We start from the raw sequence: 42,334 nt of genomic DNA on the forward strand, positions 1-42,334 counted from the left end.
TAAGAAGAACCCCGTACCGTAAGGTGCGGGGTTTTTTGCTTTTGTTTTCTCCCTCACTCTCACCCTTTCCCTGCAGGAGAGGGCATCAGACCGCACCATTCCCCTCCTGGGCTTTCTCCGGAACTTACCTTGCTAACGAAATTTGTGATCTCCCTCGCAATGTTATTTATAACAAAATAATAACATTTAATTTACAAGGTATTGAGTTCCTTCAGAGCTCAGCATGCCGTTGTTTATGGCAGGAGTATAATCATAATGACCGAAAGCATTACATCGAACGGGACGCTGGTTGCCAGTGATACCCGAAGAAGGGTATGGGCAATTGTTAGTGCCTCATCCGGTAACCTGGTTGAATGGTTCGACTTTTACGTCTACTCATTCTGTTCACTTTACTTCGCACATATTTTCTTCCCGTCAGGAAACACCACAACGCAGCTACTGCAAACGGCAGGTGTATTTGCAGCAGGATTCTTAATGCGGCCGATTGGTGGCTGGTTATTTGGCCGTATCGCAGACCGTCGCGGGCGTAAAACCTCCATGCTGATCTCGGTCTGCATGATGTGTTTTGGTTCCCTTATCATCGCCTGTCTGCCGGGGTATGACGCTATTGGAACCTGGGCGCCCGCCCTTTTATTGCTGGCTCGTTTATTCCAGGGACTCTCCGTTGGGGGAGAGTACGGCACCAGCGCCACGTACATGAGTGAAATTGCACTTGAAGGTCGGAAGGGTTTTTACGCCTCTTTCCAGTATGTCACGCTCATCGGCGGTCAACTGCTGGCCATTCTGGTTGTCGTGATCCTGCAGCAGATCCTCACAGACAGCCAGCTTCATGAATGGGGATGGCGAATTCCTTTCGCGATGGGGGCTGCACTGGCGATCGTGGCGCTTTGGCTGCGCCGTCAGTTAGACGAAACCTCGCAAAAAGAGGTCAGGGCGCTGAAGGAAGCGGGATCGTTTAAAGGACTGTGGCGAAACCGCAAAGCTTTCCTGATGGTTCTCGGTTTCACCGCCGGTGGTTCACTCAGTTTTTATACTTTTACCACCTACATGCAAAAGTATCTGGTGAATACTACGGGAATGCACGCCAACGTCGCCAGCGTCATCATGACCGCCGCGCTGTTCGTCTTTATGCTGATACAGCCGCTAATTGGTGCGCTCTCAGATAAGATCGGCCGTCGCACATCAATGTTGATTTTTGGTGGCATGTCCGCCTTATGTACCGTCCCCATTTTAACCGCGCTTCAGCATGTCTCATCACCTTATGCCGCATTTGCACTGGTGATGCTGGCGATGGTGATTGTGAGTTTCTACACCTCGATCAGCGGAATACTCAAGGCCGAGATGTTTCCGGCACAGGTGCGTGCTTTGGGAGTAGGGCTTTCTTATGCGGTCGCCAATGCCCTGTTTGGTGGTTCGGCGGAGTACGTTGCGCTGTCCCTGAAATCATGGGGAAGCGAAACGACATTCTTCTGGTATGTGACGATCATGGGGGCGCTGGCCTTTATCGTATCCCTGATGCTGCATCGCAAAGGGAAAGGTATTCGTCTTTAATAATGCGCCATCTGCCACACGGCATAGCCGGTCGTGGCACCGGCAACATCCCAGGCAAAATCTTTCAAGCTCCAGCCGCTCCCTGAGGGGCGGCTATCCCATAATTCTTTAGATGCCCCAAGACTGACTGAGAACATCAGGCCGATTGCCGCACTACGATCCCGGCTATACCCCTGGTGCTGGGCGTACTCATTACCGGCAGCGGACAACATCGCGGATGCGAGGAAGTGTTGCGCTTTATCCTGGCCGGACCAACTATCGTTCGCCATATGGCTACAGCCGGTTAAACAGAGGGTCATGACTAACAGAAGAAGACGCATCAACAGCTCCATAAAAAAGCCCTGCGGGTGGCAGGGCCTGGATATTACAGAATACGGCTGATAAGACGATCGATACGGATGCGACGCAAACGGCGAATAAGCTTACGAACCTTCACCGGATAATCGGCAATGCTCTGTAGCTCGCGGTAATGACGAACAACCGTCGTATGTGTACGAATAAGTTCCAGTTCACGTTCACGCTGCGCGGCCAGCTCATGTTGTGGATCGTGGATCAGAATTGCGTTTTCCAGATCCAGACGCCAGGCACGAGGGTTCAGGTTGTTGCCGGTCAGCAGCATCCATTCATCATCAACCCACATTCCTTTGAGATGATAGCTGTTATCTTCATCTTTCCAGAGACGCACCACCAGCTGGTCGGTGTTTACGTAATACTGTAAGCGACTGAGGAAACGACGCAGGTTAATCTCATAAAGGTAGGGCAGGGCGCCGATGATTTTGAAGGGTTGATCTTCAGGAATGAAAAAGTCATTTGCCGTTTTATCACCGACAATGATTTCCACTTTTTTACCGTCGCGCAGCAGCTGAATGATATTGCGCACCAGCACGGCGGGAAGGTTAAAGTACGGCGTACAGATAGTGAGCTTCTGCTCTGCGCACGGCATCAGATGGAAAATCGTTTTGTTCAGCAGGCTGGATTTGCCTAAGCCCACCAGAGGTGTAACGGACAGCTCTTCGTTGTTTGCATCGCCCTGGAAATGATAAACCGCATCGCGCAGCTCCTGGCGGAACGCGCGAACGTCGTTTTTGATTTCCGGGCTTTTCGGGCGATGAGGATCGTCAAGGCGATTCACACCACGGCCATGTACCAGATGTTTATCCACCCAGTTAAACATGATGTCGGCCATCTGCGAATTACGGATTAGATGGTAGCGGTCGTAGCGATACTTATCGAGCTGATGAAGGTAAACATCATTCAGACTCGCGCCACTATAAAGCACGCTGTCATCGATGATGAACCCTTTGAAATGGAGTACGCCAAGCGCTTCACGGGTATTCACCGGCACCCCGTAAACAGGGACATCAACGCCAGGATTTTCCTGCGCCGTGCGGCAATACCAGTCTGCGTTTGTATTTGAAGCAGCAGCGCCAATACGGCCACGCTGAGCGCGGTGCCAGTCAACCAGCACGCGAACATCCAGTTCAGGACGCTGACGCTTGGCTTCGTAGAGCGCATTCAGGATCGCGCGGCCACCTTCATCTTGTTCAAGATAGAGTGCCACAATGCAAATGCGTCGCGTGGCGCTGGCAATCTTTTCCAGAAGCGTCTCCCGAAAATGAGCGGGAGCGTAAAAGAACTCTACATCATCAACTGACTGAGAAATCTTCGGTAGTTGAGCAAGGTGTTGTTGATGTTTATTACGCTTAAATTTTGACAACATCACAGTGCGTTTCTTCTCTGTTCATTGAAGGGTTGTCTGTACCATGCAAACAACATAAGCGGACAATGATACCACCAGTCCCGTCCAAAGTGGGTAACATTTCCAGTAGCTTACTCGGGTTTATCCGGCGATTTCAGAGTGAGGGAGAGGGCAACAATCCCCTCGTCCAGCTGAATATCAACATCAAAACCGAGTTTTCGCGCTAGGGTCACCATACCGCGATTGTTTGGCATAGTAATGCCATTCAGGCGTAACAATCCGTGATCGCGCGTATAACTGATGAGTTTTTCCAGTAGCCGCCGCCCAAGACCCAGGCCTTTAAGATCGGAGCGCACCAGTACGGCAAACTCCGCATCGACGTTATCCGGATCTGAAATAGCACGCGTCACGCCAAGGATCTCATCACCGTTTTCGGAACGACGAACGGCGACAAAGGCCATTTCTCGATCGTAGTCGATCTGGGTCATATTGGCTAAATCATCGTGGGTAAATTCGTTGATTTCGCTGAAGTAGCGATAGTAAAGATCCTCTTTCGTGACCTGAGAGATAAACGTCCGCAATTGCGGTTCGTCTTCCGGCAAAATGGCGCGAAACAGCGAACGCTCACCGTTCTTCATCTCCACCCACTCTTCCAGTTGCAGAGGATAAGGACGGATCGCCAGGCGGCTCTCTCTGTCGCCTTCGAATGGTGCGATATCCAGCGTGACGTCCAGCGCCGTGAACTCATTGCCGGAGGCGAGTAGAGGATGAATGTCCAGCCGCTGGATCTCCGCGCAATCGACTATCAGGTTAGAGACCTGCACCAGGAACTGGCTTAACCCCGCAATATCGAGCGGACGCAGGGCGCTCCGGCCACGAATTTTTTTGCTTTTGATGGCCTGAATAATCAGATAGCGAGCAAGGTTCATGTTCAGCGGCGGTAAGGCCACCACGGCTTGTTCTTCAGGGCGCCATTCCACGCCACCTTCTCCCAGCATGATGAGCGGGCCAAAAACCGGATCGTGCTCAACAACCACCCGCAGTTCCTGTGCGCCCGCGCGGTTCGCCATGCTTTGCACCAGCAGTCCGTGGATCCTGGCCTGAGGCCAGGCCATTTTTACGCGGTCGAAAATAGCATCTGCCGCTTGCTGAACTTCAGCCGCAGTTCGAAGATACAGCATTACCCCCTGCACATCGGACTTGTGGGGAATATCCGGTGAGCGAAGCTTAAGGGCGACCGGATAACCAATCTGTTCGGCAATATGTACTGCTTCCGCGCTGTCGCTGGCGATCCAGGTTGGCAGCGTCTGCATCCCATAGCTACCAAGAATGGGTTGCACTTCGTGAGTGTCCAGCGATGTCGCACCTTCATCGATAGCCTGTTGCAACAGCCGGTGAACGTCGACGGAATTTGCCGTCAGATTGCCGGGCAATGCTGGAGTTTCACGCAACTGTTTCTGGTTACGACGGTACTCCACCATATGCATAAAGGCGGTAATAGTCCCTTCCGGGGTACGGTACGTTGGCAACCCCGCTTCGCTGAACAGTCGCCGTGCCTCCTGAGAGGAGAACTCACCGCACCAGTTGGTGAGCAGAGTGACGTATTTACCACGCGGATGGTTACGCACTGCTTCAATGAGGGCTCGCGCGCTCTCACTGCCAGGAGCGACCGCGCTGGGGGAGTGGATAATCATCAGCGCATCGAAATCCTGACTATCCAGCAAAATAGAAATGGCTTTGATATAGCGATCGCTACTGGCATCATCGCGTAGATCAAGCGGATTCCCGGGGGCAACGCTGATGGGTAAAGCCTCTCTCAGGCGCTGAAGCGTCTCTTCACCGAGCGTGGCCAGCTTGCCATTACGTAACCACAGTTCGTCCAGCGCCAGCGCCGCCGGAGCTGCACCGTTACTGACGATCATTAATTTCTCTCCGCGCAACGGACGCATATGACTCAACGTCTCGACGGCGGAAAAAAGTTCGTGCGTGTCCTGTACCCGCAGTAAACCCGCGCGCTGGATAGCCGCATCCCAGGCGGGATCCATCCCGGAGTGGGAATGCAGCAGGCTCTGTGCTGCAGGGCTGCGTCCGCTCTTGATGACCAGGATGGGTTTATTACGTGACGCGCTGCGCGATGCCGACACAAAACGACGGGCGTCGCTGAGGTGTTCAAGATAAAGCAGGATCGCACTGGTTTTGCTGTCACGCGCCAGAAAATCCAGCAGTTCATCCACGTCGATATCCAGGCTGTCACCCAGGGCGATGAAGTAGGAGAACCCCATCTCACGCTGCTGCGCCCAGTCAAGGATCGTGTTGGATACCGCAGCCGACTGCGAAATAAAAGCAAGTTTGCCTTTACGGATCGGCACTGGAGAAAAGCTGGCGTTCAGTCCTTGCCAGGGGGCGAGTAATCCCAGACTGTTCGGCCCAAGAATACGCATTTGATAGCGGCTGGCGCACGCCAGAAGCTCGGGCTGCTGTTCAGGAGGAGATGAGAGGATAATGCAGGTCTTACACCCTTTCTTGCCGAGTGATTCCAGCAATTCCGGGTTACGTTTCGCATTTGTACAGAGTACGGCCAGATCGGGTACGAAAGGCAGGCTCTGCACATCAGGCCACGCAAGCACCCCCTGAACGGCCTTATAGGCCGGTGTAACGGGCATAACGGGGCCATTAAATCCGCCGGCCAACAGGTTGCGCATCATCAGATAGCCAGCGCGATCCGGTTTCATTGATGCGCCGATGACGGCTATGGATTTAGGACGTAGTAGCGCTTCTAACCCTCGCTGGCTCATGCAGGCCTCCTGTGAATGCAAGCGACCTGATGATTTTAAACGTTTTCTGTCCCGGTTGCTGTGACACTGCCCTTATGAACGGTTTTTCCCGCCAGATAGCGTTCGCGAAAACGGGAGAAATGGCTGCCCAGCGCGCCAGCCGCCTCGGTATCACCCGCTAAATCCAGCAGTGCGATCGCCACTTCGGCGGTGCAGTATTGTCCGTCAGCATGGGCTTCACGTAAGCGGTAGGCCGATACGCGAGAGAGGTCGACAGAAATGATCGGCAGCGCGTCAAGGTAAGGGCTTTTACGGAACATTTTCCGCGCTTCCGTCCAGGTGCCATCCAGCATAATAAACAGCGGTGGTTTTCCGGATGGCGGGGCTGACAATACCTGACGGTCGGCGCCTGCATAGGAGGCGGGGAAAACGACCATCGGCTGATAGTCCGGGCTTGCCACTAATTCGAGCAGGGCCTGAGGAGGCTCCGTGCGCGACCACTGAAACGCGGCCGTATCAGGCAGAATATCGGCGATCAGACGACCCGTATTGCTGGGTTTCATCGGTTCGGTATCAAACATGACCAGGCAAAAACGGCTTTCCGCCGTGGCCGGTACCAGCGTGTCGCACAGGCACACTTTTAACGGCAGCAGGCAGCGCTGGCAGCGACGGATGCGGTTGCCACGAGCGAGAAAAGGGCGAGTCGCGCGGGCAAGGCGTTCGGCGCGTAATTGAAGTACAGCGTTATCAGTCATGGGCGAAAGGGCAGGAAAAACCCCATTTTCGCAGAGGCGGGAACGGGGCACAAGATGTGCCCCGTGAATGTTACAGCGACTCGTTCAACCAGCTCTCGAAAGGCGCTTTGGGTACCGCGCCGTTGAGCATGTCGATGACTTCACCATTTTTGAAAATCATGATGGTCGGAATGCTACGAATACGAAAACGGGCGCTGAGCTCGCGTTCTGCCTCCGTATTCACCTTCACAAAACGCATCTTCCCGCTGCGCTCTTCGGCGACATCTTCAAAGATTGGCGCGAAGTTACGGCACGGGCCACACCATGGTGCCCAGAAATCGACAACCACCGGGAGATCGTCCTTGAGGAGTTTGTCCAGCGTAGCACCTGTAGCGTTAATCACATCGCCATCAAACAACTCATGGCCACAACGCCCGCATTTCGCACCATCCTCGATCCGATCGTCCGGAATGCGGTTAAGAGCCTGACAGTTGGCACATACGGTATTCATAACTAACCTCTGATAGAACCATTGGACAGCGGCAGTATGCCGATAATGTTTCTAATATGTTACATATTATCAATGAGCCTGTTTGAAACGACAATGCGTTTTATTCAATGAGAACAATAGTCACAGGCTTTTGTACGAAATTATGGCTATGCGCTTGCACATCGGGTAATCTGCGCGCTTCGCGCAGCGCTGGTGGAGAAAAGCATGAACGACGAAATGAAAAATAAAAGCGGCAAGGTCAAAGTGATGTATGTCCGCAGTGATGATGACTCTGATAAACGCACCCAAAATCCGCGTACCGGAAAAGGTGGCGGGCGTCCGGCGTCCTCTCGTGCAGACGGTGGCCGTCGCCCCGCCCGCGATGACAGAAACAACCGTGGTGATGACCGAAAACGTGATGACCGCAAGCGTGACGATCGCAAACGCGATGATTTTGCACGTGAGGGGTCGTCACCATGGCGTACCGTGTCCCGCGCGCCTGGCGATGAGACGCCTGAAAAAGCCGATCACGGCGGCATCAGCGGTAAAAGCTTTATCGATCCGGAAGTGCTTCGCCGTCAGCGTGCGGAAGAGACACGCGTGTATGGCGAAAACGCCTGTCAGGCTCTGTTCCAGAGCCGCCCTGAGTGTATCGTTCGTGCATGGTTTATCCAGAGCGTCACCCCTCGCTTCAAAGAAGCCCTGCGCTGGATGGCGGCAAACCGTAAAGCCTACCATGTGGTTGATGATGCCGAGTTGACGAAAGCGTCAGGCACCGAACACCACGGTGGTGTCTGCTTCCTGATCAAAAAACGCAACGGCACAACGGTGCAACAGTGGGTCAGCCAGGCCGGTGCCGATGACTGCGTGCTGGCGCTGGAAGATGTGGGTAACCCGCATAACCTGGGTGCGATGATGCGCAGCTGCGCGCACTTCGGCGTTAAAGGAGTACTGCTGCAGGATGCTGCGCTGCTGGAATCCGGTGCTGCGATCCGTACTGCGGAAGGCGGTGCCGAGCACGTTCAGCCGATCACCGGCGACAGCGTTCTGGATGCCATCGAGCAGTTCCGTAAAGCGGGCTATTCCATTGTGACGACCTCCAGCCATGCCGGTACGCCGCTGTTTAAAGCGACGCTGCCGCGCAAGATGGTGCTGGTGTTAGGTCAGGAACGTGATGGTCTGTCAGACGCGGCACTCTCGAGTGCGGATCTGAGCGTCTCTATTGACGGGACGGGCAATGTGGAAAGTCTGAACGTTTCCGTCGCGACCGGCGTACTGCTGGCGGAGTGGTGGCGTCAGAACAAAGCATAAGCTTTTTATGTGCCGGGCCAGCCCGGCACATTCATTTCCTACTCGCTTTCTGCCGGTAACACGGGCATCCAGTCAATCGGCGTTTCGCCACGTTTTTCCAGCCACTCATTCGCCAGAACAAAATGATTACAGCCAAAGAAACCACGATGGGCTGACAGCGGAGACGGGTGTGGCGCTTTCAACACGTGATGACGCTGACGGTCGATAATCGCCCCTTTCTTCTGCGCATGCGATCCCCACAGTAAAAACACCACTCCTTCGCGATGTTCATTAATCAGACTAATCACTTTATCGGTGAATGTTTCCCATCCAAGGCTGGCGTGAGAGTGCGCCTGACCTGCTCGTACGGTTAAGACGGTATTCAGTAACAGCACGCCCTGGCGCGCCCAGCTTTCCAGATAACCATGATTGGGTCGGGTAAAACCGGGGATCGTTCCTTCAAGCTCTTTATACATGTTCAGCAGAGAAGGGGGGATAGCCACGCCCGGGCGCACGGAGAAGGCCAGCCCATGAGCCTGACCAGGGCCGTGGTAAGGATCCTGACCCAGGATCACCACTTTGACATCGCTCAGTTCGGTATAGCGAAACGCGTTAAATACGTCTTTCTGGGGCGGATAAATCGTCTGGCCAGACTGCCGCTCTGCCGCAACGGTACTGAGAGTGTTGATAAAATAGGGCTGCTGTTTCTCTTCTGCCAGCACATCGTGCCATGTCAGCGGTGTCGTCATCTCGCTCTCCTGCGAATCTCATTCTGCGCCTAGCTTAACCGTTAAATCCTGCGGTGCAAAATTCCATGCGGAAATTAGCCCTAACTCCTTAAATTATGGTTGAAAAATTACAAATTGATTTGAATTGGTAAGGCTGGAAAATTGATCTGAAACAATAAAACCAGACCACACTCTTTGTGTGGTTGGTGATTTTGTTGATTTAAATCAATAAATCGCCGTGGTGTGAATGATATATATACACACAAGAAACAATGGTTTTACCAATTGGCCGCGAAAGGCCGACACCAGTTAATGTAGCCTAAGGGAGGCAACACATGATTACAGGTATCCAGATTACTAAAGCTGCAAACGACGATCTGCTCAACTCTTTCTGGCTGCTGGACAGCGAGAAAAACGAAGCACGCTGTGTGGTAGCAAAAGCGGGTTTTGCGGAAGATGAAATCGTTCCAGTTAATAAGCTGGGCGAAATTGAATACCGCGAAATCCCAATGGAAGTGAAACCAGAAGTGCGTGTTGAAGGTGGTCAGCATCTGAACGTGAACGTACTGCGTCGCGAAACGCTGGAAGATGCGGTTAAGCATCCTGAAAAATACCCACAGCTGACTATTCGTGTGTCTGGCTACGCGGTGCGTTTCAACTCCTTGACCCCGGAACAGCAGCGCGACGTTATCGCGCGTACCTTTACTGAAAGCCTGTAAGGTTTTTAGCCACGGGGGTGGAACAAAAAGCCGGGATATTTCCCGGCTTTTTTTACTCTTCAGTTTTCGCTTCTGACGCAGTACCGCTTGGCTTACGGCGTTTACCAATATTCTTGATATCGCGATGACGCTGCTTCACGCGCGGCTTCTCTTTTTCTTTCTCTTTTCTCTCCGCACGTTTCGCCAGTGCTTTTTTAGACGGTTTGCCCGTCATTTTTTCACTCGGTGCACGCGTGGTTGGGCGCAGGCCATCGACAACGCGGGATTTCAGCGGCTCGTCGATATAGCGACCAATTTTCTGCAGCAGCAGATGGTCGTGCGCTTCAACCAGGGAGATCGCTGTACCTTTACGCCCGGCGCGGCCGGTACGGCCGATGCGGTGCAGATAGGTATCACCGCTGCGCGGCATATCGAAGTTGATCACGTGGCTGACGTCCGGAATGTCAATCCCGCGAGCAGCAACATCTGTTGCCACCAGCACGTTAACGCGGCCATCGGTCAGACGCTTAATGCCTTCGGTACGTTTGATCTGTGCCATCTCGCCTTCGAGGTAGCAGTTGTTAATCCCGGCATTACGCAGCATTTCAGCCAGCTCATGCACACGCTCGCGCTTACGCACAAAGACGATAGTGCGGGTGGCCTCTTCCTGCTTCAGCAGGTGCTTGAGCAATTCAACCTTGTGCTCAAGGTTGTCCGCGCGATAGTACCACTGGTGGATCTTCTTGCGTTCACGGGTTGAAGGCGTTGCCGACACTTCCACCGGATCTTCCAGCAGGCGCTCTGCGAAGTCTTTGATCGCGTCCCCTTCGAGGGTGGCAGAGAAGAGCATTGTCTGGTTGCGCCAGCGCGTCTCGCCGGCGATGTGTTCGATATCCTGCGCGAAGCCCATGTCCAGCATACGGTCGGCTTCGTCCAGAATCAGGGTTTCTACCGCGCGGCAGTCAAAGTTCTCTTCTTTAATGTATTGCAGCAGACGGCCTGTCGTCGCAACGACGATATCCTGGTTTTCGCTGAACACTTCGGCGTGGTTCATATACGCAACGCCGCCGGTGATTGTGGCGATATCCAGATGGGTATTCGCTGCCAGTTCGCGTGCGTGATCGGCAACCTGCATAGCCAGTTCACGGGTAGGCGTCAGGATCAAAATACGCGGCGGGCCTGATTTTTTACGAGGAAAATCGAGCAGGTGCTGCAACACAGGCAGCAAGTAGGCTGCTGTTTTCCCCGTGCCGGTTGGCGCAGAACCGAGCACATCGCGGCCCTCAAGCGCAGGCGGAATGGCCGCTGCCTGAATGGCGGTCGGGCGTGTAAAGCCTTTGCTCTCAAGTGCATTGAGCAGGCTTTCATCGAGTTCAAGTTCGGAAAAAGTCGTTACAGTCATGTTCTACCTCTGTGTGGGGCGCTGATTATAGACGTTACGGCTGTAATCTTCATCTGTTTGTATGGATATCGCTTTTCGGCCACTTCGCTTTCCCCTATGCTACTCCAGTTTCACTTAGAAGGTTGCTCTGACATGTCTCAACTCAAAGCGCAATTGCGCCGCGATGGTTTTACGTTTAAACAATTTTTTGTTGCTCACGATCGCTGTGCCATGAAAGTCGGTACAGACGGTATTCTACTGGGAGCGTGGGCGCCTGTCGCAGGGGTTAAGCGCATTCTGGATATTGGCACCGGCAGTGGTCTGCTGGCATTAATGCTGGCTCAGCGCACGGATGAGCATGTCACCATTGTTGCGGTTGAACTGGATGCACAGGCCGCAGGGCAGGCGAGTGAAAATGCGCTCGAATCCCCCTGGGCAACCCGAATTAAAGTTGAATGCGCGGACGTACTGGCCTGGGCACCAGAGCAAACGGCGCGTTACGATTTGATCGTCAGTAACCCTCCCTACTACGCGCCCGGCGTGGAGTGCGGTACGCCTGAGCGCGAACAGGCTCGCTATACCGGTTCGCTCGATCATAAAGCCCTGTTAACCAGCGCGGCGAATTTAATTTCCGAAGAAGGGTTCTTCTGCGTGGTTCTTCCCGAAAGCACCGGCAATACCTTTATTGAGATCGCACGGGAGATGGGCTGGAACTTACGGCTGCGTACCGATATCTCGGATACGGAAGGGCGGTTACCACACCGGGTCTTGCTGGCGCTTTCGCCAAAAGAGGGTGAATGTTTTAACGACAGGATGGTTATCCGTGGGCCAGACCAGCGTTACTCCGAAGATTACACTGCGCTGACCCAGGCATTTTATCTGTTTATGTGACGCTGCGGGGAGAGAACCGACGGGCCGGATTCAGGCAGCATGTCGGGATAGTCCAGGGTGTAGTGTAAACCCCGACTCTCTTTACGCATCATCGCGCAGCGAACAATCAACTCGGCAACCTGCACCAGGTTACGCAGCTCCAGCAGATTGTTGGAAACGCGGAAATTGGCATAATACTCATCAATTTCCTGCTGCAGCATGGTGATACGGCGTAAGGCTCGCTCAAGACGCTTCGTCGTGCGTACAATGCCAACGTAGTCCCACATAAATAGCCGAAGCTCATGCCAGTTATGCTGGATCACAACCAGCTCATCCGGGTTTTCCACGCGGCTCTCATCCCAGGCCGGTAAGTGCTCAGCGTGGCGGGCATACGGCATGCGTTTGGTTATATCCACCGCTGCGGACCAGCCGTAAACCAGACACTCCAGCAACGAATTAGATGCCATGCGGTTCGCGCCATGCAGCCCGGTATAGCTCACCTCGCCGATGGCATACAGACCATCCACGTCCGTACGGCCATGATCGTCAACCATGACGCCACCACAGGTATAGTGAGCGGCTGGCACAATCGGTACCGGGTCACGCGTCAGATCAATCCCAAGGCTGAGCAGCTTTTCATAAATCATCGGGAAATGCTGACGGACAAACTCAGCCGGTTTGTGGCTGATATCCAGATACATGCAATCCACGCCAAGACGTTTCATCTCGTGATCGATAGCGCGGGCGACGATATCACGCGGCGCGAGCTCGCCTCGCGGGTCAAAGTCCGGCATAAAACGTGAGCCGTCCGGTCGTTTCAGATACGCGCCTTCACCGCGCAGGGCTTCCGTCAGCAGGAAATTGCGCGCCTGCGGATGAAACAGCGCGGTCGGGTGAAACTGGTTGAACTCAAGATTGGCAACACGACATCCGGCGCGCCAGGCCATGGCGATACCATCACCAGAGGCAATGTCCGGGTTGGTGGTGTATTGATATACTTTGGAGGCGCCACCTGTTGCCAGCACCACGGCTTTCGCCTGACAGGTTTCGACCTTTTCTTTATTACGATTCCAGACCCAGGCCCCCACCACCCGGCGCGTGCCCGGCAGGCCGATTTTGTCAGAAATAATCAGGTCAACGGCATTACTGCGCTCAAGCACCCGAATATTAGGATGGCTGAGCGCCTTGCTGACCAGGGTGGTTTCCACCGCTTTACCGGTGGCATCTGCAGCGTGCAGGATCCGGCGATGGCTGTGTCCGCCTTCGCGGGTAAGGTGGTAACTCTCTTCGCCGTTTGGCTGAACCTGAGTATCAAACAGTACACCCTGGTCAATAAGCCACTGGACGCAGTGACGCGCATTGCTGGCGACAAATTCCGCAGCATGTTCATCGACGATCCCAGCTCCGGCAATCAACGTATCTTCGACGTGTGACGCAATGCTGTCTGTTTCATCAAACACGGCGGCAATTCCGCCCTGGGCATAAAATGTGGAGCCTTCGCTCATCGGTCCTTTACTCAGAACAATTACGCTCTGATGCTCAGCCAGACGCAGCGCCAGCGAGAGTCCTGCCGCGCCGCTACCGATGATCAGTACATCACAATGTAGTTCAGGTGTTGTGTTCATGATTTTTTGTTTAATTTACTAAACAGTGTTTGGGCAGAATAGCACTCCGGTGCGAGATATCGCACGTTTTTTTTATTCTCAGTTGCAATGACTAAACGCACATGCGCGGATTTCCGGCATGTAAAAGAAGGAAAATATTTTGCGAAGCAGATCGTTAGCTTCAGATTTTGTGGTGAAATAAAGCCTGGGTTGCGTTACTCTTCTGACCGGATAAGAGATGTTTGAAGTCAGAAAGTGGGTATGTATCGTGAACAGACTTATAATGAGAGAAAATAAACAGTCTGTGACGCGATGAACAAAAACAAAGGCGTTACGGAACTTATTGAAGAATAGACACTCCAACTCGGTGCTTGCTCAAAAGTGCGGGATTTGTAGAGTGGCGTTTCGATAACGCGTGGAATTTTGGTTTGGGGAGACATTACCTCGGATGAGCGAGCAGTTAACGGACCAGGTCCTGGTTGAACGGGTCCAGAAGGGAGATCAGAAAGCCTTTAACCTACTGGTGGTGCGCTACCAGCATAAGGTGGCGAGTCTGGTTTCCCGCTATGTACCGTCAGGTGATGTGCCTGATGTTGTACAAGAGTCTTTTATTAAGGCCTATCGCGCGCTGGACTCGTTCCGGGGAGATAGTGCTTTTTATACCTGGCTGTACCGTATTGCGGTCAATACGGCAAAGAATTATCTGGTCGCTCAGGGCCGTCGTCCGCCTTCAAGTGATGTGGACGCAATCGACGCCGAAAACTTCGAAAGTGGCGGTGCGCTGAAAGAAATTTCGAACCCTGAGAACTTAATGTTGTCAGAAGAACTGAGACAAATTGTTTTTCGCACGATCGAGTCGCTCCCGGAAGATTTACGCATGGCAATTACGTTACGGGAGCTTGATGGTCTGAGCTATGAAGAGATAGCCGCTATCATGGATTGTCCGGTCGGCACGGTACGTTCACGAATTTTCCGTGCGCGAGAAGCTATTGATAATAAAGTTCAACCGCTTATCAGGCGTTGACGATAGCGGGATACTGGAAAAGGTATTAGGCATGCAGAAAGAAAAACTTTCCGCTTTAATGGATGGTGAAACGCTGGATAGTGAGCTGCTCAATGAGTTGTCTCATTCTCCCGAAATGCAAGAGACCTGGGAGAGTTACCATCTCATCCGTGACACCCTTCGTGGTGACACCAGCGAGGTTATCCATTTCGATATCTCAGCCCGCGTGATGGCGGCTATTGAGAATGAGCCTGTTCATCAGACCACTCCGCTGATTCCTGAAGCTCAACCTGCACCAAACCAGTGGCAGAAAATGCCGTTCTGGCAGAAGGTGCGTCCGTGGGCCAGTCAACTTACCCAAATGGGTGTGGCGGCATGCGTATCGCTTGCAGTTATCGTTGGCGTCCAGCACTATAATACTCAGTCTGAAACTAATCAGCAGCCAGAAGCGCCAGTGTTCAATACACTGCCGATGATGGGCAAAGCCAGCCCGGTAAGTTTGGGTGTACCGGCTGATGCCTCCGCCAGTGGCGGTCAGCAACAGCAGGTTCAGGAGCAGCGCCGTCGCATTAATGCGATGTTGCAGGATTATGAGTTGCAGCGTCGTCTGCACTCAGAACAGCTTCAGTTTGAGCAGGCACAAACCCAGCAGGCTGCTGTGCAGGTGCCAGGAAACCAAACTTTAGGAACGCAATCGCAGTAATGAAGCAACTTTGGTTCGCCATGTCTCTGATGGCGGGTAGCCTGTTCTTCTCTGCCAACGCCTCGGCTGATGTTTCATCCGGGGCGTTGTTGCAGCAAATGAATCTGGCCAGCCAGTCACTCAATTACGAGTTGGCATTTATCAGCATCAATAAGCAGGGCGTCGAGTCGTTACGCTATCGCCATGCCCGTCTTGATAATCAGCCGCTCGCGCAACTTTTACAGATGGATGGCCCGCGTCGGGAAGTGGTTCAGCGTGGTAACGAAATCAGCTATTTCGAGCCAGGCCTGGAGCCTTTTACCCTCAATGGCGACTATATCGTTGATTCTCTGCCATCGCTCATCTACACCGACTTCAAGCGCCTTGCCCCTTACTACGATTTTATTTCGGTAGGGCGTACGCGCATCGCTGACAGATTGTGTGAAGTGATCCGCGTTGTCGCCCGCGACGGGACGCGTTACAGCTACATTGTCTGGATTGATGCCGAAACCAAGCTTCCAATGCGTGTAGACCTGCTTGATCGCGATGGTGAAACGCTGGAACAGTTCCGCGTTATCTCCTTTAGCGTCAATAATCAGGTGGGTAATAGCATGCAGAATCTGGCGAAAGCCAGCCTGCCGCCGCTGCTTTCCGTTCCGGCGGGAGATTCCGTGAATTTCAACTGGGTTCCTTCCTGGATCCCGCAAGGCTTTACGGAAGTATCAAGCAGCCGCCGACAACTGCCTACCATTGAAACGCCGGTTGAATCGCGCCTCTACTCCGATGGCTTGTTCAGCTTCTCGGTGAACATCAATCGCGCGACGGCAAACAGTGCCGAACAAATGCTGCGTACCGGACGTCGAACAGTCAGTACCACGGTACGCGACAACGCGGAGATCACCATCGTCGGCGAATTACCCCCGCAAACGGCGAAGCGTATTTCTGACAGCATCAAATTCAGGGCTGCACAATGATTAAAGAGTGGGCTACGGTTGTATCATGGCAGGACGGTGTTGCGCTGGTAAGCTGTGATGTAAAGGCCTCCTGTAACAGTTGTGCATCCCGGGCAGGTTGCGGCAGCCGCGTGCTAAATAAGCTCGGGCCGCAAACCTCGCACACGCTTTCCGTGCCAAGTGAGCAACCGCTGGTGGCAGGACAGAAGGTGGAACTGGGCATTGCCGAAGGCAGCCTGTTGGGTTCCGCAATGCTGGTTTATCTCTCCCCGCTGGTGGGGCTCTTTGTGATGGGCGGCGTGTTTCAGATGCTGTTTGGTACCGATGCGGCGGCCATGTGCGGCGCTGCATTGGGAGGTGTGGGTGGTTTCTGGCTTGCCAAAGGTTTCTCCCCTAGGCTCGCAGCCCGCGAAGCGTGGCAGCCTGTTATTCTCAGCGTAGGGCTGGCACCAGACCAACTTCGTGTTGAGACGCTCTCCTCTGAGGCCCGGTGATCCATCGGGCTTTATCATCATTTACATCTTAAAAAAGAAAACGCCATTTCTTCACGCTATACCTGGGGCTAAGTGCATTTCCAGGTAACGGAGATGTAGTGTAGAATGCTGCGTTTTCGCACTGAAAAACGTCAGGCTAAGAACAGCGGCCTCCAGGAATTCGTAAGGCATAATTATTTAACTATATGAAGAACATACGTAACTTTTCGATCATTGCTCACATTGACCACGGTAAGTCGACGCTGTCTGACCGTATTATCCAGATTTGCGGTGGCCTGTCTGATCGTGAAATGGAAGCCCAGGTTCTGGACTCCATGGACCTGGAACGCGAACGTGGTATCACCATTAAAGCGCAGAGCGTCACGCTCGATTACAAGGCGGCTGATGGTGAAACCTACCAACTGAACTTTATCGACACCCCAGGCCACGTTGACTTCTCCTATGAAGTTTCTCGCTCGCTGGCAGCCTGTGAAGGCGCGCTGCTGGTGGTGGATGCGGGGCAGGGCGTAGAAGCTCAGACCCTGGCAAACTGCTACACGGCGATGGAAATGGATCTCGAGGTGGTGCCGGTTCTGAACAAGATCGACCTGCCAGCCGCTGACCCTGAGCGCGTGGCGGAAGAGATTGAAGATATCGTCGGAATTGACGCGACCGATGCCGTGCGTTGCTCGGCCAAAACCGGCGTGGGCGTTACCGATGTGCTGGAACGTCTGGTGCGTGATATTCCGCCACCAGAAGGTGACCCGGATGCCCCACTGCAGGCGCTGATTATCGACTCCTGGTTCGATAACTATCTGGGCGTTGTCTCGCTGGTGCGTATTAAAAACGGCACCATGCGTAAAGGCGACAAAATTAAGGTGATGAGTACCGGCCAGGTTTATAACGCAGACCGTCTCGGGATCTTCACACCAAAACAGGTTGACCGTACCGAGCTGAAATGCGGCGAGGTGGGCTGGCTGGTTTGTGCCATTAAAGACATTCTCGGTGCGCCAGTGGGCGATACCCTGACCGGCGCGCGTAACCCGGCAGAAAAAGCGCTGCCAGGCTTTAAAAAGGTGAAACCACAGGTTTATGCCGGCCTGTTCCCGGTCAGCTCCGACGACTACGAGAACTTCCGTGATGCGCTCGGCAAGCTGAGCCTTAACGACGCCTCTCTGTTCTACGAGCCAGAAAGCTCCACGGCGCTCGGCTTCGGCTTCCGCTGCGGCTTCCTTGGTCTGCTGCACATGGAGATCATTCAGGAACGTCTGGAACGTGAATACGATCTGGATCTGATCACCACCGCGCCGACCGTAGTGTACGAAGTGCAGACCACCAACAAAGAGATCGTCTACGTCGACAGCCCGTCCAAGCTGCCGCCGCTGAACAACATCGATGAGTTGCGTGAGCCAATCGCAGAGTGTCATATGCTGCTGCCGCAGGAATATCTGGGTAACGTTATCACGCTGTGCGTGGAGAAACGTGGCGTTCAGACCAACATGGTTTACCACGGTAACCAGGTTGCGCTCACCTATGAAATCCCAATGGCGGAAGTGGTTCTCGACTTCTTCGACCGTCTGAAGTCTACGTCTCGTGGCTATGCGTCACTGGATTACAACTTCAAACGCTTCCAGGCTTCGAACATGGTACGTGTGGATGTGCTGATCAACGGCGAACGTGTTGATGCGCTGGCCCTGATCACCCACAACGACAATGCCCCGTACCGTGGCCGTGAGCTGGTTGAGAAGATGAAAGATCTGATCCCGCGTCAGCAGTTTGATATCGCGATTCAGGCGGCCATCGGCAACCACATTATCGCCCGCTCTACCGTGAAACAGCTGCGTAAAAACGTTCTGGCGAAATGCTATGGCGGTGACGTCAGCCGTAAGAAAAAGCTGCTCCAGAAGCAGAAAGAAGGTAAGAAGCGTATGAAGCAGGTCGGTAACGTCGAACTGCCGCAGGAAGCATTCCTTGCCATTCTGCATGTTGGTAAAGACGGCAAATAACCCTAAGGAGTTGGCATGGCGAACATGTTTGCCCTGATCCTGGTCATCGCTACCCTGGTGACAGGTCTGTTGTGGTGTCTGGATAAGTTTATTTTCGCCCCAAAACGCCGTGAACGTCAGGCTGCCGCGCAGGCAGCCACAGGTGATGGGCTTGATGCGAAAACCCTGAAGAAAGTTGGCCCGAAACCGGGCTGGCTGGAGACCGGGGCATCGGTATTCCCGGTGCTGGCGATTGTGCTGGTGGTGCGTTCGTTTATTTACGAGCCGTTCCAGATCCCGTCAGGCTCCATGATGCCAACGCTGCTGATTGGTGATTTTATTCTGGTCGAGAAGTTTGCCTATGGCATTAAAGATCCGATCTACCAGAAAACGCTGATCGAAACGGGCCATCCGAAACGTGGCGACATTGTGGTGTTTAAATACCCGGACGATCCACGCCTTGACTACATCAAGCGCGCGGTGGGTCTGCCGGGTGATAAAGTCACCTACGATCCGGTTGCCAAAGAAGTGACCGTTCAGCCTGGCTGCAGCTCCGGTACCGCGTGTGAAAACGCGCTGCCAATCACCTACTCAAACGTTGAGCCAAGTGATTTTGTGCAGACCTTTGCCCGTCGTAACGGCGGTGAAGCGACCAACGGTTTCTTCCAGGTGCCGAAAGATGAAACCAAAGAGAACGGTATTCGTCTGGTCGAACGTAAAGAGACGCTGGATGATGTGACGCACCGGATCCTGACCGTGCCAATTGCGCAGGATCAGGTCGGGATGTATTACAAACAGCCAGGTCAGCAGCTGGCCACCTGGATCGTACCGCCGGGACAGTACTTCATGATGGGCGATAACCGCGATAACTCCGCGGACAGCCGTTACTGGGGCTTTGTGCCGGAAGCGAATCTGGTGGGTAAAGCAACCGCAATCTGGATGAGTTTCGAGAAACAGGAAGGCGAATGGCCGACCGGGGTACGCCTGAATCGTATTGGCGGGATCCATTAATTCTCAATAATTGAACACGTAGTCGCTTTAATTAGCGGCTACGTGAATTATTTCAGCGATAAATCTCTTCGAACTAACGACATCCCCTGTCGTTGTGTATAGAATATTCCCCCGAAGTTTAAGGTTGGCCCTGCAAGGGTGCCACGGCACACGAAACCGCGTTGGTTTTCTCAGGTCGGTTTCGTGTGCTGCATTTTTGACGCATTCATTTATTGGTATCGCATGAACCCCATCGTAATTAATCGGCTTCAACGGAAGCTGGGCTACACTTTTCATCATCAGGAGCTGTTGCAACAGGCATTAACCCATCGCAGTGCCAGCAGCAAACACAATGAGCGCCTCGAATTTTTAGGTGACTCTATTTTGAGTTTCGTGATTGCTAATGCGCTTTATCATCGTTTCCCGCGTGTGGATGAAGGTGATATGAGCCGCATGCGCGCCACGCTGGTAAGGGGGAACACCCTTGCGGAAATCGCACGCGAATTTGAACTGGGCGAATGTCTGCGTCTTGGGCCGGGTGAACTGAAAAGCGGCGGCTTCCGTCGTGAATCTATTCTTGCCGATACGGTTGAGGCATTAATCGGTGGCGTGTTCCTGGACAGCGATATCCAGACCGTAGAAAAACTGATCCTGAACTGGTATCAGACCCGTCTGGATGAAATCAGTCCGGGCGATAAACAAAAAGATCCGAAAACGCGTTTGCAGGAATATTTGCAGGGTCGTCACCTCCCTCTGCCATCTTATCTGGTGGTGCAGGTGCGTGGTGAAGCGCACGATCAGGAATTTACCATCCATTGCCAGGTCAGTGGCCTGAGTGAACCGGTGGTGGGCACAGGTTCAAGCCGTCGTAAGGCTGAACAGGCTGCCGCCGAACAGGCGTTAAAAATGCTGGAGCTGGAATGAGCGAAGAAAAAACCTATTGCGGATTTATTGCCATCGTCGGACGTCCGAACGTGGGTAAATCCACCCTGCTGAATAATCTGCTTGGGCAGAAGATTTCGATCACCTCGCGTAAGGCACAGACCACGCGTCACCGCATTGTCGGTATCCATACTGAAGGCGCGTATCAGGCGATCTACGTCGATACCCCAGGCCTGCACATGGAAGAGAAGCGTGCCATTAACCGCCTGATGAACAAAGCGGCGAGCAGCTCGATTGGTGACGTGGAGCTGGTTATTTTCGTTGTGGAAGGCACCCGCTGGACGCCGGACGACGAAATGGTCCTGAACAAGCTGCGTGACGGTAAAACGCCGGTGATCCTCGCGGTCAACAAAGTGGATAACGTACAGGAAAAAGCCGATCTGCTGCCGCACCTGCAGTGGCTGGGTAGCCAGATGAACTTCCTCGACATCGTTCCGCTGTCTGCAGAGACCGGTCTGAACGTGGATACCATCGCCGGTATCGTGCGTAAGCATCTGCCGGAAGCGACTCACCACTTCCCGGAAGATTACATCACCGATCGTTCTCAGCGCTTTATGGCTTCTGAAATCATCCGCGAAAAGCTGATGCGTTTCCTTGGCGCAGAATTGCCGTACTCCGTGACGGTCGAGATCGAGCGTTTCCAGAGTAACGAGCGTGGCGGTTACGACATCAATGGTCTGATCCTCGTTGAGCGTGAAGGGCAGAAGAAGATGGTCATTGGCAACAAAGGCGCCAAGATCAAAACCATCGGTATCGAAGCCCGTAAAGACATGCAGGAGATGTTTGAAGCACCGGTTCACCTGGAGCTGTGGGTGAAAGTGAAATCTGGCTGGGCCGATGATGAGCGTGCTCTGCGCAGCCTCGGTTACGGCGAAGATCAGTAAACCAAGACGACGCGCAAATGGAAGGCTGGCAGCGCGCTTTTGTTCTGCATAGTCGTCCCTGGAGCGAAACCAGCCTGATGCTGGACGTCTTCACGGAAGAGTCGGGTCGCGTGCGCCTTGTTGCAAAAGGCGCACGTTCCAAACGTTCCAACCTCAAAGGCGCCTTACAGCCCTTTACGCCGCTGCTGGTCCGCTTTGGCGGGCGAGGGGAAGTCAAAACCCTGCGCAGCGCTGAAGCCGTCTCTCTGGCGCTTCCCCTTTCTGGCATCACGCTTTACAGCGGTCTGTACGTCAATGAACTCATTTCACGCGTTCTTGAACATGAGACTCGCTTCTCTGAACTTTTCTTCGATTATCTGCACTGTATCCAGGCCCTTGCTGGCGCAACCGGTTCGCCTGAACCCGCCCTGCGCCGTTTCGAGCTGGCGCTGCTGGGTCACCTGGGATATGGCGTCGATTTTCTGCATTGTGCGGGGAGTGGAGACGAGGTCGAAGACGGGATGACCTACCGGTATCGGGAAGAAAAAGGGTTTATCGCCAGCGTCGTGATTGATAACAACACCTTTACCGGACGCCAGCTCCGGGCGCTGTATGAGCGCGAATTTCCGGACCAGGATACCCTTCGTGCTGCAAAACGCTTTACCCGGATTGCGCTCAAGCCGTATCTTGGGGGCAAACCCCTGAAGAGCCGCGAATTGTTCAGGCAGTTTATGCCGAAACGATAACGTTTTATCCCTCACCCCAGCCCTCTTACGGAGGGAGAGAGGGAAGGAAAATGAATCAAAATACCGAGGATTGTCATGGCTGAATTACTGTTAGGCGTCAACATCGATCACATCGCCACGCTGCGTAATGCTCGCGGCACGGCTTATCCCGATCCGGTTCAGGCGGCGTTTATTGCTGAGCAGGCTGGCGCCGATGGCATTACCGTTCATCTGCGCGAAGACCGCCGCCACATCACTGACCGTGACGTGCGTATTCTGCGTCAGACGCTGGATACCCGGATGAACCTGGAGATGGCGGTCACGGAAGAGATGCTGACGATTGCCTGTGACACCAAACCGCATTTCTGCTGCCTGGTACCGGAGAAGCGTCAGGAAGTGACCACCGAAGGCGGTCTGGACGTGGCGGGGCAGCGTGACAAAATGCGCGATGCCTGCAAACGTCTGGCGGACGCGGGTATCCTGGTTTCTCTGTTCATTGACGCTGATGCGGAGCAGATCAAAGCGGCGGCTGACGTGGGCGCGCCGTATATTGAAATTCACACCGGCTGCTACGCCGATGCCAAAAACGATGCCGAGCAGGCTAAAGAGCTGGAGCGTATCGCGAAAGCGGCTACTTACGCCGCGAGCCTGGGTCTGAAGGTTAACGCAGGGCATGGGCTGACCTACCACAACGTTAAAGCCATCGCCGCCCTGCCGGAAATGCATGAGCTGAACATCGGCCACGCCATTATTGGCCGTGCGGTGATGAGTGGCCTGAAAGAGGCGGTTTCAGAAATGAAACGCCTGATGCTGGAAGCGCGTCAGTAATGGCTATTCTGGGCTTAGGTACCGACATCGTCGAGATAGCCCGCATTGAAGCGGTGATCGCCCGTAGTGGCGATCGCCTGGCAAGGCGCGTGCTGAGCGATAACGAATGGGCCATCTGGGAAGCGCATCAGCAGCCGGTACGTTTCCTGGCCAAGCGCTTTGCCGTTAAAGAGGCAGCGGCCAAAGCCTTTGGCACCGGTATTCGTAACGGTCTGGCGTTTAACCAGTTTGAAGTGTTTAACGATGAGCTGGGTAAGCCGCGCCTACGTTTATGGGGCGAGGCCTTGAAGCTGGCAGAGAAACTCGGCGTGGCGCACATGCACGTGACAATCGCGGATGAACGGCACTATGCCAGCGCAACGGTGATTATCGAGAGTTAAAGTTTGTCCGCGTGATGCATCAGGACAAACTTATCCCACAGCTGCTCTTCGCTTTCGACGTGTGCCGGATCCTTCAGGATGGTATTGGGGATCGGGCACACCTTCTGGCAGGTCGGCGTTTCATAGTGGCCAATGCACTCGGTGCAACGGTCAGTGTTAATCTCATAAATGCTGTCGCCCATCGAAATGGCCTGGTTAGGGCATTCCGGTTCGCACATATCGCAGTTGATGCATTTTTTGGTGATTAACAGCGCCATCAGGAAATTCTCAGAAACAACACAAACAGGGCGGGCATTATACGCTCATTCGTTGTTCAAACCAGTTTTTTTACCAGCTCTTCGCTGTGACGAATCCGCTCAGGCGCATGCTCCAGATCCTGCTGCACCAGCGCCATAAACAGCAGATCCGTCAGCATCATTTGCGCGCTGGTGGACGAAATAGCCGCGCTGCGCGTGGCCTGCTCCTCGGCAATGGTATACAAACAGCGCGTTGCCCGCTGCTGCAGTGCATTGGGCGTAAAACCGGTAATAGCCAGAATTTTACCACCCACACGCAGGGCCTCGTCGGTGGCCATGTTGATTTCACGGCGTTCCCCGGTATAGGAGATCGCCAGCAGCAGATCGTCAGGATCCATGGCCTGCACTGTCGCCAGCAGGGCATGCATATCCTGTTCGACGATGGCGTTATACCCGATTTTCGTCAGCTTCCAGCCAAAATTACGCGCCACCAGCCCGGATGCACCGATGCCGGTCAAAATGATCCGTCGTGCCGCACGCAGCATTGCCACGCTTTCCAGTAATTTTTCTTCAGTGTTGACATCAAGAGTGGCGTGCATGGCCGCGACGTTCTCTTTGATTAACTTCTCGCCCACCAGACGCATGGGATCATCGCCACGGATCTGATTATGCACCGGCATGGATTGCGGATTGGGGTTACTCACCAGGGCTTCGCTAATCGCCAGTTTCAGGGCCGGGAAGCCCTTAAAGCCAATCTTCTGGGCAAACTTCACCACGCTGGACTGGCTCACACCCGCTTCGCTTGCCAGCTGCTGAGAGCTGAGATGGCGGGCATGGTCGGGCTGAGAAAGCAAAAAATCCGCCAGCTTTTTGTCGCTTTGAGCAAAGCCTGCATAACGCTGGCGAATGCGAATTAAACAGTTCATACGTTCTCCTGGCGAAAATGTGATTGTCTGCGCAAATACGAATTTTGCTCGCCTGAATGAATTTTATATTCCATTATAGTGCGATTATTATGAATTAAAAATTCCAGAGGTAAAAAAGATGAATCTTGGCTCACTTGTATCTGAAACGCGTAACCCGCAAACCATGGATCTGGATGCTCTCTCCACCCTGGAGCTGGTTAACCGTTTTAATCAACAGGATACGCTGGTCGCACTGGCAGTGAAAGAGACATTACCAGAGGTGGCGAAGGCCGTCGATGCTGCGGCACAGGCGCTCAAGGCGGGGGGCCGCATTATTTATATGGGTGCCGGAACCAGCGGACGACTCGGCGTGCTGGATGCCTCTGAATGTCCGCCTACGTTCGGCGTTCCGCACGGGCTGGTGGTCGGTCTCATTGCCGGTGGGCCAGGCGCGCTGCTGAAGGCGGTAGAAGGGGCGGAAGACAACAAACAGCTCGGTGAAGATGACCTGAAAGGGCTTAACCTCAACGCAAACGACCTGGTGGTCGGACTGGCCGCTTCCGGGCGCACACCTTACGTCATTGGTGGCCTGGAATATGCCAATCAGACGGGCTGCACTACCGTGGCTATCTCCTGTAATCCAGGCTCGCCCATTGCGCAGGTGGCCCACATCGCTATTTCGCCGGTCGTCGGGCCCGAAGCGCTCACCGGCTCCACGCGCCTTAAATCCGGGACCGCGCAAAAACTGGTGCTCAATATGATCTCCACCGGCGCGATGGTGAAGTTCGGCAAGGTGTATCAGAACCTGATGGTGGATATGCAGGCCACCAACGTCAAGCTGGTGGACCGGGCCTGTCGCATGGTGATGGAAGCGACCGGTGCGAGCCGCGAAGAGGCGGAAGCCGTACTCAAACAAACCGATCACGATGTGAAACCGGCCATTCTGATGATCCTGAGCGGGCTGGATGCCGCCGCCGCGCGAGCCAGGCTTGCCGAGCATAATGGATTCTTACGGGCGGCATTAGAAAACTAACACAGAGGCGTGTATGGAAAAAACAGCAGCGCTCGCCAGCCATATTTTGCAGGGGATCGGCGGAGAGAAGAACATTCAGCGTCTGGAAAACTGCATGACGCGTGTGCGCGTCGAGGTGCATGACGACGACCAGCTTGATATCGCGCACCTTAAGCAGCTTCCTGGCGTCAGCGGATACGTAAAGCAGGGGCAGCAGCATCAGCTGATCGTCGGGCCGGGAAAAGCGGCGCAGGTCGTTGATGCCATGCGCGCATTGATGGGCGGAGGGGCGGCCGTGCCGGTTGACGATGCCGAGCGCACCAAAGCGCAGGCGAAGGCCAAATACAAAGCCCCCATGAGCGATGCGCTGCGACAGCTGGCAAACGTCTTTATTCCACTTATTCCGGCGTTTATTGCCTCCGGGTTGATCACCGGGATCATCAATATCCTCAAGCGGCCGGATATTGTCGGCGATTTTGCCACGCACTATCCGAACCTGCTCGGCATTCTGGGGATCTTTGGTAGCGCTGTCTTCGCCATCATGAACATTCTGGTTGGGGTTAACACCGCCAAAGTGTTTGGCGGATCAATGGCGATGGGCGGGGTGATGGCCGGTATTCTCTCCAGCCCGCAGCTTGCGCAGATAACCCTGTTTGGCGAGGCCTCTCCAGCCCGGGCGCGGCGGGGTGATTGCGGTGCTGCTGGTGGTCATCCTGATGTGCTGGATTGAGAAAAAGCTGCGCGCCGCTCTGCCCGGTTCCATTGAGCTGATCCTCAATCCGCTGCTGACCACGCTTATCACCGGCTGTGTGGCGATTGTGGCCCTGCAGCCGCTGGGCGGCTGGATCTCTGAGGTGATTGCCCACGGCGCTTCTCTGGCTATCGATCGCGGCGGGTTATTAGTGGGCGCTGTGCTGTCAGGGACCTTCCTGCCGCTGGTGCTGACCGGGCTGCATCAGGGGCTGGTGCCGATCCACGTCGAGCTGGTGCAGGCTCATGGTTATAACGCGCTGCTGCCCATTCTGTCGATGGCGGGGGTAGGTCAGGTTGGTGCGGCGATTGCCGTGCTGATGAAAACCCGTAACGCGCGCCTGAAAAAAGTGATTAAAGGGGCGCTACCGGTCGGATTGCTGGGCATTGGCGAGCCGCTGATTTTTGGTGTCACGCTGCCGCTCGGTAAGCCTTTTCTCGCGGCCTGTCTGGGCGGGGCGGTGGGCGGGGCGCTCATCAGCTACTGGAAAGTTGCCACCGTTATTACCTTTGGTCTCTCCGGTTTACCGCTGGCGCTCACCATCGTGACCGGAAAAGTCATGCTCTATCTGTTAGGCTATCTGGTAGCGGTGATCGCCGGGTTCCTGTTTACCTGGCTGGCAGGATTCAACGACCCAGAGGAGTAAGGTTTGGCTAATCACGAGCGTCGTGTTGTCTTTTTCGACCTGGATGGAACGCTGCATCAGCAGGATATGTTCGGTACGTTTATGCGCTACCTGCTGCGGCGACAGCCCCTGAACGCACTGCTCGTCTTACCTTTGTTACCCGTGATTGGCCTTGCGCTGCTGGTGAAAGGCCGGGCAGCGCGCTGGCCAATGAGCCTGCTGCTCTGGGGCTGTACCTTTGGCCACAGTGAAGCCCGGCTCAAACAGCTTGAGCAAGACTTTGCGCACTGGTTTCGCGATCATGTGACGGCGTTTCCGGTTGTGCAGGCACGGCTGACCAGCTACCTCGATGCGAACGACGCCGATATCTGGTTGATTACCGGCTCGCCGCAGTCGCTGGTAGAGCAGGTCTATTTTGATACGCCGTGGTTGCCGAGAGTGAACCTAATCGCCACGCAGATCTCTCGTGGTTACGGCGGGTGGGTATTGAGCATGCGCTGTCTGGGGCATGAAAAGGTGGCCCAGCTGGAGATGCGCATTGGCACGCCGCTGCGCCTGTACAGCGGTTACAGTGACAGTAAGCAGGACAACCCGCTGCTCTATTTTTGCCAGCACCGCTGGCGCGTCACGCCTGCGGGTGAACTTCAGCAACTCGAATAGTTTTATCCATAGCGGGTGTGTATAATGCCGCCCGCTTTTCGACTGGAGTATCAACCGTTGTCCAACCCTGAATTCTCACACGAATACTGGATGCGCCATGCGCTCACCCTTGCCCGGCGCGCCTGGGACGAGGGTGAAGTGCCCGTGGGTGCGGTGCTTGTCCATAACAACCAGGTGATTGGAGAAGGGTGGAACCGCCCGATTGGTCGCCACGATCCTACCGCTCACGCAGAAATCATGGCGCTTCGTCAGGGTGGGCTGGTACTGCAAAACTACCGTCTGCTCGACACCACGCTGTATGTCACGCTTGAGCCATGCGTCATGTGTTCCGGCGCGATGGTGCACAGCCGTATCGGTACGCTGGTCTTTGGCGCGCGGGATGAAAAAACCGGTGCTGCGGGCTCGCTGATGGACGTGCTTGGACACCCGGGAATGAACCATCAGGTGAAGACTATCGGTGGGGTGCTTGCACCAGAGTGTTCGGGGCTATTAAGTGATTTCTTTCGAATGCGCCGTCAGCAGAAAAAGCAACAAAAGGCAGAATTGAAGTCGTCGGGCGATTAATTTCGTCCGGTGCCACAACCGGATAGCTTTGCGCCAGCTGTTTCGCCTCTGTCGCCTCTTTTTCCTTCTCCAGCAGATACCCCACCAGGCTAATCTGATATTTACGAATATTTTCCACGTAGGCATAAGCCTCATGCCCGCGCGCATAGCCGTAGGTGAGCTTGTTGTACCACGGCTTCTGGCTCAGGAGCGGCAGACGCTGTTTTACGTCAGACCAGCTGTCGGGGTTGCCTTTTGTTTTTGCCGTCAGGGCCCGGGCGTCGAGCATGTGGGCATAGCCCATGTTGTAGGCGGCCAGCGCGAACCAGATACGCTCCTCTTCTGGCACTGTCTCGGGCACTTTGGCCATCATATCCTGCAGGTAGCGCGCGCCGCCGCTGATGCTCTGTTCCGCATCGGTACGGTCGGTCAGCCCGAGGCTCTGCGCGGTATTTTTAGTCAGCATCATCAGGCCGCGTACGCCGGTGGGGGAGGTGGCCTGGGTGTCCCAGTGGGACTCCTGATACGAGATAGCCGCCAGCAGTTTCCAGTCAATCTCCTGCGCATATTTTTCGAACAGAGGCTGCAGGTCAGGCAGGACGCTGTCTACCGCGCGCAGGAAGCTGCGGGTGTCAACGTAGTCAAAGTCATCACCATGGCCGAGGTACTTCTCTTCCAGGCGTGCCAAGGTGCCGTCTTCATTAATGGTGTTATAAAAATCAAGCATGGCCGCAGAGAGGGTCTGATCGTCATCCAGATGGGTAAACCAGGTCACGGGCTGTTCGTCCGTCACGTCCAGCGCCACGGCGATTTCAGGATGCACGCGCTGGAACAGGCTGATCGCCACGGAGTCGGCGATGGTGTAAGGCAGTTTCTGATCTTTGACCTGGTCCAGCAGCTCGGTCGTGCCGAGTTTAGGGTCGACGGTCCAGCTCAGGTCAGGGTATTTCTTCTCCTTCAGCTCACGCAGATCGTCAATCACCACATGGCCAGGGGCAATCGTCAGCTGTTGAGCGTTGATCGAGGCCAGCGTACGCGGGCGCAGGCTATCGACGCGATAGACCAGTTGCTGTGAAACGGAGTAATAGGTCGGGCCCGGCTGGTAATTCTTGCTGCGCTCGCTGTTGTACACCAGCCCGGCGGCGAGGATATCGGCATCGTTGTTATCCAGGTCATCAAACAGCTGGCTGATGTTCTGGCGCACGGTGATTTTGAGCTTCACGCCAAGGTAATCGGCAAACTGCTGAGCCAGCTCATAATCCAGACCGATGGTTTTGCCGTTGATGTCGCTGTAAATCAGCGGAGAGTTAAGCGTGCTGACACGCAACTCCCCCCGCTCCTGAATGGCGGCGATACGGTTTTCGGCTTTGCCGAACCAGGGGATGGAAGGCCAGAGGGCCACTGCCAACAGCAACGTTACAATGCCGATGAGCAGATAATTAATCTTTAATTTTTTCAATTAGTTAATTCTCTGCGACGCCGGTTGCCTTAGTATGCTGTAGCCATGTTAAAAATAAGGTTTGCCATTGATTGAGCGGCATTTTGCGTAAAGTTACGCCACTTGGCAACAAATTAGAGAAAGAGGTCACATCTATTGTTAAACGATGCCGTCGATTTTATTTCGACGCAAACGGTTTCGTCGACGCTCAGGATTCTCTATAATGACGCCCGTTTTCCCCCCTTGCGCACACTGTAAGCGCCCCGGCGCTTCGAAGACGAGAGACTTATGATGGAAATTCTGCGTGGTTCGCCTGCACTGTCTGCCTTCCGTATTAACAAACTGCTGGCACGTTTTCAGGCAGCCGACCTTCCGGTAAGCAATATTTACGCTGAGTATGTCCATTTTGCTGACCTGAATGCCCCCCTGAATGCAGAGGAGCGCGTACAGCTGGAACGCCTGCTCAAGTATGGCCCAAGTCTGAGCAGTCATACCCCAACCGGTAAACTGATCCTTGCGACGCCTCGTCCAGGCACCATCTCCCCCTGGTCTTCCAAAGCGACTGACATCGCTCACAACTGTGGTCTGAACCAGATTAACCGTCTGGAACGCGGCGTGGCGTATTACGTTGAAGCCTCCACCCTGAGCGACGCCCAGTGGCAGGCGGTGGCCGCAGAGCTGCATGACCGCATGATGGAGAGCGTATTTGCTTCTCTGGATGATGCGCAGAAACTTTTCTCCCACCATCAGCCTGCGCCAGTACAGAGCGTGGATTTGTTGGGGCAGGGCCGTCAGGCGCTGATTGACGCTAACCTGCGTCTCGGCCTGGCACTGGCAGAAGATGAGATTGACTACCTGCAGGATGCGTTCGTTAAGCTGAACCGCAATCCAAACGACATCGAACTCTATATGTTCGCGCAGGCTAACTCTGAGCACTGCCGCCACAAGATTTTCAACGCCGACTGGATTATTGACGGTGAACAGCAGCCGAAGTCGCTGTTCAAAATGATCAAAAACACCATGGAGAAAACCCCTGACCACGTGCTGTCTGCCTATAAAGACAACGCCGCGGTGATGGAAGGTTCCGAGGTGGGCCGCTTCTTCGCCGATCGCGAAGCGGGGCGCTATGACTTCCATCAGGAGCCGGCGCATATCCTGATGAAGGTAGAAACTCACAACCACCCGACGGCGATCTCTCCGTGGCCGGGTGCGGCGACCGGTTCCGGCGGTGAAATCCGTGACGAAGGGGCGACGGGCCGTGGTGCGAAACCAAAAGCGGGCTTGGTCGGTTTCTCTGTTTCCAACCTGCGTATCCCGGGCTTTGAACAGCCGTGGGAAGAAGATTTCGGCAAGCCAGAGCGCATCGTGACCGCGCTGGACATCATGACCGAAGGTCCACTGGGCGGCGCGGCATTCAACAACGAATTTGGTCGTCCTGCGCTGAACGGTTACTTCCGTACCTATGAAGAGAAAGTGGACAGCCACAACGGCGAAGAGCTGCGCGGCTACCACAAACCGATCATGCTGGCGGGCGGGATCGGCAACATTCGCGCCGATCACGTGCAGAAAGGTGAGATCGTCGTCGGTGCGAAGCTGATCGTCCTCGGTGGACCGGCGATGAACATCGGCCTGGGCGGTGGTGCGGCCTCTTCGATGACATCCGGTCAGTCTGACGCCGATCTCGACTTTGCCTCCGTTCAGCGTGACAACCCGGAAATGGAGCGTCGTTGCCAGGAAGTGATCGACCGCTGCTGGCAGCTGGGTGATGCAAACCCAATCCTCTTTATTCACGACGTTGGCGCGGGCGGCCTGTCCAACGCCATGCCGGAGCTGGTGAGTGACGGTGGTCGCGGTGGCCGTTTCAACCTGCGCGACATTCTGAGCGATGAGCCGGGCATGAGCCCGCTGGAGATCTGGTGTAACGAATCTCAGGAGCGTTATGTGCTGGCCGTCGCAGCCGATCAGCTGCCGCTGTTTGACGAGCTGTGCCGCCGCGAGCGCGCGCCGTACGCGGTAATCGGTGAAGCGACCGAAGAGAAACACCTGACCCTGAGCGATACCCATTTCGACAACCAGCCAATCGATCTGCCGCTGGACGTGCTGCTCGGCAAAACGCCGAAGATGACCCGCGACGTGCAGACTCGCAAAGCGGCGGGCAACGCGCTGGATCGTCAGGGCATTACCGTAGCAGACGCGGTGAATCGCGTGCTGCACCTGCCTGCAGTGGCGGAGAAAACCTTCCTGGTCACCATCGGCGACCGTACCGTGACCGGTATGGTCTCGCGCGATCAGATGGTGGGGCCATGGCAGATCCCGGTGGCGAACTGCGCCGTGACCACCGCGAGCCTCGACAGCTACTACGGTGAAGCGATGGCGCTGGGCGAACGTACCCCGGTAGCGCTGCTGGACTTCGCGGCCTCTGCTCGTCTGGCCGTCGGTGAAGCACTGACCAACATCGCCGCGACCCAGATTGGCGATATCAAACGTATCAAATTGTCCGCGAACTGGATGGCCGCTGCCGGTCACCCGGGCGAAGACGCGGGCCTGTACGAAGCTGTGAAAGCGGTGGGTGAAGAGCTCTGTCCTGCGCTCGGCCTGACCATTCCAGTGGGTAAAGACTCCATGTCGATGAAAACCCGCTGGCAGGAAGGCAACGAGCAGCGCGAAATGACTTCGCCGCTGTCGCTGATCATCTCCGCGTTTGCCCGTGTGGAAGACGTGCGCCATACCGTGACTCCACAGCTCTCGACCGAAGACAACGCCCTGCTGCTGATTGACCTGGGTAAAGGTCACAACGCGCTGGGTGCCACCGCGCTGGCACAGGTTTACCGTCAGCTGGGTGATAAACCGGCGGACGTGCGTGATGTGGCCCAGTTAAAAGGCTTCTACGACGCCATTCAGGCGCTGGTGGCGCAGCGTAAACTGCTGGCCTACCACGACCGTTCCGACGGCGGCCTGCTGGTGACCCTGGCGGAGATGGCCTTCACCGGACATTGCGGTGTTGAAGCGAACATCGCGACGCTTGGCGAAGATCGTCTGGCGGCACTGTTTAACGAAGAACTCGGCGCGGTGATTCAGGTGCGCGCGGCCGATCGTGACGCGGTTGAAGCCCTGCTGGCTCAACACGGCCTGGCAGACTGCGTACACTACCTGGGTAAAGCCGTTCAGGGTGACCGTTTCGTCATTGAAGCGGATGGCCATGCGGTGTTCAGCGAAAGCCGCACCACGCTGCGTATGTGGTGGGCGGAAACCACCTGGCAGATGCAGCGCCTGCGTGATAACCCGGACTGTGCCGATCAGGAACACAACGCCAAGGCCAACGACAACGATCCTGGCCTGAACGTGAAGCTCTCCTTCGACATCAACGAAGACATCGCTGCACCGTACATTGCGACCGGCGCGCGTCCGAAAGTCGCCGTGCTGCGTGAGCAGGGCGTCAACTCCCACGTTGAGATGGCCGCGGCCTTCCACCGTGCGGGCTTTGATGCCATCGACGTTCATATGAGTGACCTGCTGGCAGGTCGCACCGGTCTGGAGGATTTCCATGCGCTGGTGGCGTGCGGCGGTTTCTCCTACGGTGACGTGCTGGGTGCCGGTGAAGGCTGGGCGAAGTCCATTCTCTTCAACAGCCGCGTGCGCGATGAGTTCGAAAGCTTCTTCCATCGTCCGCAAACCCTGGCGCTTGGTGTGTGTAACGGCTGCCAGATGATGTCTAACCTGCGCGAGCTGATCCCGGGCAGTGAAGCGTGGCCACGCTTTGTGCGTAACCAGTCCGACCGCTTTGAAGCACGTTTCAGCCTGGTCGAAGTGACTCAGAGCCCGTCTCTGCTGCTGCAGGGAATGGTAGGGTCGCAGATGCCAATCGCCGTTTCTCACGGTGAAGGTCAGGTAGAAGTGCGTGATGCCGCCCATCTGGCTCAGCTTGAGAGCAAAGGCCTGGTGGCGCTGCGCTTTGTTGATAACTTCGGCAAGGTGACGGAAACCTATCCGGCTAACCCGAACGGCTCGGTGAACGGGATCACGGCGGTCACCAGCGAAAGCGGCCGTGCGACCATCATGATGCCACACCCTGAGCGCGTGTTCCGCACCGTGAGCAACTCCTGGCACCCGGAAAACTGGGGCGAGGACAGCCCGTGGATGCGTATCTTCCGCAACGCACGTAAACAGTTGGGTTAATCGGTATTGCTCTTTAAAGCCCGGTACGCGAAAGCGCTACCGGGCTTTTTTATGTGTGTCGCAATTTCGCGACAGACCCGTAATGCCACTGTCTCCAAAAGGAGACATTTAACTCCTTGATTTATATATAGCAGGGGCGGTTCCCGTTAAGGTGTTGCTGATTAGCGACACTTAGCCTGGAAATCATTCAGCGAGCAATTAACGGTGGAAACCCATAAATTATATAAATATCAATGCGATAATATATTTATTTGCATTTTGGCACATCTATTGCATAATATTAACCAGTGGCTCATTCACCTTCTTATGTCAGCCCCTTCGGGACGTGCTACATAAACTTCGAATGACGCACAAAAAGGTGCCTGCCGTCCAACTACTGATCATAGCGTTGCTTTATCAGGACAGGGCGAAACGTCGAGTTAGGCACCGCCTCATTCCATGACAAAGCCGGGTTTTTACCCGGCTTTGTTGTATCTGAAGGGCAGACTCAGTTACGCTCTCCTCAAACCCATTCAAAGAGAGTAATGCGTTGAAACGCTGGCCCGTTTTCCCCCGTTCCCTGCGTCAACTCGTAATGATGGCCTTTTTGCTGATCCTGCTGCCTTTACTGATCCTGGCCTGGCAGGCGTGGCAAAGCCTGAACGCGCTCAGTGCTCAGGCGGCACTGACTAACCGCACGACGCTCATTGACGCCAGACGCAGTGAGGCGATGACCAACGCCGCGCTGGAGATGGAGCGTAGCTATCGTCAGTATTGCGTGCTTGACGATCGCACGCTGGAAAAGGTCTACCAGAATCAGCGTAAACGCTATAGCGAGATGCTGGATGCGCATGCCGGCGTGTTGCCGGACGATAAGCTCTACCAGGCATTACGTCAGGATTTGAACGATCTGGCCCAGCTGCAGTGTAAGAACAGTGGCCCTGATGCCGCCGCAGCCGCGCGCCTTGAAGCCTTTGCCAATGCCAATGCTGAGATGGTGCAGTCTACCCGTGCGGTGATTTTCTCTCGCGGTCAGCAACTGCAGCAGGAGATTGCCGAACGCGGTCAGTTCTTTGGCTGGCAGGCGCTGGTGCTGTTCCTGGTCAGCCTCGCGCTGGTGTTACTTTTTACCCGAATGATCATCGGCCCGGTGAAGGGCATCCAGCGGATGATCAATCGTCTGGGGGAGGGGAAATCACTGGGCGATACGGTGGCCTTTAAAGGCCCGCGCGAGTTGCGTTCCGTGGGGCAGCGGATTATCTGGCTTTCGGAGCGCCTGTCGTGGCTGGAATCCCAGCGTCATCAGTTTTTACGTCATATTTCCCACGAGCTCAAAACGCCGCTGGCCAGCATGCGCGAAGGCACGGAATTGCTGGCAGACGAAGTGGCGGGGCCGCTGACGGTGGAGCAGAAAGAGATTGTTGAGATCCTCGACGCCAGCAGCCGCAATCTGCAGAAATTAATTGAGCAACTGCTCGATTACAACCGCAAGCTGGCGGATGGAGCGGTCGTCCTCGAAAATGTCGAGATTGAGCCGCTGGTGGATATGGTGATCTCTGCCCACAGCTTGCCTGCAAGAGCTAAAATGATGCATACCGGGGTGGCGCTTAATGAGCCAACCTGCCTGGCTGAACCGATGTTATTGATGAGCGTTCTGGATAATCTTTATTCCAATGCGGTGCACTATGGTACTGAATCCGGTAACATTTATATCCGAAGCTATACGAATGGTTCACGGGTCTTTATTGATGTCGCCAACACCGGCACCCCGATCCCCGATGACGAAAGAGAGATGATATTTGAACCCTTCTTCCAGGGAAGTCATCAGCGAAAAGGTGCGGTTAAAGGAAGCGGTCTGGGGTTAAGTATCGCCCGGGACTGTATACGACGCATGCAGGGGGAGCTAAACATTGTCACGGATGAACGTTCCGATGTTTGCTTCCGTATCGAACTGCCCCTGAGCCGGAAAAACCAATAAAATGAAGCTATGTCTGGTGAGTATGTCACACGTCTTTTTCCGCGCCATACGCGCGGTGTTTTCCCGTAAAACGTTGCGCCTGAGTCTGTCTTGTTTATTGCTGGCGGGGTGTGTTTCCCATGTGCCAAAAAGTGCCATTAGCGATAAACAGGAAGATAAATGGCCAGAGAATCAGCTGGCAGATTTTCTCTCAACCCGCTGCGACGACATCTGGAACCTGTCGGGGCATGACGTCGAAACCAATCCTCTGTTCTGGCTACGCGGAATAGACTGCGCGCAGCGTCTGGCTCCGGTTGAAGCCCGCTCAAAAGCGGCGATGCTGGACGACGATACCTGGCAGGACGCCTTCAAGCGCGGAATATTGCTTGGAGATGCCAAAATTACCCCTGTCGAACGACGCACGAACGTCACGCGGCTCGACACCTTTGTGGCATATCTTCCCGCTCAGGTACGCCCTGTTTATCAGCTCTGGCGCGATGGGCAGACATTACAACTTCAGCTGTCTGAAGAGCGCTCCCGTTACAGCAAGCTGCAACAGTCAACCGACAGCGAGCTGGATACCCTGCGTCAACAGCAACAACATTTGCGTACGCAACTGGATACCACGACCCGTAAGCTGGAGAACCTGACCGATATCGAAAGACAGCTCTCGTCGCGTAAATATCAACCAGCGAGTTCATCCGCTGTACCGGACAGCGATACACCGAAACAAGAGGATGTGAAGCATGACGAGCCGTAAACCTGCCCATCTCCTGCTGGTGGATGACGATCCCGGTTTGCTCAAGCTGTTGGGAATGCGTCTGGTCAGTGAAGGCTACAGCGTCGTGACGGCTGAAAGCGGGCTGGAGGGGCTCAAAATTCTCGCCCGGGAGAAAATTGACCTGGTGATAAGCGACCTGCGGATGGATGAAATGGATGGCCTGCAGCTGTTCGCAGAGATTCAGAAGCAGCAGCCGGGCATGCCGGTGATTATCCTGACGGCGCACGGCTCGATCCCGGATGCTGTCGCGGCGACACAGCAGGGGGTTTTCAGCTTCCTGACCAAGCCGGTGGACAAAGACGCGCTGTATAAGGCCATCGACAGTGCGCTGGAACATGCTGCCCCGTCGAGCGATGAGGCGTGGCGGGAGCCGATTGTCACGCGTAGCCCCATCATGCTGCGTCTGCTGGAACAGGCCCGGATGGTGGCGCAGTCTGACGTCAGCGTCCTGATTAACGGGCAGAGTGGCACCGGGAAAGAGATCCTGGCTCAGGCCATCCATAATGCCAGCCCGCGCAGCAAAAACGCCTTTATTGCCATTAACTGCGGCGCACTGCCGGAACAACTGCTCGAATCTGAACTCTTCGGCCACGCCCGCGGTGCGTTCACCGGTGCAGTCAGCAGCCGGGAAGGCCTATTCCAGGCGGCGGAAGGCGGTACGCTTTTCCTGGACGAGATTGGCGACATGCCTGCGCCGCTGCAGGTCAAATTACTGCGCGTGCTGCAGGAGCGAAAAGTGCGCCCGTTGGGCAGCAACCGCGATATCGACATTAACGTGCGCATCATCTCCGCCACGCACCGTGATTTACCAAAGGTAATGGCGCGCAATGAGTTTCGTGAAGATCTTTACTACCGCCTGAACGTCGTGAACCTGAAAATTCCGGCGCTGGCCGAGCGTGCGGAAGATATCCCTTTGCTGGCGAATCACCTGTTGCGCCAGTCTGCGGATCGCCACAAACCGTTTGTGCGGGCGTTTTCCACCGATGCGATGAAGCGGCTGATGGGCGCAAGCTGGCCGGGAAACGTGCGTCAGCTGGTTAACGTGATAGAGCAGTGCGTGGCGCTGACGTCGTCACCTGTCATCAGTGACGCGCTGGTGGAGCAGGCGCTGGAAGGCGAGAACACGGCACTGCCGACGTTTGCCGAAGCGCGTAACCAGTTCGAGCTAAACTATCTGCGTAAGCTGTTGCAGATCACCAAAGGTAACGTGACCCACGCGGCACGCATGGCCGGACGCAACCGCACCGAGTTCTATAAGCTGCTGTCACGCCATGAGCTGGAAGCCAACGATTTTAAAGAGTAGTACCGCAAATTTCGAATGAATATGATACTGTGAGCAATCGATTACGACGCGGCTTACAGGCAAGAGTTTAAGGACCCACCATGAAAAAGATTGATGCGATTATTAAACCTTTCAAACTGGATGATGTACGTGAAGCACTGGCGGAAGTGGGCATCACCGGTATGACCGTGACCGAGGTGAAAGGTTTTGGTCGTCAGAAGGGCCACACCGAGCTTTACCGTGGTGCAGAGTACATGGTGGACTTTCTGCCGAAAGTGAAAATTGAAATCGTGGTAAGCGACGATATTGTCGATACCTGTGTGGATACCATTATCCGTACGGCGCAAACGGGTAAAATTGGCGACGGTAAAATCTTCGTCTTTGACGTGGCGCGCGTCATCCGTATCCGTACCGGCGAAGAAGACGACGCTGCGATTTAACATTGCCAGCGGTTTTGCAGACCGGGTCAGGCGCAGCCGCCATCCGGCAAGAAAAGCCCCTCGTTCGAGGGGCTTTTTGTATTACAGCACTTTATGTGGACCAAAACATTCGTAATGGATGTTGTCTTTATTGACGCCCAGCTCAACCAGCTGTTTCGCGGCATACTGCATAAACGCCACCGGACCGCAGACGTAGAACTGCATCTCCGGCGCGCTGAACGCACCTTCATGCTGGCGTAAATCCATCAACCCTTCGCTGTCAAAGCGGGTCGCTGTACGATCGGCATCCGTTGGCAGACGATACCAGGTGTGCGCGGTGAAACGCGGCAGGGTAGCACCCAGCGTTTTCACCTCATCAGCAAAGGCGTGCACATCCCCGTTTTCAGCGGCGTGGAACCAGTTAACCTGCGCGCTGTGGCTGGATTTCGCCAGCGTGTCCAGCATCGCCAGCATAGGCGTTTGACCCACACCCGCAGAGATCAGCGTCACCGGGGTATTTGCCTCAACGGCCATAAAGAAATCGCCCGCCGGCGCAGCCAGATGAACCACGTCGCCCACGCTGGCTTCGTTATGCAGCCAGCTGGAAACCTGACCGCCGTCCTCGCGTTTCACCGCAATACGGTAGCCTTTGCCGTTTGGCTTACGGGTGAGGGAGTACTGGCGGATCTCCTGATGCGGGAAACCTTCAGGCTTCAGCCAGACGCCGAGATACTGCCCCGGCTGATAATCGGCAACGGGTTGACCATCCACCGGCTCGAACTCAAAACTGGTAATCAGCGCGCTACGCGGCGTTTTCTCAACAATGCGGAAGGCGCGGGTCCCTTCCCAGCCACCGTTCTTGCTGGCGTTTTCGCTGTAGATCTGCGCTTCTCGGTTGATAAAGACGTTTGCCAGCACGCCGTAAGCTTTGCCCCAGGCGTCCAGTACCTCCTGGCCCGGGCTGAACATCTCGTCCAGCGTCGCCAGCAGGTGACCGCCCACAATGTTGTACTGCTCGGGTTTGATCTGGAAGCTGGTATGCTTCTGCGCGATTTTCTCCACCGCAGGCAGCAGGGCTGGCAGATTTTCAATGTTGCTGGCGTAGGCCGCGATGGCATTGAAAAGCGCTTCCCGCTGATCGCCGTTACGCTGGTTACTCATGTTGAAAATCTCTTTCAACTCCGGGTTGTGCGCGAACATGCGGTCGTAGAAATGAGCGGTGAGCTTAGGGCCTGTCTCCACCAGCAGGGGAATGGTGGCTTTAACGGTAGCGATGGTTTGAGCGTCGAGCATGAGCGCGTCCTTCTGATGTGAACTTAATGATGTATTTTAAATGCATCTTATAAAAATAACCCTGCGATGTAAATGGTTCTTTGCAAGATGAAATATATGCATCACAAACCTGAAAAGAAATCCGTTGAAAATGACGAGGGCTTTATTCCTCAAACCCTTGCGTGGCGTGAAGGAAAACGTTTGCGTAAAATCGTTTGTCAAGACCTGTTATCACAGAACTATTCAGTTATACTGTTGCCCGTCGTCCAACAGGACTGCCTTTTCAGGCCAAATTTTACTTGTTAGCTGAGTCAGGAGATGCGGATGTTAAAGCGTGAAATGAACATTGCCGATTATGATGCCGAACTGTGGCAGGCTATGGAGCAGGAAAAAGTACGTCAGGAAGAGCACATCGAACTGATCGCCTCCGAGAACTACACCAGCCCGCGCGTCATGCAGGCGCAGGGTTCTCAGCTGACCAACAAATATGCTGAAGGTTACCCGGGCAAGCGCTACTACGGCGGTTGCGAGTACGTTGATATCGTTGAGCAACTGGCGATTGACCGTGCGAAAGAACTCTTTGGCGCTGACTACGCTAACGTCCAGCCGCATTCCGGCTCTCAGGCAAACTTCGCGGTCTACACCGCGCTGCTGCAGCCGGGCGATACCGTTCTGGGTATGAACCTGGCGCAGGGCGGTCACCTGACTCACGGCTCCCCGGTAAACTTCTCTGGCAAACTGTACAACATCATCCCTTACGGTATTGATGAGTCAGGCAAAATTGACTACGAAGACATGGCGAAGCAGGCTAAAGAGCACAAGCCGAAGATGATCATCGGTGGTTTCTCTGCTTACTCCGGTATCGTTGACTGGGCAAAAATGCGTGAAATCGCAGACAGCATCGGTGCTTACCTGTTCGTGGATATGGCGCACGTTGCCGGTCTTATCGCCGCGGGCGTTTACCCGAACCCGGTTCCTCATGCTCACGTTGTGACCACCACCACGCACAAAACCCTGGCGGGTCCACGCGGTGGCCTGATCCTGGCGAAAGGCGGCGATGAAGAGCTGTACAAAAAACTGAACTCCGCTGTGTTCCCAAGCGCACAGGGCGGCCCGCTGATGCACGTGATCGCGGCAAAAGCTGTCGCGCTGAAAGAAGCGATGGAGCCAGAGTTCAAAGTCTACCAGCAGCAGGTTGCCAAAAACGCCAAAGCGATGGTGGAAGTGTTCCTGAACCGTGGTTACAAAGTGGTGTCCGGCGGTACTGAAAACCACCTGTTCCTGCTGGATCTGGTTGATAAGAACCTGACCGGTAAAGAAGCTGACGCCGCCCTGGGCCGCGCCAACATCACCGTGAACAAAAACAGCGTACCAAACGATCCGAAGAGTCCGTTCGTGACCTCCGGTATCCGTATCGGTTCTCCGGCTGTTACTCGCCGCGGTTTCAAAGAAGCGGAAGTGAAAGAGCTGGCTGGCTGGATGTGTGACGTTCTGGACAACATCAATGACGAAGCGGTTATTGAGCGCGTAAAAGCGAAAGTTCTGGATATCTGCGCACGCTTCCCGGTATACGCATAATTCTTCTGCTTAGCAGAAATAAAAAGGCCGCGTTTGCGGCCTTTTTTTATGTCTTAACGTCGGTCGAGGGATATTGCTCCCGGTCCCACAATGGCCAGCAGGATAAATGCGCCAGCAATACTGACGTTCTTGTAGAAATTAATCATATTCGGCACAACCGCATCCCCGGTCATGTCCCAGTAATGGTGACCAATAACTGCCGTGCCCAGCGTGTAGAACACAAACAGTACGGCGAGAGGGCGGGTGAAAAAGCCCAGCACGATCAGGATGGCGGCAGGGACTTCCATCACCACGGCGATAATGGCCGCCAGCATGGGCATTGGCGCGCCAAGCGACGTCATATATTGTACGGTGCCGTTAAACCCCGTCAGTTTTGGATAGCCGAAGATAATAAAGAGTACGACAAGCGCGATACGGGCAATCAACAACAACAGGTGGCGTGACTGACCGAAATCGAAATAGCGAAGTGAGTTCATGGCAGAAAACCTCTGCAAGTGGAGTAATTTAAACGTAATACACATTTTCGTTCCCTGCCATAAGCCAGACGACTGCATTGAATGTTAATTTTTCGTTAATTTATAGCAGGCTATCTACTTGCTTAATTTTTATATTCTCGCCAGACTATGGCCTCCATTTCGGGAGGGATTAATGGTCTTGCATTCCACGCGCTGGCTGGCGCTCAGCTATTTCACCTATTTCTTTAGTTACGGTATTTTTCTGCCTTTCTGGAGCGTCTGGCTCAAGGGAATTGGCCTTACTCCGGAAACCATCGGTGTCCTGCTGGGGGCGGGGCTGGTGGCGCGTTTCCTTGGCAGCCTGCTGATTGCACCGCGCGTCAGCGATCCCTCCTTACTCATCAAAGCGGTGCGTATTCTTGCCCTGTTAACGCTGGTCTTTATGGCCTGCTTCTGGGTCAGCCATCAGTTTGCCTGGCTGATGGTGGTAATGGTCGGCTTTAACCTGTTCTTCTCCCCGCTGGTTCCCCTGACGGACGCTCTGGCAAACACCTGGCAAAAGCAGATTGTAGATTCAACCTGTCAACGCAACACCCTTTTCAATTATCTCTTTCGGTGTTTT

The 42,334-nt window shown here is 54.8% G+C and carries 39 protein-coding genes and 1 pseudogene; 27 read left to right on the plus strand and 13 right to left on the minus strand.

Features of this window, described 5'->3' with window-relative positions:
* Positions 1 to 255: 255 nt before the first annotated feature.
* On the plus strand, positions 256 to 1,551 hold the full coding sequence (locus tag HX884_RS11545) for an MFS transporter (RefSeq protein ID WP_013098335.1): 1,296 nt from the start codon (positions 256 to 258) through the stop codon (positions 1,549 to 1,551).
* On the opposite strand, the gene HX884_RS11550 is transcribed toward HX884_RS11545, so the two are convergent.
* The 5 genes from HX884_RS11550 to trxC all read right to left on the minus strand — a co-directional run bounded on the left by HX884_RS11550 (position 1,548) and on the right by trxC (position 7,269).
* Positions 1,548 to 1,871 (minus strand): YfiM family lipoprotein, encoded by a 324-nt coding sequence (locus HX884_RS11550; RefSeq protein ID WP_178328184.1) that lies wholly within the window; start codon positions 1,869 to 1,871, stop codon positions 1,548 to 1,550. The genes HX884_RS11545 and HX884_RS11550 overlap by 4 nt on opposite strands.
* A 44-nt stretch (positions 1,872 to 1,915) precedes the next feature.
* On the minus strand, positions 1,916 to 3,271 hold the full coding sequence (gene pssA, locus HX884_RS11555) for a CDP-diacylglycerol--serine O-phosphatidyltransferase (RefSeq protein WP_029882218.1): 1,356 nt from the start codon (positions 3,269 to 3,271) through the stop codon (positions 1,916 to 1,918).
* Positions 3,272 to 3,381: 110 nt separating this feature from the next.
* Entirely contained in the window at positions 3,382 to 6,045 is a 2,664-nt protein-coding gene (gene pat, locus HX884_RS11560) for a protein lysine acetyltransferase (RefSeq protein WP_178328185.1), read from the minus strand.
* 35 nt (positions 6,046 to 6,080) lie between these two features.
* Positions 6,081 to 6,779, minus strand: a complete 699-nt coding sequence (gene tapT, locus HX884_RS11565; RefSeq protein ID WP_062935169.1) for a tRNA-uridine aminocarboxypropyltransferase — start codon at positions 6,777 to 6,779, stop codon at positions 6,081 to 6,083.
* Positions 6,780 to 6,849: 70 nt separating this feature from the next.
* The gene (trxC, locus tag HX884_RS11570; RefSeq protein ID WP_013098330.1) at positions 6,850 to 7,269 is read right to left on the minus strand and encodes a thioredoxin TrxC; all 420 of its coding nucleotides are present in this window, start codon (positions 7,267 to 7,269) and stop codon (positions 6,850 to 6,852) included.
* 204 nt (positions 7,270 to 7,473) lie between these two features.
* Between trxC and HX884_RS11575 the strand changes: the two genes are divergently transcribed.
* Positions 7,474 to 8,559 (plus strand): tRNA/rRNA methyltransferase, encoded by a 1,086-nt coding sequence (locus tag HX884_RS11575; protein ID WP_023620103.1) that lies wholly within the window; start codon positions 7,474 to 7,476, stop codon positions 8,557 to 8,559.
* 38 nt (positions 8,560 to 8,597) lie between these two features.
* On the opposite strand, the gene ung is transcribed toward HX884_RS11575, so the two are convergent.
* Positions 8,598 to 9,287 (minus strand): uracil-DNA glycosylase, encoded by a 690-nt coding sequence (ung, locus tag HX884_RS11580; RefSeq protein ID WP_029882221.1) that lies wholly within the window; start codon positions 9,285 to 9,287, stop codon positions 8,598 to 8,600.
* Between the two features lie 314 nt (positions 9,288 to 9,601).
* Here ung and grcA point away from each other — a divergent pair, with 314 nt between their 5' ends.
* Positions 9,602 to 9,985: an autonomous glycyl radical cofactor GrcA gene (grcA, locus tag HX884_RS11585; RefSeq protein WP_013098327.1), complete on the plus strand. Its 384-nt coding sequence runs from the start codon at positions 9,602 to 9,604 to the stop codon at positions 9,983 to 9,985.
* 52 nt (positions 9,986 to 10,037) lie between these two features.
* Here grcA and srmB read toward each other — a convergent pair whose 3' ends face one another.
* Complete coding sequence (gene srmB, locus HX884_RS11590; RefSeq protein WP_178328186.1) at positions 10,038 to 11,366, minus strand: ATP-dependent RNA helicase SrmB; 1,329 nt, start codon at positions 11,364 to 11,366, stop codon at positions 10,038 to 10,040.
* A 132-nt stretch (positions 11,367 to 11,498) separates the two neighbouring features.
* Here srmB and HX884_RS11595 point away from each other — a divergent pair, with 132 nt between their 5' ends.
* On the plus strand, positions 11,499 to 12,236 hold the full coding sequence (locus HX884_RS11595; protein WP_178328187.1) for a tRNA1(Val) (adenine(37)-N6)-methyltransferase: 738 nt from the start codon (positions 11,499 to 11,501) through the stop codon (positions 12,234 to 12,236).
* Here the strand turns inward: HX884_RS11595 and nadB are convergent.
* A complete protein-coding gene (nadB, locus tag HX884_RS11600; protein WP_178328188.1) occupies positions 12,221 to 13,840 on the minus strand; it encodes an L-aspartate oxidase in 1,620 nt (539 codons plus the stop codon). The two genes, HX884_RS11595 and nadB, sit on opposite strands and share 16 nt — an antisense overlap.
* Before the next feature lie 350 nt (positions 13,841 to 14,190).
* On the opposite strand from nadB, the gene rseD reads away from it, so the two are divergent.
* The 12 genes from rseD to acpS all read left to right on the plus strand — a co-directional run bounded on the left by rseD (position 14,191) and on the right by acpS (position 23,643).
* Positions 14,191 to 14,271 (plus strand): rpoE leader peptide RseD, encoded by an 81-nt coding sequence (rseD, locus tag HX884_RS27205; RefSeq protein ID WP_225368419.1) that lies wholly within the window; start codon positions 14,191 to 14,193, stop codon positions 14,269 to 14,271.
* Positions 14,268 to 14,843 carry an RNA polymerase sigma factor RpoE gene (gene rpoE, locus HX884_RS11610; RefSeq protein WP_006176728.1) on the plus strand — a complete coding sequence of 192 codons (576 nt, stop codon included), beginning with the start codon at positions 14,268 to 14,270 and terminating at the stop codon, positions 14,841 to 14,843. The genes rseD and rpoE overlap by 4 nt, the downstream gene beginning before the upstream one ends.
* 31 nt (positions 14,844 to 14,874) lie before the next feature.
* Positions 14,875 to 15,525, plus strand: coding sequence for an anti-sigma-E factor RseA (gene rseA, locus HX884_RS11615; protein WP_178328189.1), 651 nt, complete (start codon positions 14,875 to 14,877; stop codon positions 15,523 to 15,525).
* Positions 15,525 to 16,478: a sigma-E factor regulatory protein RseB gene (gene rseB / locus HX884_RS11620; protein ID WP_013098322.1), complete on the plus strand. Its 954-nt coding sequence runs from the start codon at positions 15,525 to 15,527 to the stop codon at positions 16,476 to 16,478. The genes rseA and rseB overlap by 1 nt, the downstream gene beginning before the upstream one ends.
* Positions 16,475 to 16,951 (plus strand): SoxR-reducing system protein RseC, encoded by a 477-nt coding sequence (gene rseC / locus HX884_RS11625; protein WP_038420411.1) that lies wholly within the window; start codon positions 16,475 to 16,477, stop codon positions 16,949 to 16,951. The genes rseB and rseC overlap by 4 nt, the downstream gene beginning before the upstream one ends.
* Positions 16,952 to 17,136: 185 nt before the next feature.
* Positions 17,137 to 18,936, plus strand: a complete 1,800-nt coding sequence (gene lepA, locus HX884_RS11630) for a translation elongation factor 4 (RefSeq protein ID WP_013098320.1) — start codon at positions 17,137 to 17,139, stop codon at positions 18,934 to 18,936.
* 15 nt (positions 18,937 to 18,951) lie between these two features.
* The gene (gene lepB / locus HX884_RS11635; RefSeq protein ID WP_178328190.1) at positions 18,952 to 19,926 is read left to right on the plus strand and encodes a signal peptidase I; all 975 of its coding nucleotides are present in this window, start codon (positions 18,952 to 18,954) and stop codon (positions 19,924 to 19,926) included.
* Between the two features lie 222 nt (positions 19,927 to 20,148).
* On the plus strand, positions 20,149 to 20,829 hold the full coding sequence (gene rnc, locus HX884_RS11640) for a ribonuclease III (RefSeq protein WP_003860711.1): 681 nt from the start codon (positions 20,149 to 20,151) through the stop codon (positions 20,827 to 20,829).
* Positions 20,826 to 21,731, plus strand: a complete 906-nt coding sequence (gene era / locus HX884_RS11645) for a GTPase Era (protein WP_013098317.1) — start codon at positions 20,826 to 20,828, stop codon at positions 21,729 to 21,731. The genes rnc and era overlap by 4 nt, the downstream gene beginning before the upstream one ends.
* Positions 21,732 to 21,748: 17 nt before the next feature.
* Positions 21,749 to 22,456 carry a DNA repair protein RecO gene (gene recO, locus HX884_RS11650; protein WP_013098316.1) on the plus strand — a complete coding sequence of 236 codons (708 nt, stop codon included), beginning with the start codon at positions 21,749 to 21,751 and terminating at the stop codon, positions 22,454 to 22,456.
* Positions 22,457 to 22,531: 75 nt separating this feature from the next.
* The gene (pdxJ, locus tag HX884_RS11655) at positions 22,532 to 23,263 is read left to right on the plus strand and encodes a pyridoxine 5'-phosphate synthase (protein ID WP_013098315.1); all 732 of its coding nucleotides are present in this window, start codon (positions 22,532 to 22,534) and stop codon (positions 23,261 to 23,263) included.
* The gene (gene acpS / locus HX884_RS11660) at positions 23,263 to 23,643 is read left to right on the plus strand and encodes a holo-ACP synthase (protein WP_013098314.1); all 381 of its coding nucleotides are present in this window, start codon (positions 23,263 to 23,265) and stop codon (positions 23,641 to 23,643) included. Before pdxJ ends, acpS begins: the two co-directional genes overlap by 1 nt.
* Here the strand turns inward: acpS and HX884_RS11665 are convergent.
* Together HX884_RS11665 and HX884_RS11670 are read right to left on the minus strand one after the other, a co-directional pair.
* Positions 23,640 to 23,900, minus strand: a complete 261-nt coding sequence (locus HX884_RS11665; RefSeq protein ID WP_020690052.1) for a YfhL family 4Fe-4S dicluster ferredoxin — start codon at positions 23,898 to 23,900, stop codon at positions 23,640 to 23,642. The genes acpS and HX884_RS11665 overlap by 4 nt on opposite strands.
* Before the next feature lie 56 nt (positions 23,901 to 23,956).
* Complete coding sequence (locus HX884_RS11670; protein ID WP_013098313.1) at positions 23,957 to 24,805, minus strand: MurR/RpiR family transcriptional regulator; 849 nt, start codon at positions 24,803 to 24,805, stop codon at positions 23,957 to 23,959.
* A gap of 118 nt (positions 24,806 to 24,923) precedes the next feature.
* On the opposite strand from HX884_RS11670, the gene murQ reads away from it, so the two are divergent.
* The 4 genes and pseudogenes from murQ to tadA all read left to right on the plus strand — a co-directional run bounded on the left by murQ (position 24,924) and on the right by tadA (position 28,396).
* Positions 24,924 to 25,817: an N-acetylmuramic acid 6-phosphate etherase gene (gene murQ / locus HX884_RS11675; protein ID WP_013098312.1), complete on the plus strand. Its 894-nt coding sequence runs from the start codon at positions 24,924 to 24,926 to the stop codon at positions 25,815 to 25,817.
* A gap of 13 nt (positions 25,818 to 25,830) precedes the next feature.
* A pseudogene (locus HX884_RS11680) lies at positions 25,831 to 27,193 on the plus strand (PTS transporter subunit EIIC).
* Between the two features lie 3 nt (positions 27,194 to 27,196).
* Positions 27,197 to 27,832 (plus strand): phosphatidylglycerophosphatase C, encoded by a 636-nt coding sequence (yfhb, locus tag HX884_RS11685; RefSeq protein ID WP_013098310.1) that lies wholly within the window; start codon positions 27,197 to 27,199, stop codon positions 27,830 to 27,832.
* Between the two features lie 24 nt (positions 27,833 to 27,856).
* On the plus strand, positions 27,857 to 28,396 hold the full coding sequence (gene tadA / locus HX884_RS11690) for a tRNA adenosine(34) deaminase TadA (protein WP_038420406.1): 540 nt from the start codon (positions 27,857 to 27,859) through the stop codon (positions 28,394 to 28,396).
* Here the strand turns inward: tadA and mltF are convergent.
* Positions 28,284 to 29,834, minus strand: a complete 1,551-nt coding sequence (mltF, locus tag HX884_RS11695; RefSeq protein WP_178328191.1) for a membrane-bound lytic murein transglycosylase MltF — start codon at positions 29,832 to 29,834, stop codon at positions 28,284 to 28,286. The genes tadA and mltF overlap by 113 nt on opposite strands.
* Before the next feature lie 267 nt (positions 29,835 to 30,101).
* On the opposite strand from mltF, the gene purL reads away from it, so the two are divergent.
* The 5 genes from purL to glnB all read left to right on the plus strand — a co-directional run bounded on the left by purL (position 30,102) and on the right by glnB (position 38,428).
* Positions 30,102 to 33,989 (plus strand): phosphoribosylformylglycinamidine synthase, encoded by a 3,888-nt coding sequence (gene purL / locus HX884_RS11700; protein ID WP_178328192.1) that lies wholly within the window; start codon positions 30,102 to 30,104, stop codon positions 33,987 to 33,989.
* A gap of 529 nt (positions 33,990 to 34,518) precedes the next feature.
* Complete coding sequence (gene qseE / locus HX884_RS11705) at positions 34,519 to 35,946, plus strand: two component system sensor histidine kinase QseE/GlrK (protein ID WP_023620113.1); 1,428 nt, start codon at positions 34,519 to 34,521, stop codon at positions 35,944 to 35,946.
* A 1-nt stretch (position 35,947) separates the two neighbouring features.
* A complete protein-coding gene (qseG, locus tag HX884_RS11710) occupies positions 35,948 to 36,685 on the plus strand; it encodes a two-component system QseEF-associated lipoprotein QseG (RefSeq protein WP_178328193.1) in 738 nt (245 codons plus the stop codon).
* Positions 36,672 to 38,009, plus strand: a complete 1,338-nt coding sequence (gene glrR, locus HX884_RS11715; protein ID WP_178328194.1) for a two-component system response regulator GlrR — start codon at positions 36,672 to 36,674, stop codon at positions 38,007 to 38,009. The genes qseG and glrR overlap by 14 nt, the downstream gene beginning before the upstream one ends.
* 80 nt (positions 38,010 to 38,089) lie before the next feature.
* A complete protein-coding gene (glnB, locus tag HX884_RS11720; RefSeq protein WP_003860685.1) occupies positions 38,090 to 38,428 on the plus strand; it encodes a nitrogen regulatory protein P-II in 339 nt (112 codons plus the stop codon).
* A gap of 81 nt (positions 38,429 to 38,509) precedes the next feature.
* Here glnB and hmpA read toward each other — a convergent pair whose 3' ends face one another.
* Complete coding sequence (hmpA, locus tag HX884_RS11725) at positions 38,510 to 39,700, minus strand: NO-inducible flavohemoprotein (RefSeq protein WP_178328195.1); 1,191 nt, start codon at positions 39,698 to 39,700, stop codon at positions 38,510 to 38,512.
* A 303-nt stretch (positions 39,701 to 40,003) separates the two neighbouring features.
* Between hmpA and glyA the strand changes: the two genes are divergently transcribed.
* Positions 40,004 to 41,257 carry a serine hydroxymethyltransferase gene (gene glyA / locus HX884_RS11730; protein WP_013098302.1) on the plus strand — a complete coding sequence of 418 codons (1,254 nt, stop codon included), beginning with the start codon at positions 40,004 to 40,006 and terminating at the stop codon, positions 41,255 to 41,257.
* A 53-nt stretch (positions 41,258 to 41,310) separates the two neighbouring features.
* Here the strand turns inward: glyA and HX884_RS11735 are convergent, their stop codons facing one another.
* The gene (locus HX884_RS11735; protein WP_013098301.1) at positions 41,311 to 41,733 is read right to left on the minus strand and encodes a DoxX family protein; all 423 of its coding nucleotides are present in this window, start codon (positions 41,731 to 41,733) and stop codon (positions 41,311 to 41,313) included.
* Positions 41,734 to 41,905: 172 nt separating this feature from the next.
* Here HX884_RS11735 and HX884_RS11740 point away from each other — a divergent pair.
* On the plus strand, positions 41,906 to 42,334 hold a 429-nt coding region (locus HX884_RS11740), incomplete at its 3' end, for an MFS transporter (protein WP_178328196.1).

It is taken from the genome of Enterobacter sp. SECR19-1250 (genome assembly GCF_013391025.1).
Taxonomy (GTDB): Bacteria; Pseudomonadota; Gammaproteobacteria; order Enterobacterales; family Enterobacteriaceae; genus Enterobacter; species Enterobacter cloacae.

Excerpts from the sequence above, each read along its gene's own strand:
- trxC (WP_013098330.1), bottom strand. The coding sequence starts at position 7,269 with ATGAATACCGTATGTGCCAACTGTCAGGCTCTTAACCGCATTCCGGAC.
- pat (WP_178328185.1), bottom strand. The coding sequence starts at position 6,045 with ATGAGCCAGCGAGGGTTAGAAGCGCTACTACGTCCTAAATCCATAGCC.
- HX884_RS11575 (WP_023620103.1), top strand. The coding sequence starts at position 7,474 with ATGAACGACGAAATGAAAAATAAAAGCGGCAAGGTCAAAGTGATGTAT.
- glrR (WP_178328194.1), top strand. The coding sequence starts at position 36,672 with ATGACGAGCCGTAAACCTGCCCATCTCCTGCTGGTGGATGACGATCCC.
- grcA (WP_013098327.1), top strand. The coding sequence starts at position 9,602 with ATGATTACAGGTATCCAGATTACTAAAGCTGCAAACGACGATCTGCTC.
- rseB (WP_013098322.1), top strand. The coding sequence starts at position 15,525 with ATGAAGCAACTTTGGTTCGCCATGTCTCTGATGGCGGGTAGCCTGTTC.
- HX884_RS11735 (WP_013098301.1), bottom strand. The coding sequence starts at position 41,733 with ATGAACTCACTTCGCTATTTCGATTTCGGTCAGTCACGCCACCTGTTG.
- qseG (WP_178328193.1), top strand. The coding sequence starts at position 35,948 with ATGAAGCTATGTCTGGTGAGTATGTCACACGTCTTTTTCCGCGCCATA.
- lepA (WP_013098320.1), top strand. The coding sequence starts at position 17,137 with ATGAAGAACATACGTAACTTTTCGATCATTGCTCACATTGACCACGGT.
- glyA (WP_013098302.1), top strand. The coding sequence starts at position 40,004 with ATGTTAAAGCGTGAAATGAACATTGCCGATTATGATGCCGAACTGTGG.
- HX884_RS11545 (WP_013098335.1), top strand. The coding sequence starts at position 256 with ATGACCGAAAGCATTACATCGAACGGGACGCTGGTTGCCAGTGATACC.
- HX884_RS11595 (WP_178328187.1), top strand. The coding sequence starts at position 11,499 with ATGTCTCAACTCAAAGCGCAATTGCGCCGCGATGGTTTTACGTTTAAA.
- murQ (WP_013098312.1), top strand. The coding sequence starts at position 24,924 with ATGAATCTTGGCTCACTTGTATCTGAAACGCGTAACCCGCAAACCATG.
- recO (WP_013098316.1), top strand. The coding sequence starts at position 21,749 with ATGGAAGGCTGGCAGCGCGCTTTTGTTCTGCATAGTCGTCCCTGGAGC.
- tapT (WP_062935169.1), bottom strand. The coding sequence starts at position 6,779 with ATGACTGATAACGCTGTACTTCAATTACGCGCCGAACGCCTTGCCCGC.
- glnB (WP_003860685.1), top strand. The coding sequence starts at position 38,090 with ATGAAAAAGATTGATGCGATTATTAAACCTTTCAAACTGGATGATGTA.
- rnc (WP_003860711.1), top strand. The coding sequence starts at position 20,149 with ATGAACCCCATCGTAATTAATCGGCTTCAACGGAAGCTGGGCTACACT.
- rseA (WP_178328189.1), top strand. The coding sequence starts at position 14,875 with ATGCAGAAAGAAAAACTTTCCGCTTTAATGGATGGTGAAACGCTGGAT.
- era (WP_013098317.1), top strand. The coding sequence starts at position 20,826 with ATGAGCGAAGAAAAAACCTATTGCGGATTTATTGCCATCGTCGGACGT.
- HX884_RS11665 (WP_020690052.1), bottom strand. The coding sequence starts at position 23,900 with ATGGCGCTGTTAATCACCAAAAAATGCATCAACTGCGATATGTGCGAA.
- HX884_RS11550 (WP_178328184.1), bottom strand. The coding sequence starts at position 1,871 with ATGCGTCTTCTTCTGTTAGTCATGACCCTCTGTTTAACCGGCTGTAGC.
- acpS (WP_013098314.1), top strand. The coding sequence starts at position 23,263 with ATGGCTATTCTGGGCTTAGGTACCGACATCGTCGAGATAGCCCGCATT.
- tadA (WP_038420406.1), top strand. The coding sequence starts at position 27,857 with ATGCCGCCCGCTTTTCGACTGGAGTATCAACCGTTGTCCAACCCTGAA.
- ung (WP_029882221.1), bottom strand. The coding sequence starts at position 9,287 with ATGACGACACCGCTGACATGGCACGATGTGCTGGCAGAAGAGAAACAG.
- pssA (WP_029882218.1), bottom strand. The coding sequence starts at position 3,271 with ATGTTGTCAAAATTTAAGCGTAATAAACATCAACAACACCTTGCTCAA.
- HX884_RS11670 (WP_013098313.1), bottom strand. The coding sequence starts at position 24,805 with ATGAACTGTTTAATTCGCATTCGCCAGCGTTATGCAGGCTTTGCTCAA.
- rpoE (WP_006176728.1), top strand. The coding sequence starts at position 14,268 with ATGAGCGAGCAGTTAACGGACCAGGTCCTGGTTGAACGGGTCCAGAAG.
- nadB (WP_178328188.1), bottom strand. The coding sequence starts at position 13,840 with ATGAACACAACACCTGAACTACATTGTGATGTACTGATCATCGGTAGC.
- hmpA (WP_178328195.1), bottom strand. The coding sequence starts at position 39,700 with ATGCTCGACGCTCAAACCATCGCTACCGTTAAAGCCACCATTCCCCTG.
- lepB (WP_178328190.1), top strand. The coding sequence starts at position 18,952 with ATGGCGAACATGTTTGCCCTGATCCTGGTCATCGCTACCCTGGTGACA.
- pdxJ (WP_013098315.1), top strand. The coding sequence starts at position 22,532 with ATGGCTGAATTACTGTTAGGCGTCAACATCGATCACATCGCCACGCTG.
- purL (WP_178328192.1), top strand. The coding sequence starts at position 30,102 with ATGATGGAAATTCTGCGTGGTTCGCCTGCACTGTCTGCCTTCCGTATT.
- srmB (WP_178328186.1), bottom strand. The coding sequence starts at position 11,366 with ATGACTGTAACGACTTTTTCCGAACTTGAACTCGATGAAAGCCTGCTC.
- rseC (WP_038420411.1), top strand. The coding sequence starts at position 16,475 with ATGATTAAAGAGTGGGCTACGGTTGTATCATGGCAGGACGGTGTTGCG.